The following is a 55,712-nucleotide window of genomic DNA, read 5'->3' as shown; positions in this document are numbered from 1 at the left end:
AGCAGGTATCCGTTTAAGAGAAGATGGATACCTGCTTAGCATTTATTTAACTTCTTGTGGAACAGAAAGGCTGAGTCCTTCTGCTACACGTGTTCCGTACTCACAATCTGCCTTGTAAAAATGCTCAATCTGGCGCAGTTTAATGTCTGCTTTTGTTACAGGCTTCATAGCTTCGACAATAGTATGAACGAGACGAGTACGCTCTTCTTCACATAACAGGCGATATAAATCTCCTGCCTGAGTATAATGATCATTTTGGTCATATGAAACACTGTCAGCTATACCGGAGACGGGGAAGGATGCAGGCTTATTTGTAGGTGATTCTTTCGGCCCGTTGAAGCTGTTTGGATCATAATAGATAGCACCGCCGCCATTGTTGTCAGGTCGCATTTGGCCGTCACGCTGGTGATTATGAACTGGTAATTGCGGACGGTTAATTGGCAGAAGGTTGTGATTCGCGCCAACACGATAACGGTGTGCATCTGCATAGGCGAACAGACGGCCTTGCAGCATCTTATCAGGCGATACTTCAATGCCTGGAACTAAGGTGCCGGGAGAGAATGTGGCCTGTTCTACTTCAGCGAAATAATTCTCCGGATTTCGGTTCAACACCATTCGGCCAACTTCAATTAAGGGATAATCCTTTTGTGACCACACCTTAGTCACATCAAACGGATCAACGCGATACGTATTCGCATCCTCTAACGGCATGATTTGAACGTATAGCTTCCAAGCTGGAAAATCCCCGTTTTCAATGGCAGTAAATAAATCTTCTGTATGATAATCGGGATTTTCACCGGCAATTTTTGCTGCGACATCCGCTGTTATATTTTTAATGCCTTGTTCTGTTTTAAAGTGATATTTAATCCATACCCCGTCTCCATCAGCATTTACCCATTTGAATGTATGGCTTCCAAAGCCATGCATATGACGCAATGTAGCAGGGATGCCGCGGTCAGACATAAGGATAGTTACTTGGTGTAAGGATTCAGGTGACAGTGACCAGAAATCCCACACCGCATCCGGATTTTTCAAGTGAGTGACAGGGTGGCGTTTTTGTGTATGGATAAAGTCTGGGAACTTAATTGCATCACGAATAAAGAAAACAGGGGTATTGTTGCCTACTAAGTCATAATTTCCTTCTTCTGTATAGAACTTCACGGCAAATCCGCGAGGGTCGCGTACTGTATCAGCAGAACCGTTCTCGCCGGCTACTGTAGAAAAGCGAACGAATAGAGGTGTACGTTTACCTACCTCTGATAAGAATGCAGCTTTTGTGTATTTCGTTATATCGTTAGTAACCTCAAAGTATCCATGTGCTCCTGCTCCTTTCGCATGCACGACACGTTCAGGGACACGTTCTCTATTGAAGTGTGCCAATTTTTCTAAAAGGTGAACATCCTGCAGCAGCGTTGGTCCGCGTGAACCGGCTGTCATTGAATTTTGGTTATCTCCAACTGGAGCTCCCCAGCTGGTCGTAAGATTATTTTTATTACTCATAAATAGCACCACCTCATTTTTAATATAAACAAATGATAACATTTATCAAAATAAAATCAATACTTTTTTATAATTATTATAATTTAAAAGACATTTTAATCAATTGAAAACCATTGAATTGTAACGTAGTGGTGTATGTAAATGTGAGGAAAGGGGGCATCATAGCAGGAGCTCTTCTTCCTAAGGGAATACGAATGAAAAATACCATTCATTTTATGGAAATTTATGATAAAATAGCGAAAGTACATATATCCTAAGAATAGGGGATATAAAGCCATAGCGAATTGCTTATTATCTCTATATGTAAACGTAGTAAACCAATTGTTGAAATATAGTAAAAGGGAGAGCGGCTTCTGTGTGGAAAAAGTGGATTATTGTTGCTGTATTTGTACTTATCGTAATTTTGCTGTTACCTTATAGTTTACCGATTGTGTTTGCATTGCTTACTGCCGTTTTTCTGGATGGGATTGTGAGATTGTTTCAGCATAAATTTGGATTTAGACGTATTTATGCGGTCTTATCGACATTTCTTTTATACTTGGCTTCCTTAGCGTTGCTCAGCTATTTTCTAGTAAATACCATTTTCCAACAGCTATTAACGTTATCAAAGAAACTGCCGGCTTTTTCCACAGAATTATATATGACTGTTATTGTACCAACTATTAGCAAGTGGAAGGATTATTCTGAGACATTGCCGGGAAATGTTCTATATTCCATTGAACGCAACTTAGAAAATGCAGTAAACTCCTTAGATACGTACGTTAGAGCTCTTGTGGAGTATATTATTGGATTCGCTACGACTATACCTGCATTTTTGCTGGAGTTTCTTATTTATTTAGTGGCATTGTTCCTCATTAGCTTAGAACTGCCTAGACTAAAAGAGAAGGTAGAGGCACATTTGAATGAAGAGACAAAGAAAAAGCTTTATTTGGTAGCAAGTCAGCTCAGTAAAGCAGGTGTTGGATTTATTAAGGCGCAAATTTTCTTAAGCTTGCTTACCTTTGTGATGGCATATATCGGACTATGGTTTTTAAATGTGCCTTACACCGCTTTACTATCATTGTTGATTGTTGTAGTGGATATCTTGCCTATCTTGGGAACTGGATCCGTTCTAGTGCCATGGGCGGTTGTTGCGATTTTGCAAGGTCATGAACATTTAGGAATTGGCTTAATAGTGATGTTTATTATCATAACCATCATTAGAAGAACTGTAGAGCCGAAAGTAATGTCCTCTAACATGGGTATTTCACCATTGGCAGCACTAGTCAGCTTATATATTGGTTTTAAGATTTTGGGATTTATCGGATTGTTCCTTGGTCCAACTCTTGTTATTTTGTATGATGCGTTAAAAAATGCAGGTGTCATTAAGTTTAAATTTAAAATCTAATGTTGAAGGCAGCTCCTTTTCTTTGATGGAAGGGAGCTTTTTTGTATCTGCATAATATAGGCTGAAAAATGAAAATAAAACAAAAGGCAATACTAAAAGGAAACAAAAGGGCAAGGAGTTTATCTTATGGGTACGCATACTGCAAAAGGAACACTGTTATCCGAAGAAAAACAGGTAAAACAAAATTGGAAAGAGCGTCGTACTTTTTTTTTGATAGCAGTATCTTCAGGTACGCTGTTAAACCCGTTGAATTCATCGATGATTTCTATGGCTCTCCACAGTATCCAGCATGCATTTGCATTGTCGTTCACCACTGCTTCTTGGGTGATTTCCGCTTTTTATCTAGCCAGTGCGATTGGACAGCCTCTTATGGGGAAGCTAGGAGACGAATTTGGAAGAAAGACAATCTTTTTGAGCGGCCTTATCATTGCGGCTATCGCTGCGGTTAGTGCCCCCTTTTCCGCCACGTTTGCAGTACTTGTTACGGTACGAATACTGCAGGCAATTGGCACGAGTGCGATTTATCCATCTGGAATGGGGCTCGTGAGGGAGCATATCCAAAAAAGACAAGCCTCAGCCTTAGCTGTTATTTCTATCTTCTCATCGGTGACAGTAGCGCTAGGTCCATCCATTGGTGGTTTTTTAATCGTTTGGGGTGGATGGCCAGCTATTTTTCTTATTAACCTTCCATTTATTATCATCAGTTTTCTGTTAGCGTGGTTAATTTTTCCGAAAGATAAAAAAAGAGTGAGTAGAAAGCTTTCTGAGACTATTCGTTATTTAGATATTCCTGGTATTTTGTTATTTGGGCTAGCCATGATGCTGCTGCTTTGGTTTTTACTATCATTTAAAACAAAAATACATTATGTTTCCGGTATATTTGGTATCGTATGTGCTACTGCTTTTATTAGGAGGGAGCTGCGGGTAGAAGAACCCTTCATTAATGTACGTATGTTCCGTGATCATATGTCGTTAACATGGGTAAATGTATTGTTTATTGTATTGAACGTTTACAATTATGCACTGTTGTTTGCTTTGCCAACTTATTTTCAAGATGAGCTTAAGTTAAGTATAGAGATAACAGGAATGTTGATGTTATTTATTTCTGGGTTTGGTATTATTGTTTCACCGCTTACAGGAAAATGGGTAGACCGTTCTGGAATTATGCCACCGCTGCTATTAGGGTCATGCTGTATGCTGGCAGGAGCCCTATTATTGACTTTTTTCTTTCATCATGTAACCGTGTATACCATTATTCCGGCCTTATCTGTTATGGGAATGGGATATGGATTTAATAATGTCAGTCTGCAGTCAGCTATGCTACGGGCAGCTCCTCCTGATGAAGTAGGTGTAGCTTCTGGATTATTTCAGACTTCACGTTATATGGGTTCTATTTTTTCTTCTGTCCTTCTTGGACTTGTATTTGGTAAAGATGTGAATCCATCTAATCTTCAATTGCTGGGAGCCATTTTAATTGCCGTGGCATTGTTCAGTATATGGATGAGCTTTCGGTTTTCTAAGTTGTAAAAAGGGGTGCTATTCTTGTTATATTAATATCAAATCGGCAGGAAGTATGTATAGAATTGAACACGGTACACCGAACAGAGAAGACTACATAAGGATAAGAAAAGAAACTGGATTAAGTGAAAAAAGCAAAGAGGTAGCTGAGGCTGGATTAAAGAACACTATTTTTGCTGTTTCTGTATATGAAAAGGATATTCTTGTAGCAATGGGAAGGGTGATTGGGGACGGCTGTTGTTTTTTAAAAATTGTTGATATCGCTGTGCAACAAGCTCTTCAAGGTCAAGGAATTGGAAAGAAGGTCATGAACGAGCTTGTTACATATCTTCACACGAATGCACCAAAGAGCGCTTATATTTCGCTTATAGCTGACAACCCGACAAATAAGCTGTATGAAAAATTCGGTTTTCAATATGTGTATCCCGATTCGCATGGAATGTATATCAAAATAGAATAGAATCGACAAAAGGATGTTCTACAGCTCTTTTTCCAAAAATTCAATCCGATTATTGAAGGGGTCGCGGAAGGAAAAGCGTATTATTCCGGGAATTGGTTTCTCTTCTTTTGTTTGCACACCATGTGCTTCCAAGTAAGAGCGAGCAGCTAATATATTTTCAATTTCAAATGCGGGATGGCACTTGCTGTTATAGCTTTGCATGTTTTCTACTCCAATATGAAGCTCTGCATTCCTGGCTTCATACCACAGTCCCCCGTTTTCTTTTAGAGATGCTGGTTTTTCAATTTCAGTAAAGCCCAATACATCTGTATAAAAAGAACGGGCTTCTGCTTCTTTTCCAAAAGGAATGCAAATTTGTATATGATGAATTCGCTTAACGCAGATTTTCATAAGTTCCCTCCTTTTGATTAATACCCTACTCCTACTGTACACTGAAGTTGTTCTGAGGGGAAATCGAGATTTTTTAAGAGTGATTATAAGAAAAGCTTATTACTTTGCTTGAAATCTGTCTTTTCTGTTAGGGCAAAGTCCATTTTTTATAATTGGGATGGTATGTAAGTAAGAGGAAGCTACATTATGGGATGAAGAGTGTAATGGTCGAAACAGGAGGATATAAAAATGTTAGTAGATAAAATAATAGAATGCGAAAAGAATTTTCCAGAAATACAATCGAAAGTGATAGAAAAACCGTATGGAAAAATCTTTTATGATAAGAATAATCCTTTATCTTATGACAGTAATCATGCTGTTATCAATGAAGGGGCGGACTTTGCATTCGCGGTTGAGGATGTTATTAATTTTTACAAGGCGTTAGATTTAACTCCACGGGTATATACATTCACCAAAAATAAAAACGCGGTTGGACAATATTTAAAAAGTAAAGGGTTTAATCAATCAATTGAGGAGATTTGCTTTTTTGTTCAAAAAAATAAACACCTAATTGATACTGCTAAGACTATTGATGTTAAAAGAATAAATTGTATGGATGAAGAAATATATGAATTATACAGCTCTGATGAAGAACAGGGTGAATGGGGTTATAAAGCCTTGATGCAGTGTATGGGTAAAGAAAACTTTTATTTGTTTGGAGGATATAAAGGTAGAAATCTTGTTTGTACAGCATCACTATATAAGCAGCATGACATTTCGAGAATCAATGACGTATTTACTAAGAAAGATGAAAGAGGGAAGGGATATGGCAGTCAATTAATTAATTTTATAACGGATTTTAATCATAAGACTCTAAAAACGATAAGTTATTTGTATGCGACCAATCCTAATGCGATAAGTGTATACAAAAAGGCTGGATATGAGGAAATGGACGCTATTACGAGAGGATACTACTGGATAGAATAAAAGTGCAAGGCAAAAAGCTTGAGGGTGTCCTCAAGCTTTTTGATTATGATGGGTCCACTTCATCATAAGAAAGGGTAACTACTTTTGTATATTCCCCTCTTTCTACTTCTTCTTCCGTTGCGCTTTGTCTTAGTTCTTGCTGATCACTCATGCCGGGAGCGATGGTCGGTTCGTTTTTTGTCTGCTTTCTCATGCGTATGCACTCCTTTCACTTAAAACATTCCCGTTTGGAAACGAAAGTATGTTAAAAATGAAGAATGCCTTGGGGGATTGGTCAAAATAATTTTTATGTAAAAAATTATTTCTTTTTTAGTAATTCATCAAACATATTAGCAATATTTATTGTATTTTCCCAACCGTAGCCGTGGTCTTCTATGGACCACCAGGAAGATAAGATACAGTGGCAAAGCCCCCAACTCAGCATTCGTTCCCGGTCTAATTGCAGCTCTGAGGAGAGCTGGTCTATGCGCTGCCGTAATATCGCCTTTGGATTAGGGTGATTTAATAAATGATTTCGTAAGTATGCTACTGTTTCATACTCTGCTTCCCCAATTACGCCTTTTGGGTCGATAGCAAGCCAAGGCTCCCGATTGGCAGAGAGAACGTTGTCGTGATGAAGGTCGCCATGCAGTAAAAGAGGAGAAGAGATGGACGCAATAAGCTGCGGAAAAAGAGATTCCGCTTTTTCAACTAATTGTTTTGGAAAAGGTCCCGTTCCGCCTTCAAAATAAATGCGCATCCGTTCAAGACCCTTTGCCCAGTTTGAAATAGCCGGAAAGGAATGCTGCTTTGGCTCCTGTTTCCATAATTGTTTCATTACTTGTCCTATTAGCGATGTTGCGTGTTCTTCATCTGTTATACTTGCCAATGATTGTCCCGGTGTGAGCTTTTCTAGGAGCATAGCTCCTTTTTCAGTATCGCAAGCAAGCGGTCTTACTATCCCTTTCCCATCGTATTGTCGAAGTGCGTGTGCTTCGTGTGAAAATTCAAGGCAAGGAACACCGAGTTTTAATACAGCTTCTGTTCCATTGGTACAGAGAACGGGAATTACGTAATTATATGTTAAATTGGGAAAAGGATCTTGGATTTTCAGTGACCAGCGCGTTGCACAGTCTTCGAGCAAAAGTGGGAGTTCATTAAGCCATTGCTTTCCTTTTTCAGCAAAAATTTCGACTGTACTACGGGCAAATTGTTCAGGAATGTATACCATAACGAAACACCTCGCTTATATATATTTCCATTATTTGTTATTTTTTGTATTGTGTAAAGGGAAAGAAATCAAATGTGGGACATTGGTTTACAAGCTTTGTGATACAATAAGGATGAATTTTACATAGGAGGGCATTCACATGGCAATTGTAGATATTACTATTATTCCAATAGGAACAGAAACACCAAGTGTAAGTCAATATGTGGCAGACATTCATAAAGTGCTGGAAAAGAACGCGCATCGCGTAAAATATCAGCTTACTCCTATGAATACCATTATGGAAGGCGAGCTGCCGGTTTTATTTGAAGTCATTCAAGAAATGCATGAGGTGCCGTTTACAAAGGGTATTCAACGTGTTGCAACAAATCTTCGCATCGATGACCGCCGCGATAAGGAAAGCAGTATGGAAAAGAAGCTAAAGTCTGTGCAAGAGAAGCTGAGTGAGTAAGAACAATACTAGGGGGATGGAGATGGAACAAACCTTTCAACAGCAATTTGACGGCTTGCTGGAAAAATATACAGAATTGCTTCTGGGGACAAGTAATGAAGAATTAAAAGAAAAAGTACAAATGTGGGCGCTCTATTCCCATATCGCTAAATCTATGCCTGCCCTCGCTAAGCATTGGAATGAAACGTATCCAGATGCGAAAGCAGAAATGGTTAATCTTGTTGCAGAAATTAAACAATTGAATGATGCACACCGGAAGAAGAAATAACAACAAAGCTGTTGAGAATTCTCAACAGCTTTGTTGTTATTTTGATGGTGAAATTTACTTTAAGATATAACGTAAAATGTACATAGAAATACATAAAATAAAAAGTGAAAGATAGCAATATTTGTTTGTGTCAAAAAATGTCTAATGGTGATATAATCTATTAGGATAAATCGGGAGGTTCTTTCCGATTTGACTTCCGCTCTCAAAACAGAGATCCACTCGGCAGAAGAGCGGAGTAAAAATTATGAATATTACAGCTAGGGGTGGAAGTACATGGAACAATTAATGCGTGATTCTTTTTTGTTTTTATCTAAAAACAAAGCGCTAACAAAACTTGCTAAGCGCTACGGATTGCGTTTTGGTGCGGGGCGCTTTGTAGCAGGGGAAACTATTGAGCTAGCCGTACAAGCTATTAAGGATTTGAATAAAAAGGACCTCGCCGTTACGATCGATTATTTAGGGGAATTCGTGGATAACGAGCAAGAAGCAATTGAAATGGCTGAGGGATCGATCACAGCTATTAAAGCAATCGGAAGAGAGAAGCTGAACTCCCAATTGTCATTAAAAATGACTTCTATGGGACTTGATATCTCAGAAGAGCTTGTAATGTCCAACATGCGCCGCATTTTAGACGCAGCTACAGAGAACGGAGTATTCGTGACAATTGACATGGAGGACTATTCTCGTTGTCAAAAAACAATCGATATCTTCAAGCAGTTGAAATCTGAGTACGATAATATTGGAACTGTTATTCAAGCGTACCTGTATCGTACAGAGAAGGATATCGAGGATTTAAATGCATATAAACCAAATCTTCGTCTTGTAAAAGGAGCGTACAAAGAGCCTGAAGAGGTAGCGTTCCCTGAGAAAAAAGATGTGGATGAGAATTTTAAAAAAATCATTAAAATGCATTTGTTAAATGGCAACTATGCTGCAGTCGCAACTCACGATGATGCGATGATTGAATATACAAAGCAAATTGCAAAAGAATACAATATTCCAAGGGATCAATTTGAATTCCAAATGCTGTACGGTATCCGTCCTGAACGTCAGCTTGAACTGGTTAAGGAAGGCTATAAAATGCGCGTATATGTTCCGTACGGAAACGATTGGTACGGCTATTTCATGCGCCGTTTAGCAGAACGTCCAGCAAACGTAGCATTTGTATTAAAAGGAATGTTGAAAAAATAAGACATGTTCTTGCTGCCGCAGCGAATAAAGCTGCGGCAGTTTTTATTTGGAGTGAAAAGCTGAAGAACTAGATCCAATATTTAATGAGCTTGCACTAATCTAACACTGTATTCTGGATTGGTGTTCGGATTTGTATAAAAAAAGCCCCAAAACTGAGCGGATTAGCATGCTTAGTTTTGGGGCTTTTTGCATGATAAATTGTTCTACTACAATATCACTTTTCGCCCATATTTTGTTTCTTGTATTGCTGATTGTTTCCTTGACGTCCTTTTTCTGTACCGCGATCAACAGGTCCTGCTTGACCTGTTACACTTGCAGCACTGACACCAGCTTTGGATGGATTTTTTTTGACTTTTGCCATAATCGTATCACACCTCCCTGCGTGTAGAATGCCCAGAGAACAGCAGTTTTATGAATTCTGTTAATTTTTATTTTTAAATATATTGCGAAAATTTAAAAAATAACATATATTTAATAGTAGAGAACTCGATTTGAAATGAGTTTGTCCGAAAATTGAATGAGTATTCATTCAATAGACAAGGGGGAGAATAGAATGATCCAAGGAATTAAAAAGGCGGCAGTGCTAGGTTCCGGCGTCATGGGATCTGGTATTGCTGCACATCTAGCAAATATCGGAATTCCAACACTATTATTAGACATTGTACCAAGACAACTTACAGCAGAAGAAGAAGCAAAAGGCCTTACATTACAGGACAAACAAGTTCGTAACCGCTTTACGCAAACTGCTTTGCAAAAACTGTTAAAGCAAAAGCCGGCTCCTCTTACTTCAAAAGAGAATCTTGCTTTGCTTGAGGCAGGAAACATGGAAGACGATATGGATCGTCTGAAAGATGTCGATTGGATTATTGAAGTTGTTGTAGAAAACTTAGATGTGAAAAAGCAAGTATTTGAGCGTGTGGATGCCTTCCGTAAACCGGGAAGTATCGTCAGCTCTAACACATCTGGAATTTCAATTGAAAAGATGGCAGAAGGTCGTTCCGAAGATTTTAAAAAGCATTTCCTAGGGACGCACTTTTTTAACCCTCCTCGTTATTTAAAGCTTCTAGAAGTGATACCAACAAAAGATACTGCTCCTGAGATTTTCAACTTCATGAAACAATTTGGTGAAGATGTACTTGGTAAAGGTGTGGTTGAAGCGAAAGATACACCAAACTTTATTGCCAATCGCATTGGTACTTACGGTTTATTAGTCACATTGCAGGAAATGCTGCGAAATGGCTACAGCGTTGGAGAAATAGACTCTGTGACTGGTCCGTTAATTGGTCGTCCAAAAAGTGCTACATTCCGCACATTGGATGTAGTCGGATTAGATACATTCGTTCATGTTGCGAATAATGTATATGAAAATGTACAAGAAGCAGAGCGAGATGTATTCCAGGTCCCGGCATTTATGCATGTGATGCTGGAAAACAAATGGCTTGGAAGTAAAACAGGTCAAGGCTTTTTCTTAAAGCAAGGAAAAGACATTTTAGAGCTGAATGTAGATACATTGCAATATGAACCACGCAAAAAATTAAAAGCGGCCTCTATCGAGCTAAGTAAACAAGAAAAAGGACTAGTTAATAAATTGAAAGCGCTTGTATACGCAAAAGATCGTGGGGGACAGCTGTTGTGGAATATTTTAATACCAACACTGCTGTATTCTGCAAAATTAAACAAAGAGATTGCTGATAACATCGTGGCTATCGACAATGCATTAAAATGGGGATTTGGCTGGGAGTTAGGTCCGTTTGAAACATGGGATGCTATCGGTGTTCGCAAGTCTGTTGAAAAGATGGAAGAATCTGGTCTGACAGTTCCTTCATGGGTAAAAGGAATGCTGTCTGAAGGTCATGAGTCCTTCTATAAACGTGATAATGGAGCTGTATATTTCTATGATAATGGTGAGTATAAGCTCCTAGAACAAAACAAAAAGGTTATTAATTTACAGCAATTAAAAGAAACAAATGGTGTTATCAAGAAAAATACAGGTGCTAGTGTAATAGATTTAGGTGACGGAGTCCTTGGTTTAGAGTTCCATTCACCGAACAATGCAATCGGCATGGATATCATTCAAATGATTAATTTTGCTGTAGATGAAGCAACACGTAAGCCGCAGTATAAAGGAATTGTTATCGGTAACCAATCCAAAAACTTCTGCGTAGGAGCCAACCTTGCAATGATTTTAATGGAAGCGCAAGATGAGAACTACTTTGAAGTTGAGTGGGTGGTAAAGCAATTTCAAGATGCTATGATGAAAATCAAATACAGCCAAAAGCCTGTTGTAGCAGCTCCGTATGGTATGACACTCGGCGGCGGCGCAGAGATTTGCTTGCCGGCAGCAAGCATCCAGGCATCCAGTGAAACATATATGGGCTTAGTGGAAGTGGGCGTAGGTTTAATTCCAGGTGGCGGCGGAAACAAAGAGCTTTATATTAAGCATTTAGAAGCAATGCCAAAAGGAATTGAGTTTGATCTTCAAAAGGTTGCGAATAAAGTGTTCGAAACTATCGCGATGGCGAAAGTATCAACGTCTGCGCAAGATGCGTTCACGAACAACTTTTTAGGACAAAAAGATGCAATCAGCGTAAATGGTGATCACTTATTGTATGATGCCAAACAAAAGGTTATCGAACTGTTTGATGCAGGTTACAAGCCGCCTGTACGTAAAAAGGTACCGGTAACAGGAGAACCTGGTTATGCGACATTGGTGCTTGGTGCACAAGCAATGCACTTATCCGGTTATATTTCTGAGCATGACTTGCATATTGCGAAGAAGCTTGCGTATGTTATCTCCGGCGGTAAAGTGCCGTATGGAACAGAAGTTGATGAGCAATATTTACTTGATATCGAGCGTGAAGCATTCTTAGGGCTAGTGAGTGAAATGAAATCACAAGCACGTATGCAGCACATGTTAGTAAAAGGAAAGCCATTACGTAACTAAGGGGGAGAGACCATGAGAGAGGCTGTTATCGTTGCAGGAGCTAGAACACCTGTCGGAAAAGCAAAAAGAGGATCTTTGGCAGCTGTGCGTCCGGATGATTTAGGAGCATTGGTTGTAAAAGAAACGTTAAAGCGTGCAAATAACTATGAAGGTAATATTGATGACTTGATTTTTGGCTGTGCTATGCCAGAGGCGGAGCAAGGTTTAAATATGGCGCGCAATATTGGTGCGCTCGCAGGACTACCGCATACTGTGCCTGCTATTACTATTAATCGTTACTGTTCATCTGGCCTGCAAAGTATCGCGTTCGGCGCTGAGCGCATCATGCTTGGTCACTCTGATGCAGTAATTGCCGGCGGGGCAGAATCCATGAGCTTAGTGCCGATGATGGGGCATGTTGTTCGTCCGAACAGCCGCCTTGTTGAAATGGCACCTGAATATTACATGGGCATGGGACATACAGCAGAGCAAGTAGCGGTAAGATACGGTATTAGCCGTGACGAGCAAGATGCATTTGCTGTTCGCAGCCATCAGCGTGCAGCGAAAGCGTTGAAAGAAGGAAGATTTGCAGATGAAACAGTTCCTGTTGATGTAACACTTCGTTCTGTGGGGGCTGATAATAAATTACATGAAAAAGCGTTTCGCTTTTTGCAAGATGAAGGGGTTCGTGAAGATACAACTGCAACGGTTCTTGGTAAATTAAGACCTGCATTCAATGTACGTGGCTCTGTAACAGCGGGGAATTCTTCACAAATGAGCGACGGAGCAGCTGCAGTTTTATTAATGGATCGTGAAAAAGCGCAAAATGAAGGCTTACAGCCACTTGCGAAATTTCGTTCTTTCGCAGTAGCGGGCGTCCCACCAGAAGTGATGGGAATCGGTCCGGTTGCAGCTATTCCAAAAGCGTTGAAGTTAGCTGGTTTAGAGGTTTCTGATATTGGTTTGTTTGAACTGAATGAGGCTTTTGCATCCCAGTCTATCCAAGTTATTCGTGAGCTTGGATTAGATGAAGAGAAAGTAAACGTAAACGGAGGGGCGATTGCGTTAGGTCATCCGCTTGGATGTACGGGTACCAAGCTGACATTATCCCTTGTTCATGAAATGAAACGTCGAGGCGAGCAATTTGGTGTGGTTACGATGTGTATCGGCGGCGGTATGGGAGCAGCGGGAGTATTTGAATTATTGTAAGATAACTATTCTAATAGGAGGAATCCAAAATGAAAAAAACAATTGGAAATGCAGTTAAAGGTGGGAGCTTTTTAATTGAGGATATTTCTTTTGAACAGGTATTTACACCAGAAGACTACACTAATGAGCATAAATTGATTGCAAAAACAACAGAAGATTTCGTGGTAAATGAGGTATTACCAGAATTAGAGTATTTAGAAAAACACGAATTTGAGCGTTCTGTACGTCTGTTAAAAGAAGCTGGCGAATTAGGCTTGTTAGGTGCTGATGTGCCAGAAGAATACGGCGGCATTGGCTTAGATAAAGTCAGCTCCGCGTTAATTGCTGAAAAATTTTCTTTAGCAGGCGGTTTTGCAATTTCTCATGGTGCTCACGTAGGTATCGGTTCTCTTCCAATCGTGTTATTTGGTAATGAGGAACAAAAGCAAAAATATCTTCCTGCATTAGCAACAGGTGAAAAATTGGCAGCATATGCTTTAACTGAGCCTGGTTCCGGTTCGGATGCTTTAGGAGCAAAAACAACAGCACGCTTAAATGCAGAAGGTACTCATTACGTACTGAACGGTGAAAAGCAATGGATTACAAACTCTGCATTCGCTGATGTATTTGTTGTATATGCAAAAGTAGATGGAGAGCATTTCACTGCATTTATCGTTGAACGTGATTTCCAAGGGGTTTCTACAGGTCCGGAAGAAAAGAAAATGGGGATTAAGTGTTCTTCTACTCGTACGTTAATTTTAGAAGACGCACTAGTACCGAAAGAGAATGTATTAGGTGAAATCGGAAAAGGTCATGTGATTGCGTTTAATATCTTAAATATTGGCCGTTATAAGCTAGGTGTAGGTACAGTAGGTTCTTCTAAGCGTGCAATTGAAATCTCTGTACAATACGCAAACCAACGTCAGCAATTTAAACAGCCGATCTCACGCTTCCCGTTAATTCAAGAGAAGCTTGCAAACATGGCGACTAAAACTTATGCGGCAGAAAGCTCCATCTATCGTACAGTAGGGCTATTTGAGAACCGTATGAGCACGTTGACGGATGAAGAAGTAAAGAATGGTAAAGCTGTAGCAGAGTCTATTGCAGAATATGCAATTGAGTGTTCGTTAAATAAAGTATTCGGTTCTGAAGTATTAGATTATGTAGTTGATGAAGGTGTACAAATTCACGGTGGATACGGATTTATGGCAGAGTACGAGGTTGAAAGAATGTACCGCGACTCTCGGATCAACAGAATCTTTGAAGGAACTAACGAAATCAATCGTTTGATTGTTCCAGGTACATTCCTTCGTAAAGCAATGAAAGGTGAGCTTCCATTATTACAAAAAGCTCAGCAAATTCAAGAAGAATTGATGATGCTTTCCCCGCAAGAAGTAGGCGATGGTCCGCTTGAGCAGGAGAAATATCTTGTACAAAATGCTAAGAAAATAGGGTTAATGATTGCTGGATTGGCTGTACAAAAGTATGGTAAAGCATTAGATAAAGAGCAAGAAGTACTTGTGAATATTGCTGATATCGTAAGTAACTTATACGCTATGGAATCTGTTGTATTACGTACGGAAAAAGCAATCAAAACAGCTGGTTTAGAAAAGAGCAAGCAAAAGCTTCTTTACACACAAGTATTCTGTCAAGAAGCATTTAATGAAATTGAAGCTCATGCAAAAGAAACTTTAATCGCAGTTGAAAGCGGAGATGTGTTACGCATGATGCTTTCTGCACTACGTAAATTTACTCGTCACACTCCGATTAACGTAATTGCGAAGAAGCGTGAAATCGCTGTGAAGCTGTTAGAAGAAGAAAAGTACACTGTTTAATAAAACTAACTCCCTGCACGGTGCGCAACGTGGAGGGGGTTTTTATTATAGAAAGAGAGTAGTGTAAACTAAAACGGTAGAGCATTACAATTTTTTGTATCTATAATGAATTCAATCAAACGTTTGTTTAAACTATTTGTCGAGTGGCTTTTTTAATACTGGTAACGGGATACAGTATTTAATCAAACGTTTGTTTAAATTTTTTGTGGTATTTTGGAGGATAAAAAATACGAACAAAGAAAATATAATACTGTTTAGCATTCGCTTCTAGTGAAAAAAATAATAGTCTGTGCTACAATAGAGAAGAAAGACAAGTTGGTGATAATATGACAGTGATGATGTATTGGTATCCAAAGTGTGGCTCGTGCCAAAAAGCGAAAAAGTGGTTTGAAGCACATAATGTTGCCCTTGAAGCGGTGCACATTGTAGAGAATCCGCCTTCAAAAGAACTGTTGAAGGATTTTTATGAAAAAAGTGGATTAGAATTAAAGAAATTTTTTAATACTAGCGGTATAAAATATCGCGAGCTCGGCATAAAGGATAAGGTGAAAACCGCGACTGAAGACGAGCTGTTGGAGTTATTGGCTTCTGATGGTATGCTGATTAAACGTCCAATAATCACGGACGGGAAGCGTATAACAGTAGGATTTAATGAAGAACAATTTGAAAAAGCTTGGCTCTAAACTTGGGAAAGTACCATTTGGTATTTATATAACATTCACACTTTTTGGAGGGGACAATAGCATGAGCATTCCTAAAGAATTGCGTTATTCAGAAGAACATGAGTGGGTAAAAGTTGATGGCAACAAAGTATCAGTGGGTATCACTGACTTTGCGCAACACGAATTAGGAGACATCGTTTTCGTTGAGCTTCCTGAAGTGGGTGCTGAAATCCAAGCAAACGAACCGTTTGGCAGCGTAGAATCTGTTAAAACAGTTTCTGAATTATATGCTCCTGTAAGCGGGAAAATTGTTGAAATCAATGAAAACCTTAACGACAGCCCTGAGCTTGTTAACGAATCTCCATATGAAAACGCATGGATGATTGTAGTTGAGTTAAGCAATGAAAGCGAATTGGAAGGCTTATTAACAGCTGAACAATACGAAGAAATGATCAATCAGGACTAATGGTAAAAAGAAACAGCATATTTTGTGCTGTTTCTTTTTTTTATCTCGTAGTAACATCAAGGGGTTAAAGAATCAACTTATAAGAGCTGTGTGGTTTTTGGTGGCTTTCATTCCTCTGAAATAGATTTTAATGTTACACTTGAATAAGTCGTGTCCGTTTTTTTATTGTCAAGTTTTCTTTCTTAACAAAGAAAAAAGGAAACAACAAGCAAAGAAAGAATATACTATATAATAAATGAGGTTGTATTATAGTTTAAGCGTAGTCAGGTGATGCATAATGACGATAATTGATTTTGAAAAAGTAATCATTGTGGAAGGAAAGTCAGATAAGAAAAAAATTCAGACTATCATTAAAGAGCCTGTAGAAATTGTTTGTACGAACGGAACAATCAGCCTTTCGAAGCTTGATGAATTCATTGAGCAATTTTATGACAAAGAAGTGTATGTGCTTGTAGATGCTGATGAAGCGGGAGAGAAGCTGCGCAAACAATTGAAGCGTGAATTTCCTCGGGCAGAGCATCTGTATATTGACCGAACGTACCGAGAAGTGGCAACAGCACCGGAACAACACTTGGCAAGCGTGTTAATAAGTGCCGATATTGATGTATATACTGAATATTTACGCTAAAACAGACAATCTCCCCTTAAAGGGAGATTTGTTGTGTGTACAGGGCAAACAAGATACAATAGACTTAAAGCTAAAAAGGACTGAGTTTACATATGATAGAGTGGACAGGAGAGCAGGCGGCAAAGCAAATATTACACGAGGACCGAGTAATGTTATATGTATATACTCCTCTATGCGGTACATGCCAATTAGCAAAGAAAATGATAACGGTGATAGAAGCGGCGCTACCGAGTTTAACCATTGGTATGCTTGATTTGAATTATTCTCCCCAACTCGCAAGAGACTTTCAAATTGAAAGTGTCCCGTGTCTGCTTTTATTTCAAAAAGGAAAAATGGTAAAACGAATTTATGCGTTTCAATCAGTAGAATATTTGTATCATGAGCTAAAGGACTGGCAATAAGGTGTGCCAGTCCTTTTAATTCGACAAGAAACTATAGGTACTTTACATATTTCTTAGGAAATAACAGGAATGCAACAAAATATAGTATTTCCGGTACGTCATTTGTCGAAAGAATCAGCAAGGAGTAACAGCTGCAAAAGTGGAATGGTAGTATATAGAAACTTTTGCGAGGAGTGAATCCGATGAAGCTGTATGAAGCACTTTGTTTATTTGTAAAACGGATGGAGGAAAATGAACATATTCAGCCGTTATTGCCTATAGAAGAAAAAGTGATTGTCTTCCGCTCGGAACATGAAAGTTGCTCCTTGCACTTTTCCAAAAATGGTACGTTTGTTTCGGAAAATACAATAGGTCATCTTCTACTTTCTGCAAAAGAAGAAGAGCTGCTGGCGGTAGTTAAGGGGCATACTCGCCTGCAGCAGCTGATTCGCAGAGGGGAAATCGAGATTAAAGGAACATATCGAAATGTTTTATTGGCGGAGTCTGTTTTTTATATATGTAAACCATTTCAATTAGGGGCGTAAAGCCTTTTTCTTTTTGAGAAGGGGTGATGGGATGGAGACAGTAGAACAATATTTAGCGCAAGTTGAAGATAGACGGAGAGGGGACCTAATCCGGCTTAGGGAATTAATTGTAGCAGCGGCACCAGATGCGACAGAATACATTAAATATGGGATGCCTTATTATGAACAAAATGGTCTGCTTTGCGCCTTTGCGGCACAAAAGGGGTATATAAGCTTGTACATGCTCAATACGCCGGTGCTGCAAAAGCATTTGAAGCACTTTAGGAACCTTAATGTTGGTAAAGGGTGCATCAGATTTAAAAGCATCACCGAACTGCCACTCGATGCGGTAGAAAAGGTATTAATTGAATCTGTTAATGACAATTTGAAGAAGTTCAATAATCATTGCTAAGTTTCCAGTAATTGCAAAGGAGTGAGAGGTCATATTAGTCCAAATGAAGCGAGAGCTGTTTGACTCATTGGATGATGATTCGCTTGGACAAGCATGCTTTAAACCGATTATTGAAGCGTATAAAATAGAACAAACACTTGGCAACGACTCGAAGGTTTATGAGAAGCTGACTGCAGGGCAGCAAGCGTTGTTTATGTTCCGGGTGTACTTTAACCATGTGCGAAAATCCTTAGCCGACTTTCATTGGTGGAACTCGTATTTTATGGCGAAACCTGAAAGATGGTTAGGAATCAAAGAAGGGCTTTGCTATTTTGGAGATCGGGATATGCTGCATCTTCTTGAAAGGATAGAAGGGGCCCTTCAGTGTGCGGATAACTTGAGTGATTTTGATGTTACTTATAGGAATAACATAGAAGATGATGCGGAGCTTGCATTCTCATTAAAGCCTCTTCAGGATGCATTTCATAAAATGATACCAATAACTGTACAGCGGATAGGGGAATATATTCGACATCATCAGAATGAATTTGTTTGTATGGAGGAATAAAAAACGGGCTTCAGTTGACGAATACAAAAACTTAAATGGCGAGCGGATTAACAGTCCAAAATGATATAAATTGGGCTGTTTTTTATTGAGGTATCAATATTAAGATGAGTAATCCGTTGCAATTGCCTGTGAATTGATTCTGTTTTAGTATGGTGGCATATATTCGAAAAGTATTTAAAGCGGGATATTTTATTTTGGAATGTAGTGTTTTGTATGAGGGTGCACAAAGGAGGCTGTACACTATTGATTAGAGTGAAAGAACGTGGTAGATTAATATAGATAACCACTTTATTATAAAAATAGTTATAGTTAACCTATTATAATTTTACAATAAAACACCTCTTTAGTCAACCCCCATTTTCATTTTTTAAAGGAGTGCATGATATGAATAGAGAGCTTCATCAAGAGCAGGAACGCCTGGATAGTGTACTAGAGACAATTAAGAAGCAAATCAGCACGTTGGAAGGTGAGACTGTTCAACGCAGGAATGAAGTAATTGATATCCGTAAAAATTTTTGGGATGAAGTTAAGGTTAATACAGATAGCTTCGATGATTTTCTTGAGACGGTTATTAGTTTAAGGCAACAAGCTCAAACTCTTTCCGTCAGTCAAAGCAGTCATAAACAAGCTGCCAAACAGTTATCCTCTTTGCGTCGAATGCAGGAAGTGCCTTATTTTGGCCGAATTGATTTCGCTGAAGAAGGAACTTCTGATTTGGAACGTATTTATATCGGAGTCTCTACTCTCACTGATGAAAGTGGAGAGCACTTTTTAATCTACGACTGGCGGGCACCGATTTCAAGCGTCTATTATGATTACTCGCCTGGTCCAGCAAAATATGTCACTCCAGGAGGAGAAATTCGCGGTAAGCTGGATCAAAAGTGGCAATACATTATTCGTGACGGTGTAATTGAATCAATGTTCGATACGAGTCTAACAATTGGAGATGAGATTTTACAGCATGTGCTTGGCAAGGGTACGAACAAACATTTGCACAGTATAGTGGCTAGTATTCAAAAGGAGCAGAATAAGATTATCCGATATGACCAAGGGCGGCTGCTTATCGTGCAAGGTGCAGCAGGAAGTGGTAAGACATCGGCAGCCCTGCAGCGAATAGCTTACTTGCTTTATAAGCATCGGGATTGGATTAAAGCGGATCAAATCATTCTATTCTCTCCTAACGCGATGTTTAACAGCTACGTATCGAGAGTGTTACCTGAGCTTGGTGAAGAGAATATGCAACAGGTCACATTCCAGGAATATTTGCGTCATAGGCTGGGCGATATCTTTCAAGTTGAGGATAATTATGAGCAATTAGAATATGTATTGACTGAAGTGGAGGATACTTCTTATCAGACAAGGATTGCGAGTATCCAGTTCAAAGCATCGACCCGTTTTGTTGACACCATTAAAGCATACAGACAGTCATTGGAATCATCCGGAATGATCTTCAAAGGGATTAAATTTAGAGGAAAGCCATTTATCTCTGCGAAACAAATTCTGGACAGGTTTTACAGCAGCGACACATCACTTCGTTTTAATAATAGACTTGAGAAGCTGGCAGAGTGGTTAAACGAACGAATAGATGAAACGGAAAAGCGTGAGCTGTCGAAGTCATGGGTCGAGGAAGAAATAGAGTTGCTTAGCAAAGAGGAGTATCAAAAGGCATATACCAAATTACAAAAAAAGCGCAGCTTTACGGAAGAATCGTTTGATGATGATGAAAGAGAGAGAAAGGCGCTTGGACGTATGATTGTTCGCAGGAAGTTGAAGCCTCTACGTGAATGGATTCGTGCGATGCGTTTTATCGACATTACGGGAATATACAAGCAGATTTTCGCCGATCCGACGCGGATTAAACTGTGGATGGAGGAGAAACCACCTGAAGAGTGGGAGAGAATTTGTCTGCTGACGGTGAAAATGCTGGGGGAAGGCAAATTATTTTACGAAGATGCTACTCCGTTTTTACTTTTGAAAGAGCTGATTCACGGGTTTCAGACAAATATGTCAATCAAACATGTGCTTGTAGATGAAGCGCAAGATTATTCTCCGTTTCAATTTGAGTTTTTGAAACGCTTGTTTCCTTCCGCAAAGATGACTGTACTTGGAGATTTTAATCAAGCGATATTCGCTCATGCCGGCGAAATGGATGATTTTCACGCGCTTATGGGCTTATATGGAGCTGACGAAACCAACGTGATAAACTTGACCCGAAGCTACAGATCGACAAGACCAATCGTGGAGTTTACACGTGGACTCGTGCCAGGAGGAAGAGTGATTATTCCTTTTGAACGTGATGGTGAGAAGCCTATGTTGACGCAATTGTCAGATCGCGCTGACCTGCATCGTTGTATAGCTTCTAAGGTCGCAGACCTGCAGAACCGTCAGTATAATACGATAGCGATTATATGTAAATCGGCAGAGGAAAGCGCCGCAGCATACGAAGCGCTAAGAGGCATTCAAGAAATCAAGCTTGTGAAGAAGGGTTCGATTGAATACGAGCAGGGTGTTATTGTTATACCAGCATATTTGGCCAAAGGTATCGAATTTGACGCGGTTATCATTTACGATGCATCGGAAGAGGTATACGGAGATGAGAGTTTGCGTAGATTGTTCTATACCGCCTGCACTAGAGCTATGCATCACTTACAGCTTTACAGCATAGGTGAACCGAGTCCCTTTTTGTGTCATGTTGCACCCGAGAGTTTACTTTTGGACTAGATGAACTTACTTTGTACAAAATTTTAAAAAACTCAACCAGCTCAGCATAAGGTTGAGTTTTTTTATGGAATTTTGTACAAATTAGACCTCAAGAAAGAATGATAAACAGTATGTATATGCGCCCTTTTTACATGTGAATAACTAATGAGGATTTTTTTAATTACGTTTATAATATTCTGAATTTTTAGTATAATGTTGTAAAAAGGGGGATATTTATGAACAATATTATTCCATTTCGTAAACGAAGAAAGTTGTGGAAGCATACTTCCTTAATTATCGCGATTGCTATGACAATTATATTTATTCTCGCCATGTATGCTGTAATCACGACAGATATGGCGATGCCGCATCACACTATACCATCTATCGCTGTTCAAAAGTAGTAATATCATTCTGGAGAATTTAGAAATGATTGAGGCAGCCTGGAAAGATATCAGCAGGAATCTTAGAAGAAACAAATTTGCCCCTGCCTTCTTCTAGATGTTACAGATGAGAAGAATTAGTAAGCTTATGTATCGCGCGCGCCGTCTCCTCTAAAATGTAAACCACTGGAATTTGAGTTGTAATGTTAGATGTGCCAACGTGTTCTTCTGTCACATAATATGCGATGTTTACATCTGAAATTTTAGATGCAGTACAATTTTTGTGATTTGTGATGCTGATAATTTTGCTGCCTTCTTTTTTTAGCTTATGTATCAGTGTCAAGGTTGAAGAAGTTTCCCCTGAAACTGATAATGCGATGGTTACACTGTTATGAAGGTGATGAGCGTGGATTGGAAAGAATGGATCTTTAATGTGTAAGGAGAGTTTACCGAGACTTGAAAAATACCTTGCTCCATATTCCGCGAGAATGCCTGAGCTTCCTGAACCTATGAAAATCACATTATCTGATCCAGCGACTAAGTGTGCAGCTTGGTGTATATAGTCTTCCAAGTTTCCTTTCAATGCTCGCTCCATAAATTCAGAAAAGGAGTACTGAGCACTTCTAACAGGTGCCTCTTCTTTTTCTAAAGACAGCTTTAGCTTCGTTTTAAATTCCGAAAACCCTTCACAATTCACCTTTCGGCAAAATCGTAAAATAGTAGAAGTGGACATGTGGGTTTGGTCTGCTAAATCACGAATACGCATGTAAATAACTGTATTACTATTTTTACAAATATAGTTATATAGAGACAACTCTAACTCATTAAAGCTTGTAATCATTTCATTGGTAAACATAGCGTTCCTCAACCTTCCTTTTCTTTACTATATCAAAGAAACAATGTGTTTCTCAAATGTAACAAATTACTTCCAGAGGCATAAAAATCTAGATGCTTCCGCAATATTTACGTGTGTTTTGTAAGCATATACACTGTGAAGTAAGAATAGTGTAATGGCAAGTACCTTATTTCAATGTATGGAGGAAAAAACGATGAAAAAAGGCGTTAAAATTGCGACAATTGGCGGGGGATCGAGCTATACTCCTGAATTGGTAGAAGGATTTATTAAACGTTATGATGAACTTCCAGTGAGAGAGCTATGGCTTGTCGATATTCCACAGGGAGAAGAAAAGCTGAAGATTGTGGGAACATTAGCGAAGAGAATGGTAGAAAAAGCAGGTGTGCCGATGGAAATTCATCTGACACTTGACCGCCGTGAGGCATTGAAGGATGCGGATTTTGTTACAACTCAATTCCGTGTCGGTTTGCTCGACGCTCGTGCGAAGGATGAAAGAATCCCGTTAAAATACGGTGTAATCGGTCAAGAGACAAATGGACCTGGCGGCTTGTTTAAAGGGTTGCGTACGATTCCAGTTATTTTAGATATTTGTAAAGATATGGAGGAGTTATGTCCTGATGCTTGGCTTGTAAACTTTACAAATCCTGCCGGTATGGTTACAGAAGCGGTGCTTCGCTATAGCAATATCGAGAAGGTTGTAGGGTTATGCAATGTTCCTGTGGGAATGAAGATGGGAATTGCCAACATGCTTGAAGCAGCACCTGCAAGACTTCATATTGACTTCGCAGGATTGAATCATATGGTATTTGGGTTGAATATCTACTTAGACGGCAAAAATATAACAGAAACTGTACTTGATAAATTGACTAGTAAAGAGAAATCCGGCGTGACGATGAAAAATATTGTTGACCTTGGATGGGAGCCGGAATTTGTTAAAGGGCTCAAGGTGTTGCCATGTCCGTATCACCGCTATTACTATCAAACTAGCAAAATGCTGGAAGAGGAGAGGGAGGCGGCTAAAACAGTCGGCACTCGAGCAGAAGTGGTAAAGCAGGTGGAAAAAGATTTATTTGAGCTATATAAGGATCCTAATTTAGCGATTAAGCCTCCTCAATTGGAAAAACGAGGCGGCGCGTATTATAGTGATGCCGCATGTAATCTAATCAGCTCTATCTACAATGATAAGAGAGATATTCAGCCGGTTAATACGAGAAATAATGGAGCGATTATGAGTATTCCTTATGACTCTGCGGTAGAAGTGAACTGTGTCATTACAAAGGAAGGGCCAAAACCCATCTCTGTCGGTGATCTTCCGGTTGCTGTGACCGGTCTTGTCCAGCAAATCAAATCCTTTGAAAGAGTGGCCGCGGAAGCTGCGGTTACGGGAGATTACAACACAGCACTTGTTGCTATGACTATCAATCCCCTTGTTCCATCTGACACAACGGCAAAACAAATTTTAGATGAAATGCTAGAGGCGCATAAAGAGTATTTACCGCAATTTTTCACATCTGTGGAAACAAAGTAATATAATAGAGAAAAGACTCTAGCAGCAGTATTGCGCTAGAGTCTTTTTATTGATAGGAAAGTATAAAACTGTCTAGTTCGCTATGTTCCTATACTAATGACCTTTTCTTTTATAGCTATAAAAATACATGCTTAAAGGCCACCAAAGGACTACAAAAATTGGATATACCGCCCAAATTGTGTGTGGAGACGAAATAATGTTTACAGTGATAAAAAAGGTACTGATCAACAAGCTGGAACTAATGGAAAACTCGTAATATCGTTTGTTTTTAGCGTAGTAAGTAGCCAAAGGCCACCATAATACAACAAATGCAGGGTATATTGCCCATGGATACTCGGGGGAAAGAATACCATTTAGAAGTGAATAGTATACAATGGTACTAATGCTTCCGAACAATGAAACTTTGAACAGTTTCGTATGTTTTCCCAAGAATATGAGAATCGGCCACCAAATGATCGGATATATTGCATACAAAAACCAAGGATAACTTGGTGTGCTTATATAGTTTTGAGTGATTAAATATATAACTAAGAACAAGCTGACTAGAAGGGAGAAGGATTTATATTTCCCTCTTTGAAGTGAATAGATATAAATCGGCCATAAAATGAATGCAAGTGATGGGTAGATATACCAAATAGTCTCGGGGCTTGTCAGCAAGTTGACGATGACCAAAAATATAATACTCATAATACTCCCTGCTGCAGCAAAGCTCAGAAATGATTTATTCATACTAGCATTCTCCTTACCTTTTCCGCAGCCAATAAAAATACATGGCTAAAGGCCACCATAATACCATGAATGTTGGATAAACGAACCAAATAGTCTGTGGTGTATAATAAAAGTTAATGAAAATAAACAAACTGATAATTAATACGCTGCCCGCAATGGAAAACCCTAAGTTTAATTTGGTCATATCTTTCTTTTCGGGCAGTCTGGCATCTAATTCTTTTCTTAGCTCTCCGATATCGCCAAAGTCTACAATTGCTTTATTTATGGCATCTTCTTCCTCTTTTCCTTGCTGCATCAAATCCCAAACTTTTTCTTCGAGATTTTGTAATATTTCTTGTTTGATTGCTTCTGTATTTTCGTTATTAGGAATATCCTTAAATAATTCTTCTACGTGATTGTTAATTTTTTTCATTCTAATCCCTCCATAAACAAATTGATGATTTCTTTTGTTTCGTTCCATTCTTCTATAGCTTCTCTGAGGTAAGCCTTTCCTAACGTTGTTATTCTGTAATACTTTCTTTTTCCGCCGTGAGAAATGCTGCCTAAGTAAGATTCAATCAGCTCTCTTTTCTCCAGTCGTTGAAAGACTGCATATAGTGTTGCTTCTTTAATTTGAAAACGGTCATTTGTACGTAAGCTAATTTGTTTGGATATTTCATAGCCATATTGATCCTGTTCAAAAATAATTCGTAAAATAATTGCATCCAAATGTCCACGGATAATATCACTTCTAATCATGTTTCACTTCCTTAATCTAGGTATACAGATATTTTGTTCTTAGGGTTAATAATTTTTACTCTATGTGATAGAACACTATCACATAGAGTAATATTATCGTTAATTACTCTATGTGTCAAAGTAATTTTTGAAAATGTTTCACGCTGAAGAAAATCAATTAATTGAAACGGAAATGAGAATGCCCCCAAAGGTGAGCATAAGCACGACCTTTGGGGGCATTCTCGCGTTCAAGTTGGCAAATGATTCACTTCATGCGCAACACGTATTCCTGATTCAATGGCTCCTTGTATCCAAGCGTGAGAGAGTGTAGTATGCTCCCCGGCAAAATATACTCTTTCCTCTGGAACTGTAATAGAGGGATAGAGTTCTTTTTGCTGACCTGGTTTGAAAGCTGTGAAGGCTCCGCATGAATAAGGATTCTGACTCCAGCTGAAGGAGGCTCCTGAAATGAATTCGGAATAGACTTGCTTTCCGTACATTTCTGATAGGTTTTGTAAAGCATATCGGATACGTTCTTCATCAGAAAGGCTGCTTACTGTTAGTGCTTCGTCTGCCCATGTGTAGCTCGCTAAAACTACCGCGGGTCCTTCAGTTCCAATTCCGTAGCTTGGATAATATGTAAATCGGATAGGCAGGTCAGTTATGGATTTACCGCCTTTTTGCCCCGTCTTTTCCCAAAATCTGTGTTTAAATTGAATGGCAATTTTGGTTGCAGACATATAGTTAAGTTCACGAATGGCTTTCCGTTTCATGTAAGAAAAAGAATGGTAAGGTTCAATTTTCACAAACCGCAAGGCTGAAAAAGGTACAGTTACTATGGCGAAATCACCTGTTACAGTATAGATTTCTGAAGTTTTTTGATGAATAGCATGAATTGTTACAGCATTGTCAGCTTGGATAATCCGGTTCATCTTTTGGTGGAATAGAATGTCTTCTTGTAATTGAGGGAGAAATGCTTTCGGTAATCGATCCATACCACCTGTTATTTCATAAAAATACATTGTTGATGTAAGCAAATTAAGCTCACGTAATGCTTCAATAAAGGACATTCCCATATACGCTTCCAAGTCGAGCAGTACACCAATCATATCGTTTGCACCATCTGAAAAGTAAGAGTTTAAGAAAGTGCCTAGGGAACAGTTTCTAAATCTAGTTTCGATAAGAGGCCAGTTTCTTACGGGATCTTGGTTAATAAAATCGATAATGGGCTGTATGGCTGAATACAGGAGTTCTTCAGCTGTTTTCCCTCTTTCGTGAGGGGCGACTGGATAATGTAGAATGCTGGGATTATGCTCAAATACATTGAGGCGTGTTAAAATCCCGTTGGCATAAATAATATCTGCCTTGGTCTGATTAATGAATGGATTTGTCGGCAATGTGAATTTTTTAATATACTCCAGAGTTAAAGAGTGATTGTTAGGAATCCGCATGGCTCCTGCATTGAAGTATAAGCCATCACTGAAGGGAGAGCGGATGGTGTACACGCGTCCGCCAACCCGTTCATCTGCTTCTAGAAGAGTGATTTTATGTCCAGCTCCTTTTAATAAAGAGGCTCCAACGAGTCCTGCCATACCTGCACCAATGATGATAATATGCTTTGGGGATTGTGATTGAGTAAGACCGTTTTGGATTATGCCGATCATCTGTTCAATCGTTAATGGAGAGTTCTTGCTTCTAAGCATCTCTTCGCCCCTCTACAAAAGGTTTCATAGCATTGTATGCAGTTGAAGAGATATCCATGAATTTTTAGCATATATGCAGATAATCAGTGTAATATAAGTCTGTATTTGGACAATACCATGTTTTTTAATCCAAATGGATAGGGAGATTTCTTATGATGCAGATTTCTTTTAGGCTATTGTTAATTTTTCGGTATGAACACTGTAAATATACTATTCTCATATAGTTATATTACGTCGAATTTTTGATTGAGGTATGTATTGTTAATATGCTTCTTCACACTTGATTTTTCTGTAATTTTACATAAGGTAGTATTTAATTGTTTTAAAAATCATCGGAAATTTTTAAAAAATTTTATTGACATACTATTATGAGATTGATAGAATTCATATCATGCAATAGCGATTCTTAATTGAATATATAAAGTCAGATATTTTATCTGGTTTTCTCTTATCAAGAGAGGTGGAGGGACTGTGCCCTATGAAGCCCGGCAACCGTCAACAATCGTGTTGAAATGGTGCCAATTCCTGCAAAGCAGTATGCTTTGAGAGATGAGAGGAAAGGATTATTTTGAATGCTCAAAACCTTTCTGCTCATGTCTGCAGAAAGGTTTTTTTGTTGGTTACAAATTATTTTTTGCAAAAGAGGTGAGGCAGCATGATTTTATTAGAAAAGGTAAAAAAGATTTATCAATCGAAGAAAGGTGATGTCACAGCGGTTCACGATGCGAATCTTCAGATAGAGCAAGGTGAGATATTTGGGGTAATTGGATACAGCGGGGCAGGAAAGAGCTCGTTAATCCGTATGTTAAATCAGCTGGAAACACCGACAGCTGGCACAATTACAATAGCTGGTCGTGTAATTTCTGCTATCAAAGGAAAAGAGCTTCGTAAGGCTAGACAAGAAATCGGGATGATTTTTCAGCACTTTAATCTTCTATGGTCACGTACTGTGCGTGAGAATATCGCGTTTCCTTTGGAAATCGCAGGCGTTTCTAAGAAGGAACAGCAAAAGCGTGTAGAGGAGCTGATTCGTCTTGTCGGATTAGAGGGAAGAGAAGATGCGTATCCTTCTGAACTGAGCGGCGGGCAAAAGCAGCGGGTCGGTATTGCAAGGGCACTTGCGAATAATCCGAAAGTATTGCTTTGTGATGAAGCAACATCTGCACTTGATCCGGAAACAACAGATCAGATTTTAGATTTGCTTTTAGATATTAATAAGCGTATGGGTTTAACGATTGTGTTAATTACACATGAAATGCACGTGATTCAAAAAATTTGCCATCGCGTGGCGGTAATGGAGCAAGGGAATATTGTGGAAACAGGGAACGTGCTTGAGGTATTCCGCCAGCCGAAGCAGCCAATCACTAAACGATTTGTAAAACAGATTACAGATTCTGACGATACAAATGAAACGATCGATCATTTAGTAGAGAAGTACCCGACAGGTCAGGTGGTACGGCTGAAGTTTGTTGGTGATGCGGTAGAACGCCCGTTTATTCACCAATTGATGAAATCAAACGATATTGAAGTTAACATTTTGCAAGGAAATATTTCACAAACATCACATGGATCATACGGTAATTTATTAGTTCATTTGCATGGTCCGAAGGAAGAAATCGAAAAAACCGTTTCTTTTATTCAAGAGCAAAAAGTAGAGCTGGAGGTGATTACAAGTGCTTAACGAGCTTTTTCCGAATGTGGATTGGGGATATATGGTAGAGGAAACGCTAGCAACTCTTTATATGACAGCTATTGCGTCAGTAGCAACATGTATTCTTGGACTGGCAATTGGGATTCTTTTGTTTATGACGTCTAAGGATAATCTGTGGGAAAACAAAGCAGTCAACTCTTTAATCGGTGCATTTGTAAACATCTTTCGTTCCATTCCGTTTATTATTTTAATCATTTTGTTGATTCCGTTCACCAAACTGTTGATTGGGTCCATGCTTGGAGCCAATGCTGCACTGCCAGCTTTAATCATTGGAGCGGCGCCCTTTTACGGCCGTATGGTCGAGATTGCACTTCGTGAAATTGATAAAGGTGTAATTGAGGCTTCAAAAGCAATGGGTGCGAAAACAAGCACGATTATTTTTAAAGTATTAATTCCAGAATCGTTGCCAGCGCTTGTATCCGGTATTACCGTGACAACAATTGCTCTTGTAGGCTACACAGCAATGGCGGGTGTTGTAGGTGCAGGCGGCTTAGGAACTGTAGCATTTATGGAAGGGTTTCAACGCTCGAATAATGATGTAACATTCGTTGCAACTGTTTTAATTTTGATTCTTGTGTTCATTGTTCAATTTATTGGTGATTTCTTCACTGTGCGTATTGATAAACGATAAAGTGAGCTTGAGTGCTGCTTGCGGCATTTCGGCTTCTCTATAAAGTAAACATTCATAATATTGAAAAAGGAGTTGTAATTATAATGAAAAAAGTGTTGTTAACAGTCATTGCCGTTTTTGTTTTAGCATTAGCTGCTTGCGGCGGGAAAAAAGATGAAAATACATTGGTGGTTGGTGCATCTAACGTACCTCATGCAGAAATTTTGGAAAAAGCAAAGCCGTTATTAGAGAAAAAAGGTGTAAAGCTGGAAATCAAAAAGTTTCAAGATTATATTTTACCAAACAAAGCATTAGCGGATAAAGAATTAGATGCAAACTACTTCCAACATATTCCTTACCTAAAATCTCAAATGAAGGAAAATGGATATAAATTCAAAAATGCAGGCGGTATTCATATTGAGCCAATCGGAATTTATTCTAAAAAATATAAGAGCTTACAGGAGCTTCCAAACGGAGCGACCGTTATTATGAGTAATTCTGTCGCGGATCACGGGCGTGCACTAACATTATTGCAGGCACAAGGGTTAATTAAACTTAAAGACGGTGTAGATACTACAACAGCAACTGTGAAGGATATTGCGGAAAATAAAAAGGAGTTACAATTTAAAACAGATATCGAAGCGGGTCTTTTACCAAAAGTATATGAAAATAACGAAGGTGACATCGTTTTAATCAACACAAACTATGCAATTGACGCTGGCTTGAATCCATTGAAAGATGCAATCGCGATTGAAGGAGCAGATTCTCCGTATGTAAATATCATTGCAGTTCGTGAAGGTGATGAAGATAAACAAGCGATTCAAGAGCTTGTAGAAGTATTACGCTCTAAAGAAATTCAAGATTTCATTAAAGAAAAATACAAAGGTGCGGTTGTACCTGTAAGCGAGTAATATATTTCACAAGCTGACCAAATCATGGAAATTAAAAGCTGCTCGATAAGAAGGTCTCAAATCTCTTTGAGGCCTTCTTATTATTTTTTATTTAAATAGAGTACATATTAAATAGGAAGAAACATGAATAATAATTTGTTATGTCCATGTTTTCGTGATAGAAGTTTAATATTTCTGAAATTTGATATACGTTTTTATTTGCTATAAAATTAGAATGAGAATAAAATGAGAATGTTACAATTAAAATCTTTCTTATTTTATATAGAATTTAAATTGGAGGTATCGTAATGGCTGGTTCAACTTTAACAATTAAAGATTTACATGTTGCGATCGATGGAAAAGAAATTTTAAAAGGTGTAAACCTTGAAGTAAAAGGCGGAGAAATCCACGCAATCATGGGTCCGAACGGAACTGGTAAATCTACTTTATCTTCTGCGATTATGGGACACCCAAAATATGAAGTAACATCTGGAACTATTGTATTAGATGGTGAAGATGTATTGGAAATGGAAGTAGATGAGCGCGCTCGTGCAGGTCTATTTTTAGCAATGCAATATCCAAGCGAAATCAGCGGTGTAACAAATGCGGACTTCTTGCGTTCTGCAATGAATGCACGTCGTGAAGAAGGCGATGAAATTTCCCTAATGAAATTTATCCGTACTTTAGATAAAAGCATGGACTTCTTAGAAATGGACTCTGCTATGGCGCAGCGTTACTTGAACGAAGGCTTCTCAGGCGGTGAGAAGAAGCGTAATGAAATTCTGCAATTAATGATGCTTCAGCCGAAAATCGCAATTCTTGACGAAATCGATTCCGGTCTTGATATTGACGCATTGAAAGTAGTTTCTAAAGGCGTAAACGAAATGCGCGGTGAAGAATTCGGATGCCTAATCATCACTCACTACCAACGTTTATTAAATTACATTACGCCTGATCATGTACACGTAATGATGAATGGACGCATTGTAAAATCTGGCGGTCCTGAATTAGCACAACGTTTAGAAGCAGAAGGCTACGACTGGATTAAAAAAGAACTAGGTATCGAAGACGAAACAGTAGAGCAAGAAGCGTAAGCGGATAGGAGGATGAACATGACTATCGGTACATTATTTGATCAAGACTATATTCGCCAGCTTTCTAGCGAAATGGGCGAACCGGCCTGGATGACGGAATTTCGCTTACAAGCTCTTGCGCAAGCGGAAACTCTTCCTCTGCCAAACCCGGATAAAACAAAAATCACAAAATGGGACTTTGTAGGAACAGGAACAGGAACGAAGCAAGAACCTGTTCGTTCATTAGAAGAGCTTCCTGAAGATGTGAAAAAGCTAATTAACTTAGATAATGAAAAGAAAAACTTACTTGTACAACGCAGTGGTACAACAGCATTTGTTGCGCTATCACAAGAGGCGAAGGAAAAAGGTGTAATTTTCACTGATATTGCTACGGCTGTACGTGAACACAGCGAGTTAGTGCAAAAGTACTTCATGAAAGAAGGAGTAGAAGTAAACGAACACCGTTTAACTGCTCTTCATGCAGCACTTTTGAACGGCGGAGCGTTCGTTTATATTCCGAAAAACGTTGTATTAGAAACGCCTCTTCAAGCTGTATTTGTTGTTGAAGGCCCAGAAGCCAATATGTATAACCATGTTCTTGTTGTAGCTGATACAAATAGTTCTGCGACATATGTAGAAAACTATGTTGCGAACGAAGATGCTACAGGTATTGCTAATATTGTAGCGGAAGCTATCCTTGAGCAAGGTGCGCAATTGACATTCGGAGCGGTTGATCAATTGGCAAAAGAGATGACAACATATGTAAACCGTCGCGGCGTAGCTGGACGTGATGCTCGTCTAGAATGGGCACTTGGGTTAATGAACGACGGCAATACCATTTCTGAAAACGTAACGAACTTAATGGGTGACGGTTCATATGCTGATACAAAAACAGTAACAGTTGGACGTGGAGAGCAAACGCAAAACTTCACGACGAAGGTTGTTCACTTCGGTAAGAATTCTGAGGGTTACATCTTGAAGCATGGTGTACAAAAAGACCAAGCTACATCTATCTTCAACGGAATTGGCAAAATCGAGCATGGGGCATCTAAGTCCAATGCGGAGCAAACATCTCGTGTATTGATGTTGAATGAAAAAGCACGTGGCGATGCGAATCCAATTCTATTAATTGACGAAGACGATGTAACAGCAGGTCACGCAGCATCTGTAGGGCGAGTAGATCCTACACAGTTGTACTATTTGATGAGCCGCGGTATTTCAAAGACAGAAGCAGAACGCTTAGTCATTCATGGATTCTTGGCTCCAGTAGTAAATGAACTGCCTATTGAGGAAGTAAAAACGCAGCTTACGGAGATTATCGAAAGGAAAGTACGATAATGGATATCCTGGAGATCCGTAAGCAGTTTCCGATACTAGATCAACAGGTTAACGGCAAGCAGCTTGTTTATTTGGATAGTGCTGCTACTTCACAAAAGCCGATTCAAGTTATCGAAGCCTTGGATCGTTATTATAAGGAATACAATTCCAATGTACATCGTGGAGTTCATACGCTCGGTACGAAAGCTACTGATGCATATGAGGGCGCGCGCGAAAAGGTTCGTAAGTTTATTAATGCGAAGTCAACGGAGGAGATTGTATTCACGCGCGGCACAACAACTGCGTTAAATACGATTGCCACAGGTTACGGACGTGAAAACTTGAAGGCAGGCGATGAAATTGTTATTTCCTATATGGAACATCACAGCAATATCATTCCTTGGCAGCAAGTGGCGAAGAAGACGGGAGCTACCTTAAAGTATCTTCCTCTTCAGCCTGACGGGACCATCTCATTGGCGGATGCAGAGCAAACTATCACAACGAATACAAAAATTGTCTCTATTATGTATGTGTCTAACGTACTTGGCACAATTAACCCAATTAAAGAAATTGCACAAATTGCACATAAAAATGGGGCAATTATGGTTGTAGACGGAGCACAAAGTACGCCCCATATGAAGGTGGATGTACAAGATTTAGATTGCGATTTTTATACACTTTCCGGTCATAAAATGTGCGGGCCGACTGGAATTGGGGTTATGTATGGAAAGAAAGCATTGCTTGAAAATATGGAGCCGGTTGAGTTCGGCGGTGAAATGATTGATTTTGTAGATTTATATGATTCTACTTGGAAAGAGCTGCCTTGGAAGTTTGAAGCAGGTACTCCGATTATTGCAAACGCAATTGGACTTGGGGCCGCAATCGACTTTTTAGAGGATATTGGCTTAGATAATATTGAAAAGTATGAGCACGAATTAGCTCAATATGCGATGCAAAGACTATCTGAAGTAGAAGGCATTACCATTTATGGACCACAGCATCGTGCAGGCCTTGTGACATTTAATATTGATGACGTACATCCTCATGATGTTGCGACTGTATTAGATGTAGAAGGTATCGCAGTACGCGCTGGTCATCACTGTGCCCAGCCGTTGATGAGATGGCTGAAAGTATCGGCTACAGCCCGTGCAAGCTTCTATATTTACAACACGAAAGATGAAATCGACACATTTGTTGAAGGACTAATAAAAACAAAGGAGTATTTCACAAATGTCTTTTAATAACAATTTAGACGCGTTATACCGTCAAGTAATTATGGATCATTATAAAAACCCGCGTAACCGCGGCGTATTGGATAATGAAAGTGTGACGGTCAATATGAATAACCCGACTTGCGGAGACCGTATTCAGTTAACAATGAAGGTTGAAAACGGCATTGTACAAGAGGCGAAGTTTGAAGGAGAAGGATGTTCCATCTCTATGTCTTCTGCTTCTATGATGACACAAGCGGTAAAAGGGAAAAAAATTGAAGAAGCATTACAGCTTTCAAAAATATTTTCCGATATGATGCAAGGAAAAGAATATGATGAAGATTTGGATTTAGGCGATATTGAAGCATTACAGGGCGTTTCTAAATTCCCGGCGCGCATTAAATGTGCTACATTAGCGTGGAAAGCAATGGAAAAGGGATTAGATGACCATAAATAGTGCTTTGGTCAAGGTATCTTTAGGGTGCTGACAAATTCGCAAGGAGGGAAACAATATGGCGAAACAAATGCCTGAAATCGGCGATTATAAATATGGTTTTAAAGATAAAGACGTATCGATTTTCCGTTCCAAGCGCGGATTAACGAAAGAGATTGTAGAAGAAATTTCCCGCATGAAGGGCGAGCCTGAGTGGATGCTTCAGTTCCGCTTGAAGTCGCTAGAACACTTTTACAATATGTCCATGCCACAATGGGGTGGAGATTTATCTGAATTAAACTTTGATGAAATCACATATTATGTAAAGCCTTCTGAGAAGTCTGAGAAGTCTTGGGATGAAGTGCCGGAAGAAATTAAGGCAACTTTTGACAAACTAGGTATTCCAGAAGCGGAACAAAAATATTTAGCGGGTGTATCTGCACAGTACGAATCTGAGGTAGTATACCACAACATGAAAGAGGATCTTGAAGCATTAGGAATCGTCTTCAAGGATACTGACAGCGCGTTAAAGGAAAATGAAGATATTTTCCGTGAACACTTTGGTAAAGTTATTCCTCCGACTGATAATAAATTTGCAGCATTAAACTCTGCAGTTTGGTCCGGCGGCTCTTTCATTTATGTTCCAAAAGGAATAAAAGTCGATACACCATTGCAAGCGTACTTCCGCATCAACTCTGAGAACATGGGACAATTTGAGCGTACTTTGATCATCGTAGACGAAGGTGCACATGTACACTATGTAGAAGGATGTACAGCTCCTGTTTATACAACAAATTCTCTTCACAGTGCAGTGGTAGAGATTATGATCAAAAAGGATGCTTACTGCCGTTATACAACGATTCAAAACTGGGCAAATAACGTCTTCAACCTGGTTACGAAGCGTGCAGTTTGTGAAGCAAATGCAACAATGGAATGGATCGACGGCAATATCGGTTCTAAATTAACAATGAAATATCCTGCGGTTATCTTAAAAGGTGAGGGAGCGCGCGGATTGACATTGTCTATCGCAATTGCCGGAAAAGGTCAGCATCAGGATGCGGGCGCGAAGATGATTCATTTAGCACCAAACACATCTTCTACAATCGTATCAAAATCAATTTCCAAGCATGGCGGAAAAGTAACATACCGTGGTATTGTACACTTTGGACGCAAGGCAGCAGGCTCTCGCTCTAACATTGAGTGCGATACGTTGATTATGGATAATCAATCTACATCAGATACAATTCCGTACAACGAAATTCTAAATGACAACATTTCATTAGAGCATGAAGCGAAGGTTTCTAAAGTATCGGAAGAACAATTATTCTATTTGATGAGCCGCGGCGTTTCTGAGCAAGAAGCAACAGAAATGATCGTAATGGGCTTCATCGAGCCGTTTACACGCGAGCTTCCAATGGAATATGCAGTAGAAATGAACCGTCTGATCAAGTTCGAAATGGAAGGTTCTATCGGATAATAAAAAAAGCTAGACAGCTTATAGTTTTGTATAAAAGGGTCAGCCTCATAAGAAGCTGGCTCTTTTTCTTGTTTTTTAATAATGAAATCCAGTATGATAACATAATGTAAAATAATAGAGCAATTAGCTCGAGAGTTTGAATATACATGACGTTCACACTCAAGCTTGCCTAGATAAAGTACACTGTTTTTATTTTCACATCTATTCGAAAAAGGATTCTTATTTTTGAAATCGTATATATCTATATGGCCAAAGATAGGACAAACCTGATATGAAGGGAGTGTTTTGTCTGACAGAGAAACAAGAACACGTTATGATTCATCTGTATCATACAAACGATTTACATAGTCACTTTGAAAACTGGAATACGGTTGCGCAGTACATGCAGGAGGAAAAAAATCGCCGCCAACAACGAGGAGAAGCAGTTTTTGTATTAGATATAGGAGATCACGTGGATCGGTTTCACATTATCTCGGAAGCGACATCTGGAAAAGGGAATGTGCAGCTCTTAAATGAAGCGGGATATGATTTTGTGACGATTGGAAATAACGAAGGCATTACATTGGCAAAACACGAATTAACGAATCTGTATCAAGAGGCGCATTTTGATGTCCTTGTTGCTAATTTATTTGAACCTGATGGAAGCCGCCCATCTTGGGCAAAGCCCTATGAATTACGGCACCTTGATGATGGCATCACAATCGCATTTATTGGTGTGACGGTACAGTATGATATTTTTTATAGTCAGTTAGGCTGGCGCATTGAAGACCCTATGGTGATATTAGACCATGTGTTAGGGGAAGTACAGGATAAAGCGGATATTGTAGTTCTTCTTTCTCACCTTGGCCGTACCGCTGATGAAGACATTGCGAAGCAATTTAAAGGAATTGACGTCATTTTTGGGGCACATACTCATCATTTTTTCGAATCAGGAATGCTTGTACAAGATACGTTGCTTTGCTGTACAGGGAAATGGGGACAGCACATCGGACATGTGAAGCTTGAAGTACATCCTAAAACGAAGTGTATAGTATCAAAACAAGCTCGTACTATTGCGACACAACAATTGAATGGATACAAATACGACGATGGAACGTTAGAAGTCTTGCAGCGGCAAAGTGAACAATTGATGGAAGAAACAGTTGTAGAGCTAAAAGAGGATTTGACTGTAGATTGGTTTGCTGAAACACCGTTTTCAAAGATGGTAGCTTCTTCATTAAAAGAGTGGTGCGGGGCTGAAATCGGCATGGTGAACGCTGGAGTACTGCTTGATTCACTTTTGAAGGGACCCGTGACAAAGGCGGATATACATCGTATTTGTCCGCATCCTATTAACCCTTGCCGCTTGCTTGTGAAAGGAAAAGCGTTGCGCGAAGTAATTATAAAAGCACGCAAACGGGAAATGGAGCATATGGAGCTGAAGGGGTTTGGTTTTCGAGGGAAAGTGGTCGGCAAGATGGTTTTTGATGGAGTAGAGGTTATTCCTGATACGATTCAGGGGAACAAGAAGCTGCTGGAAGAAGTGTATATAAACGGAGAGCCTTTGGAGTTGGAACGCCAATATGTGTTAGGTACCATTGATATGTTCACATTTGGTTATTTATATCCGGAGCTGGCTGTTATCAAGGAAAAGGAATATTATTTGCCGGAATTGCTTCGCGATATATTGAAGGGTAAGTTAATTGAGCTAAGTACTTCTGTAAAATCGTAACACATCTTACTCGTCTCTTCATACAGTATGAGGGAGAGGAGTGTGAAGAAGATGGTAACTTTAGAGCCCATTATGATAGAGAATCACCAATTTACCGCTGTAAGTGTGAAGCTGCCTAAAACAAACCTTCTTGCGGTTATGAGTGAGAAAGGATATATTATGTGCGGGGCGCTTGACGTTGGCTTATTGAATGAAAAGCTGAGCGATCGAGGTATCATCGCAGGCAGGGCAGTCGGTGTGCGGACAATTGAACAGCTTTTGGAAGCACCGTTGGAGTCTGTGACATATGAGGCAGAAAAGCTGGGTATAACGGCTGGTACAATCGGTAAAGAGGCAATGTTAAAAATGATATAAATTTATCCTTTTGTCCCTTCTTCTCGCATAGATATGAATGAGAAGGAGGGATTTTCATATGGGTGGATTTCAACGTAGAAGAAGAGGTCCATTACCTTTTAGACACGTAATGCTTTTGTCCCTGTTTATTTTTTCATTGCTGACTATTCAGGGGCTATGGTTGGTGAATAGAAGCATCGAGCCTACATTGATCACGTATGCCGAAACACAAACAAAGCGTTTAGCAACAGCTATCATCACACAAGCAGTTAACGATAAAGTTGGAGAGGGGTTTAATACAGATAAATTGATAACGATTCAAACAGATAATGATGGGAGCGTTTCTACCATGGACTTCAACACAGAAGTGGTAAATGCTATTGCTACATCTACGACTTCTCATGTTGAAACTTATTTACATATGGCGGAAAAAGGAAAGGCAAAAGAGCTGGGCGTGTACGGGGATCCCAAATTCAACTTAACAAAAAATTTGGATACGGAAGGAATTTTATTTGCTGTTCCTCTCGGACAAGTAACAAAAAATGCCTTGCTTGGAAATCTAGGGCCAAATATTCCGGTCACATTTACAACAATTGGTGATGTAAAGACAAAAGTAAATCATCAAATTGAACAATACGGTATCAACAATGCTCTAGTGAGGATTTTTGTAGAGGTAGAAGTAACATTGCAAGTTATCATCCCGTTTGAAACGAAGCAGACGACAGTAAAAACGAATATTCCTATTGCAACAACTCTTGTACAAGGAAAGGTGCCTAGTTATTATAATGGGGGAGGAAACGGGGCTGCTCCAGCGATTCCGATATTAAAAGAAGATGAAAAGAAAAAATAGGAGCTGATACATCAGCCCTATTTTTTTCTTATTCTCATCAGTTCTTGTTGTTTCCATAAGCGTAAATGAATATATGGGTCAAAAGACCATTCAGTGTAGCCATTATCTTTATATAATCCATAATGCAGATGCGGAGGGAATTTTCCTGCTGTTCCCGGAGGCCCGTAGCCTGAACTGCCGACAAAACCGACAACTGTTCCTGGTTCTACAATTTGTCCGAGCTTAACGTCTTTCGAAAATCCCCCTAGATGTGCATAATAGTGATAGTTATTATGCAAATCGCGAATGCCGATGCGCCAGCCTCCTAAACGATTCCAACCCTTTGTTTCTATAATTCCATAGCAGGTTGCACGTACAGGTACTCCATAACCGGCAAAGATATCTGTTCCTTCATGGGAACGAAGTCCTCCAAAGCTTCGTCGAGCGCCGAATGTACTGCGGTAGCTATGGTTGCTGGAAATCGGGACTGGAAAAGCATTTCCTTCAATATCAATTTTTCCGTAATGTGCATACATTCTAGAAAATCCTGTAATAAGCTCGACGGTTTTTGCTCTTTTATAATGCTCCCAAAGCATAATTTTAATGTGTTCTCGGTTATTGCCATAATGTCCAATGATATTTGCCATTGTATAAAGCAAGTCACGGTCATTATTTTGATCTGCATAGCCATCGTTATCGCCATCTAAACCGATACCGCCAAACAATGCGATTGTGAACGGCTGTTTATCATTTTGATTTGGATTTAGTGAACCGCTCCAAATCTCGGGTTTGAAGTAAATGGAAATGACACCATCTTGTTTTTTCGGAATATCTCGTCGCACACTTCGAACGTTACGCTCGTATTGATCTATGGCTGCAAAATAATGCCATGGGATATGCGAGATAAGTTCTACCTCTTTATAAAGACTCATTCTTTGCTGATAAATTTTCTGTTTATCCACTTCTGCAGATGCAGGCAGCGTCGGCAAGAAAAGATTAATCAATATGAGTATAATGGTTAGTTTTTTCCACACAGGAACTATCTCCTTTCAAGGGCATTCCTATCTATTAGTGTGGGATTTGTGTCTTAATTCATAAGAGAAAATTTATGGGAAAGAAATTTCCTATAATTTACAAGTAGGGAAATTTGAGCATTTCCCTTTGTTTCTATATGGTAAATATGGTACAGTTACATTAAAATGTGAACATGCGACAAGATTTTACTTATTTCGTACGGAGTTGATAATTGATGACAAAACCAACAGAATATATGCGTAAGCCCGAGTGGTTAAAGATTAAACTAAATACGAATGAAACTTATAACGGCTTGAAAAAAATGATGCGCTCAAAAAATCTTCATACAGTGTGTGAAGAAGCAAAATGCCCGAATATCCATGAGTGCTGGGCTGTACGCCGAACAGCTACTTTTATGATTTTAGGTGATATTTGCACACGCGCATGCCGTTTTTGTGCTGTAAAAACAGGTTTACCAACTGAGCTTGATTTACAAGAACCAGAACGTGTAGCCGATTCTGTGGAACAAATGAATTTGAAGCATGTTGTGGTAACTGCCGTAGCACGTGACGATTTAAAGGATGGGGGAGCCGCTGTTTTTGCAGAAACAGTTCGTGCTATTCGCAGCAAGAATCCATTTACGTCTATCGAAGTACTGCCATCTGATATGGGCGGAGTATACGAAAACCTAAAAATGTTAATGGATGCGCGTCCTGATATTTTAAACCATAACATTGAAACGGTTCGCCGTTTATCTGATCGTGTTCGCGCAAGAGCTAAATACGAGCGCTCTTTAGAATTTTTGCGCCGTGCGAAAGAGATGCAGCCGGATATTCCAACAAAGTCCAGCATCATGATTGGACTTGGAGAAACAAAAGAAGAAATTATTGAAGCAATGGACGATTTACGTGCCAATAACGTAGATATTTTAACGCTCGGCCAATACTTGCAGCCATCGAAAAAGCATTTGCCGGTAATCAAGTATTGGTCGCCTGCAGAGTTTGCAGAATTGAAGGAGATCGCATTATCTAAAGGATTTAGTCACTGTGAGGCTGGTCCGCTTGTTCGTTCCTCATATCATGCGGATGAGCAAGTACAATCTGCAAAACAAAACACTGCACAAGCGCAATAGAAAAAAGCAGCTGGTTATCAGCTGCTTTTTTACTTCATAATCGTATCTTGCATAGAATCATTCGGCTGATTATTTAAATGAGGATTTTTGCTCATTTCACGCACAAACATGTCAATGGTTTGATTGTATTCTTTCCCATTCAGTTTGCCGGATTTGAGACCCTCCATTTGTGACATCAGCTTTGTGTTATCGGATACATACACATGAAAGTATCGCGGAACAACGGATAATCCTGTTTTGTATACCTGGTCAGCTACGAGCTTTGGATCAGTTGTATTAGCCCGATAGACAATAAACGCCTCATCATCTGTAACAAGAGTTGCCGCATCCGTAACATCCGGTAGCTTTACGGATAAATCGCTTATAATTTCTGCGAGCGTCACTCGGTTCATTGTCGAGAATTCATCGGTATCACTCATGTTTTGACCAGGTTCCTTTTGCTTGCGAGAATATCCAAGCTTTGTGATTGCATCTGTTTTTCGATCGCCGACCTTTTGCTGCACATATATATTTTTCTTATTTTCATTGGAAAGAAGTACTCGGCTTCCTTCTTCTTGCTGTAAGGATTCTTTCTCTCGCATTTCTGCTGTGCCATATTGCTGACAAGCAGACAGGAGAAGTAAACCGGCTGCGAGAACAGCTATGCTGGTTTTTCTCATTATCGTTCACCTCCAGTAATGTAAAGCATCCTTCAACTAATCATCAGTCGGTGGGAGCTTGCCCTTAGTATTTACCGTTTTTTAGCTTTTACTAGATAGAAATTAAATTGTTGGCGCTTTTTCTTTATGGTACCATTATGGAGACAAGGATTTTAAGTAAATAATGAAGTATATGTATAGAGAAAGTGGAAAAGATGAGGCTGAGTCCAGCGTACAAGGAGAGGTTACAGATGATTTGCATCAACAATACATGCTATGAGCTGATTAGTGAGAACCGTGAGGGTTTTAACGAAGAGGCATTCAAAAGCCGTTATGCCGATATTTTAAATAAATATGATTATATTGTAGGAGATTGGGGCTACAGCCAGTTGCGTTTGCGCGGATTCTTTGAAGACTCTAACCAGCGTTCATCCTACGATACAAAAATCAGTACACTATCTGAGTATTTATACGAATTCTGTAATTTTGGATGTGCTTATTTTGTATTGAAAAAGGTCAAAAAATAGGCGTGCGACAAGAGCACGCCTATTTTTATTATTTGAGAACTGGTGTAAACAAGAGTAAAACTGATGTAATTTTGCGAGCTCCAGACAAGGAATAGTGTCCTTACAATGTTTCATACAAGAAAGAGCGCAGTTCTTCCGCTGCTTTTTCATCGATTCCGTATGCGTATTCTAAATAGCCAGGCTCATCTAAGTCATCTTGACCGATAATGGCAAATTTGTTGCGCTGAACATCCAGTACCAATGCTTTGCCATAGTGACGGTCTGAGTAGACGATGGCTAAGTCATGACGATCATTTTCTCCCATAAAGCTGACAAATCTTGTTTTTGTTGTGACTGTATCATCGTAAAGAAAAAAGCGTTCTGACATATTTGGTTCCTCCTTTAATTTTACAGCTCCATAACTAAATGCGGTTTATGTTCCAAATGGTGATGTGCCTTAATGAAGCGAACGGTTTTTGTTTTGCAGCGCATGACAATGGAGTGTGTTTCCACTAAGTCACCGCCAAGGAATGTGACTCCTTCAAGTAATTCACCAGAGGATACTCCTGTTGCTGCGAAAATAGCATCGTCACCGGCTACTAAATCTTCTAATGTTAATAATTGACGAGGGTCTTTAAGACCCATATGGCGGCAGCGCACTTCTTCTGCTTCATCTTGAGGAAGGAGACGTGCTTGCATTTCTCCCCCTAAGCATTTTAAGGCGGCTGCTGAGATAACACCCTCTGGTGCCCCGCCGATACCGACAAATAAGTCAACACCTGTCGTAGGAAGCGCTGTTGCAATAGAAGCACCTACGTCGCCGTCTCCAAACAGTTTAACGCGTGCGCCTTTTGCACGAACACGATCGATTAAATCTTGATGACGATCTCGTTCTTGAATAATAACCGTTAAATCTTGAATACGTTTATTAGCAGCTTCTGCCACAATTTCAATTGTTTTTTCAATGGGGTCGTCTAAGCTGATTTTACCGGCTGCTTTTGGACCGACCGCAATTTTTTGCATATACATATCTGGTGCATGAAGCAAGGTTCCTTTATCAGCAATAGCAATAACTGACATCGCATTAGCCAAGCCCTTTGCTACAATATTTGTACCTTCGAGCGGGTCGACAGCGATATCTACTTCGGGTCCGTTTCCACTTCCTAATGTTTCTCCTATGTACAACATCGGAGCCTCATCAAGCTCTCCTTCTCCGATGACAACCGTTCCCGTCATATCTACAGAATCAAACATTTTGCGCATGGCAGTTGTTGCCGCATCATCCGCTTCATTTTTTTTACCTCGTCCCATCCATTGTGCGGAAGCAAGTGCTGCTGCTTCTGTTACGCGGACAATTTCTAATGCAAGTTCACGATCCAAAATACATTTCCCCCAATACTGAAATCATACATGTATACTATAACAGACATGCCAGCAAATATAAATTCTTTCTAAATATCGATTTTTTGCCATTAAACAAGTACAATAAGGATGTATATTTTGAAAGGGCTTTAAAAACAGCTGAGGAGATGAACACAATGTATTTTGTAGACCGCAAAAAAATTGAGCAAACGCTCCAATGCTTAGAAGAAGCAGCGGCGGCTTTTTTATCAAATGATGCCTATAAAGGCACACTGGAATTATATGCACTTGAACGAATAGCCCACATTATGATTGATTGCATGTTGGATGTGGGGAATGCGATGATTGACGGCTTTATTATGCGCGACCCGGGGAGCTATGAGGATATTATTGAAATCTTAATAGATGAATCGGTTCTTCCTGCACAAGAGGGAGAACATATAAAAGAAGTGGTGCGTTTACGTAAAATGCTGATGCAGGAATATGTTACTGTAAAGCATGAGGTTGTGTTTGAGACCGTAAATACACACATTGAAACAATCCGCATATATCCGTCTCGTATCCGTCGTTACCTAGAGCAAGAACTTGGACCAGTATCTGCATTTATTCCTGCAGATGAAAAATAAGAAAGTATTAAAATGACGTGCCAAAGCGGCACGTCATTTTATCTTTATGAATAATGAAGCAAATTATCACTGTTGAATCCGTTTTCATTTTTTATTCTGTTTGCGCTGCACGGTGAGCAAGACGACTGGAAGCAGCCGCTGCAATTGCCCCGACAATGTCATCTAAAAAAGTATGAATACGGCCGGAGGACTTATCATTTAAGTCTTTTAAAATGCCCGGTTTCAATTTATCAATATAGCCAAAGTTTGTAAAACCGATGGAACCGTAGACGTTGACAATAGATAAAGCAATTACTTCATCAATGCCATATAGACCTTCATCTTTTTGAATCGTCGTTAACAGAGGTTCTTCTAATAGCCCTTGTTCTGCAAGTACATCAAGTTGTATGCCAGTTACGAGAGCATTTTGCACTTCCCGTTTCGCTAGTACACGTTCTACGTTGTATTTACATTCCTCTATTGTTAAATTAGGATGATATTTTTCTTGTAAAAAAAATACGAGCTGTGCAATATCATCGATTGTCACACCACGTTCCTCTAACCATTGCAACGCTTTAGTCTGCATCTTATTTTTGCCGTTTTTTTGCGTCATAGTATCACCTGTTTTTCTTTTTAATATTGTATACGCCAAAAAGGAGAATTATGTGAAGTGTTTGGACTTACCTAAAAAACTATTAAATTTCAATCAATAATCATATACATAAATTAAAAAATTAGGTGGCGAGTGTTTATGATTCAAGCCCTTTTTGAACAGTATCAACTTCAAGTAAGTGAATTATCCACTCTTGGTCATTATAAAAGTTTTTGGATCAGAAATAAAATATATGTGCTTGTGCCGGTTGGTTCTCTCAAGGAAGAGGAATTAGCTGAAATGAAGCGATTAAGTGATTATATGATTGAGCAGGGGGATTGGTCAGTAGGAACGTTTGTGCCGACTGTCCAAGGATATTATGTAAGCAGCTTGGAAAATGAGGACTATCTCCTGCTGAGGGCGATGCGTCAGCCCGAGGTACAAGAGGCGAATGAAGGAAAAGAGCTTGCTATGTTTCATAAAAGAGGCACCATGTTTCCTGGAGAAATTTCCAGCATAAATCGAATTGGAGAATGGAAATCTCTCTGGGAGCAACGCTTAGATCAGTTGGAGCGCTTTTGGAACGGGAAAGTAATACATCATCCTTCTAATGTATTTGAAACGTTGTTTGTTGATTCGTTTCCATACTTTTTAGGTTTAGCGGAAAACGCAATTCAATATGTAGTAGATACCGAAATTGATGATGAGCCTCAGGTAACGGATGCTGCGACCATCTGTCAGCATCGATTCACACCTGATACGTGGCGTAATTTACGCAAAATTAAGCTTCCTACTGATTGGGTCTATGACCATCCAAGCAGGGATTTAGCGGAGTGGATTCGCGGTGCATATTTGACAAAGCTTCCGAATACAAAGGAACGAATTATGGAGTTTTTATATGAATACGAGCAAGGCAGTCCTTTATCTGCATTTGGATGGCGGCTCCTATACGCTCGCTTAATGTTTCCTCTTCATTATTTTGAAACAATCGAGGGATATTACTTAAGTGGATCAGAACAGCAACGAGAGGCTCATCAAGAGCGTTTGGAGGGCATTGTAGAAGATGCAAAAGAATTTGAAAAGTTTTTAGGGAATTTCTATACCATGATTAAGCTGCCAGTCGAAAAGCTAGGCATACGAGAAATTGACTGGATGAAACGATAAAGGAGACCAATGAATGGTCTCCTTTATTTAATAAAGAATGGACACAGTCCCTTTTTTTCGATTAAAATACTTGCTCAACCTCAATTACGCCTGGAACTTCTTCTAAAAGAGCACGCTCAATACCAGCTTTTAATGTAATAGTAGAACTTGGGCAAGTACCACAAGCACCCATTAAACGTAATTTAACGATACCGTCTTCAATATCCACTAATTCCACATCTCCTCCATCACGAAGAAGGAATGGGCGTAATTTATCTAATACTTCTTGTACTTGTTCTGTCATGTTTTCCATATTAATCGACTCCTTTCCTAATTTTTATTATAATCATTTTATAGGGAAAAATCTATTATAGAGTTTGCATTCATTTATGGAAGCAGTACTATAAAGTATGTTGAGGCCAAAAGAATGGTGAAGTACTGCGCTTGTAGTGTTTGATAAAGCAGCAGAGTTCATACAGGGGGATGAAAAATGGTTAAAATCAGTGTTTATGGTGCAGAGGTTGTTTGTGCAAGCTGTGTGGGGATGCCGTCCTCAATTGAAACGTACGACTGGCTGAAAGCGGCTATTGACAGAAAGTATCCAAATCACTCATTCGAATTCGAATATGTGGATATTTTTAAAACGCATGAGAATGAAGAAAAACGATCATTTTCAAATCGTGTAATTGAAGAAGACTTATTTTATCCGGTTGTTCTTGTCAATGATACAATTGTAGGGGAAGGTAACCCGAGCTTAAAGAATGTATACGAAGAGTTAGAAAAATACTTGTAAAAGACTCTGCCTGATGAGGGCAGGGTTTTTCTTATAGTCATGCTTATGAAGGAGACTGAAAGGAACCCGAATCAACAGAAATAGGATGCAAGGAGTTGTTATATAATGATCCACGTTTTGATTACGGATGATGATTCTCATATCCGCCAATTGCTAAAGCATTATTTGGAGACAGCAGGGTATATTGTCCACGAAGCAGCTGATGGAGCGGAGAGCACCAGCGCGTGGCTATAGCTCGAGCGTTTATGAACAATCCTGAGATTATTCTTGCCTATGAACCGACAGCAAGCCTTGATTCTGAACGAGGGCGTGCAGTAGTGGAAATGCTGGCAGCAGAAGTAAGGGAAAGACAAAAAGCCGCTATTATGGTTACTCATGATGAGAGAATGTTAGATTTATGCGACCGTGTTGTGCTGATAGAGGATGGAAAGCTTTCAGAGCAATGAAAAATACAATAGAAAAAGGAGTGAATTTCTTCACTCCTTTTTTGTGTATTATCCATTATGGAACTTATACATCCAAAGAATACCTGATTTCAACAGGCGAGGTACACGACCGATTAACGCTTGATTAGCTAATAAGCCGAAGCCGTGTTTTTTGCCGAGGGAACCGAGTACACCTTTTAATTTGATGACTGGCATTTCTTCTGGAAGCTCTTCGCCGTTCCAGCGTTTTGTTAAAATTGTTACGATTTGCTCTGCTTGCCCTTCAGCCAGCTGTGCTGATGGAGCGTGCGGAAGGCTTGCACAATCGCCTAGTACATATACATGCTCGTATCCTGGTATATTATGATGCTTCGTTAGAACAACGCGGCCGCTGTTATCTTTTTCTACATCTAATTTTCGAACCACGCTGTTTGCTTGTATACCAGCTGTCCATACGATAGCATCACAGTCAATTGGTTCATGGTGATTGTATAATTTGTTTTTGTCTACTTTGGTGATGTTAGAATTGCGTACAATGATAACATCATGCTCAATAAACCATTTTTCTACGTATTCGCTTAAACGCTCAGGGAACATCGATAAAATACGGTTGCCTCTGTCAAATAACAGGATGTTCAAATCCGGTCGGCTTTCACGCAGTTCGCTTGCCACTTCTACTCCGCTCAATCCAGCGCCCACGATGCCGACTGTGGCATTCGGTGCTAATCCGTTTAATTGTTGATATGCTTGTCTTGATTTCTCAATAGATTGTACACTGTACGTGAATTCTTTCGCACCTGGTACCCCATGATATTTATCTTCACAGCCTAAACCAATAATTAGATCATCATACTGTATGGATTCTCCGCTTGCTAAATGTACCATATTATTATCAATGTCTACGTTTTCAATTACGCCATATTGAAAATTCAGGCGTTCATGCTTTGGAAACGGCATGCGAATATGTGTTTCAGAAATCGTTCCCGCAACTAGCGCATAGTATTCAGTCTTGAAGCAGTGATACGGTACTTTATCAATAAGAGTTATAGTAGTATCTTCACGAAGGTTCGGAAGAATGCGCTGTAAAACTCTCATACCACCATATCCACCGCCAAGGATTACGAGGTGTTTCATGCTGGACTCCCCTTTGCATTCAAAATTTGCCCAAATAGTTATAAAATTATATCTAACTAAAAATTTTTCGACTTTATCAATCAAATTATAACGAATATGTGAACAAATAACAACGCATATCTTAAAATGTTCGTATGCAATATTAGGAAAGAAACGTTGAATTTATTGACGTTTCCCACTAAAAAGATTACAGTAAATGAAGTGGAGGGGGGAAGAAATGTGATTAAGCCGATTGTCGAATTTTGCGTCAGCAACCTGGCAAACGGGTCTCAAAAAGCACGAGAAACACTTGAAAAAGACCCAGATTTAGATATTATTGAATATGGCTGTTTGGGGTATTGTGGTATTTGTTATGAAAGTATGTTTGCACTTGTGAATGGAGAAGCAGTTACTGGTGAAACGCCAGATGAGTTAATCAAAAACATCTATGAATACTTGGAAGAAAATCCAATGTTTTAACATATTGCTGCCAAAGGGCAGCTTTTTTTATTAGCATCTTAATCTTGTCCCTAAAAGTGAATGAGTATCTATTGAAAAGAGAAAATACAAATTTTCAGCACAGTATAAAATTTTATACTGTGTTTTTTAGTAAATAGAAGAAGAATGGGTTATTACTATTTAAGAAGCGATAAATAGTTTTTTAAATTGATGAGGTGAAGAAGATGAATGTTATTTGGGGATTAGGCGGAGTGTTGTTTTTGTTTGCGATAGCTTTTCTCTTTTCGAATAATAAAACATCGATTAGCTATCGGACGGTTCTCGGAGGGCTGGCTATTCAAATCATATTTGCTTTTATCGTATTGAAATGGTCAGTAGGGAGAGCAGCACTTCAAAGTGTCACACAAGGTGTACAAAAGGTTATTGATTATGCTAATGCAGGAATTTCCTTTTTATTTGGCAGCTTGGCAGATCCGAGTCAGCCGACAGGTTTTATTTTTGCGTTTCGAGTGCTTCCTGTATTGATTTTCTTGTCTTCTTTTATTGCGGTACTTTACTATCTTGGTATTATGCAATGGTTCGTCCGGATCATTGGAGGAGCTTTGTCTAAATTACTGAGAACGAGTCAAGCAGAGTCTTTGTCAGCTACAGCAAATATTTTCCTTGGTCAAACAGAAGCACCCCTTGTGATTCGTCCGTATATGGACCGACTAACAAAATCAGAGCTGTTTGCTGTTATGGTAGGAGGGCTTGCCTCCGTATCCGGTTCTACCTTATTTGGCTATGCGGCATTGGGTGTACCGTTGCAATTTTTATTAGCGGCAGCTGTGATGGCAGCGCCTGCAGGCTTAATTATGGCTAAATTATTTTTCCCTGAAACGGAGAAGCCGGAGACAGCAGAAAAAGTGGTGATGGAGCGTGACGAGGATCAGGCCAACGTCCTTGATGCAGCGGCGCGCGGTGCTTCTGACGGATTAATGCTTGCATTGAATGTAGGTGCAATGTTAATTGCTTTTATTGCTATTATTGCTTTGATCAACGGTTTAGTTGGAGGAATTGGAGGACTGTTTGGGTATCCTGATTTGTCATTGCAATTAATCTTAGGGTATATCTTTGCACCACTTGCCTTTGTTATCGGTGTACCGTGGGAAGATGCGGTAACAGCAGGAAGCTTTATCGGACAAAAGCTCATTTTAAATGAATTTGTTGCTTTTTCTGAATTTGCCCCAATTATAGACACTCTATCTCAAAAAACAGGTGCGATAATTACATTTGCGCTATGCGGATTTGCTAATTTCTCCTCCATTGCTATTTTGTTAGGAGGATTAGGAGGGATGGCCCCAAGCCGGCGCGCTGATATTGCAAAATTTGGCTTGCGGGCGGTTGCCGCAGGCACGATGGCAAATTTATTAAGCGCTACAATTGCAGGAATGTTCATTTAAGAGAATACAGAAAAAAGAAAGCCCGTAATAATACGGGCTTTCTTTTTTATAATGAGAAACGGGGGATATTTATATTGTTTTCAAAAACATCTCATTTTATACTTGAAAAAACGAATTTTTTGGAGTGAAGAATATGAGGGAGCTTTCTTATACAAAAATGCATGGACTCGGTAATAACTACATCTATGTGAATATGTTCGAAGAGCATCTGGCAGAGGAACATTTAGCTGAACTGGCACAAAGAGTATCGAATGTATATACAGGAATTGGCTCTGATGGACTGATTTTAATTTGTCCATCTGATTATGCTCCTGTGAAGATGCGTATTTTCAATAAGGATGGTTCCGAAGGGAAAAGCTGTGGCAACGGTCTTCGTTGCGTCGCCAAATATGCATACGAACATAAGCTAGTAGATGAAACAGTATTTCAAATTGATACATTAGCAGGGCTGGTAACCGCAGAAGTTACTGTGGAAAATGGAGTGGTAACGTATGTTGCTGTTGATATGGGACAGCCGCGGCTAGGGCGAAGTGAAATCCCAATGCTTGGTGAAGAAAAAGAGGGATTTATTACAGAAACCGTTGTATTTGAAAAGCAAACCTATGAACTGACTGCTGTTTCCATGGGTAACCCTCATGCGGTTATCTTTGTTGACACTATTGAACAGGCGCCATTAACAACACTTGGACCGGTGTTAGAGAGATATGAGCTGTTTCCTGAGAGTGTAAATGTGGAATTTGTGGAAATTGTAAACGAAGAGGAAATGAAGTTTCGTGTATGGGAGCGCGGTTCCGGCGTCACACAAGCATGTGGAACCGGAGCTTGTGCCGCTGTAGTTGCCGCTATTTTAAACGGAAAAATGCAAAAGGGAACTGATGTGACGGTGCACTTGGCAGGAGGAGATTTATTTATTACCTGGACAGAAGAAGGAACCGTTATTATGAAGGGACCTGCTGAAACGATTTGTACTGGAGTTTTCTACTGGCCGGTTGCTTAAATTGAGTATCAGGCAAAAGAACAGGTATAATAAAAGCAGAAGAAGGGAGTTGGTTTTATGATTAATGTAACAGAGCAAGCTGCTCTTCAAATTAAAGACATGATAGAACAAGCTGGAGAAGGAGAGCAATATGTGCGTCTTGCAGTAAAGGGAGGCGGTTGCAGCGGGCTTTCCTACGGTCTTGGATTTGACAAAGAGGCTGGGGAAAACGACCAAGTGCTTGGTTTTCACGGTGTGAAATTTCTAATTGATAAACAAGATGCCCCTGTATTAGAAGGATTGAAAATTGATTATAAACAATCCATGCTGGGCGGCGGTTTTACCATCGATAATCCGAATGCCATCGCAACATGCGGGTGTGGTTCGAGTTTTAGGACGGCGGCAAATACCGGTACGCCAGAGCAGTGCTAAAAGAGCTTATTTTCTAAGCTCTTTTTTTATTGTGCCAGGTAATTTTTTAGTAAAAACCAATATATAATCAAAGTGAGTAACTACTCACTTTTGTATTTACTTTTACATATATTATCGTATAATTAAAAGTGAGTAATCACTCATTTTTCTCGAAAGGAGAATTATATATGGATTCTGTAATTAAAGTAAAGCAAGTAAGCAAAAGCTTTGGTAAAAAAGAAGTGTTAAGTAATATTGATTTGACGGTGAAACAAGGAGAAATTTACGGGCTGATTGGACCATCCGGGTCAGGAAAAACGACATTGGTTAAAATCATTGTTGGTATGGATAATCCATCTAAAGGAGATGTAGAAGTATTAGGGGATAAAATTCCGAGCTTACAGGCTTTGCCCAAAATTGGATATATGGCACAATCTGATGCGTTATATCCAGAATTGACAGGAGAAGAAAACTTAGTGTTTTTTGCTTCCTTATTCGGCTTGAAAAAAGGAGAACAAAAACAGCGTATTGCTTATGCTGCTGATTTAGTGAATCTTACGTCTGATTTATCAAAAAAGGTGGGGGCGTATTCAGGCGGGATGAAGCGAAGGCTGTCTCTCGCAATCGCGTTAATCCATGATCCGCAGCTGCTCGTATTGGATGAGCCGACAGTAGGAATTGATCCTGAATTGCGACTGTCGATTTGGAATGAGTTATTCCGGCTAAGGACAGCAGGGAAAACCATTTTGGTTACAACACACGTCATGGATGAAGCAGAAAAATGTGACCGCTTGGCAATGGTAAGGGAAGGAAAAGTGTTGACGAGCGGGTCGCCGTTGGAACTGAAGCAGCAGTACGGTATTGGAAGCTTAGAGGAAGTATTCTTGAAAGCGGGAGGGAAGCAGTAATGAGAAGCATCGCGGTAGTTAAACGTATTTTTCAGCAAATGCTGCGTGATAAACGAACACTCGCGTTAATGATGGTGGCGCCGCTAATCATTTTAACGCTTATTCACTTCCTGTTTACGAGTGATCCTAAGAATCCTCGAGTGGGGATTGTAAATGGAGACAGCTCTTTAGTGGAACAACTGAACGAAAACGATTTTACTGTAAAAACGTATGCCCACGTACAAAATGCTGAACAAACAGTGATGGATGATGATTTGGACGCTTTACTTGATATGGAAGGAAATAAAATAAAGCTGACGTTTTCAAATGCTGATCCTTCGAAAACAAAGGCTTTGCAAATGAAACTACAGCAAATTATCGCATCAGAAGCAGCGAAGAAACAAGCGCCTAATGGAAATGCAGGTGTGAACCCTAAATCACCTAGTATTAACACTACTTATGTATACGGAGATCAGGATACGTCCTTTTTTGATGTTTTAGGTCCAATCTTAGTCGGATTCTTTGTCTTTTTCTTCGTGTTTCTTATTTCTGGGATTGCTTTGTTAAGAGAACGTACAACAGGTACGTTAGATCGATTAATGGCGACGCCGATACGAAGACGAGAAATTGTGTATGGCTATTTACTAGGGTACGGTTTATTTGCGGTTATTCAAACAGTCATTGTTGTTCTGTATGCAGTAAATGTGTTGGACATTGTGATTATCGGTTCTGTTTGGAATGTTATTTTAATTAATCTATTGCTGGCGCTGGTTGCGTTGTCACTTGGTATTTTGTTATCTGCATTTGCGAATTCGGAATTTCAAATGATGCAATTCATTCCGATTGTTGTTGTACCGCAAGTGTTTTTCGCGGGCATTCTTCCAGTTGACGGCATGGCTGGCTGGCTGCAAGTCATTGCGAAAATTATGCCGATGTACTACGGTGGAGATGCGCTGCAAAGTGTGATGTACAAAGGGCACGGATTTAGTGATATTAGCGGCGATTTACTTATGTTAGCAGGGTTCGCTCTTCTTTTTATTGTGTTAAATGTGTTTGCATTGAAAAAATATCGTAAAATATAGTTATAGACTATAAATGAAGGTGATGAAAGTACATTGTCAACAAACAGCATGATTCAATTGATGATGGCTCAAGCAAATACCGATAAAAAAATGACTGAAAAACAGAAACAAATTGTAGAAACGGCTATTCAAATGTTTGCTGAAAAAGGCTATACAGCAACTTCTACAAGTGAAATTGCCAAAGCTGCAGGAGTTGCAGAAGGAACAATATTCCGTCACTTTGGCACGAAGGAAAACTTATTACTTTCTGTTATTGCTCCTTTTGTAATGGAATCGGTGCCTGTATTAGCTGATGAGTTTATTCATGATGTGGTGAGTAAGCCATATGAAAGATTTGAAAGTTTTTTAACGGTAATTATCAAAAATCGGTTAGCTTTTTTAGAAGAAAACAAAGCAATCTTTAAAATTTTAATGTCCCAGCTCCTTCATAGAGATGATTTGCGGAGCCAATTTATCCAGGTGTTTGAAACGCGTGGATTAAAGCATATCAATGCTATGTTAGAGCTGGGAAAACAGAGGGGAGAATTAATCGACCTCCCAAATACGGAACTTCTTCGTCAAATAGGAACATCGGTTTTTGGGTACTTTATGGCTAGATTTGTATTCTTTCCAAATGTGAAATGGGATGACCCCTTGGAAGTAGACCGCTTGGTTCGGTTTATTCTTCAGGGCATTGGAAAGCAAACGTAAGAGACGGAGTGGTTTTGACAGTATAGCAGTGAATGAAAAAGTTATAGGAAAGGATACTGCAGCATGTATAGTATCATAACGATTGGTGCTTTGATTATATTGGCCAGTTTTCTTATTTTGAAATATTACCCGGTATTTGGTGCAAAGCCGTCAAGGGAGAAAGTTCATATATTCGAGCAATCTCAAAATTTTCAAGGTAAAACATTTCGCAATCAAATTCCTGCGAAAATGGACACATCCATAAAATCCACAGCTACTATGCTGCGAGATTTTATGAAGGGAAATCCAAATCGAAAGCCAACTCAGCTGATTCCTATGGCTTCTTCTTTTAAAATGAACGATCAAACCTCGGTTACATGGTTTGGACATTCGGCTTTGTTATTGGAAATGGAGGGGAAGGTAATATTGTTAGATCCGATGTTCGGAGACGCCCCGACTCCGTTTCCGATTTTCGGAAATAAACGCTATAGCCGTACGCTGCCTATGGAGGTGGAAGAGCTTCCACAAATCGATGCTGTGATTTTTTCTCATGATCATTATGATCATCTTGATTATGGATCGATTAAGAAGCTGAACGACAAGGTGGGGCATTTTTTTGTTCCCCTTGGCGTGGGCGGCCACTTAGAAAGATGGGGTGTAAATCCGGAAAGAATAAGCGAGCACGACTGGTGGGATGAGGTTGAATTTTTAGGATTGACGCTTGCTTGTACTCCAGCAAGACATTTTTCTGGTCGAAGCTTGTTCGATCGTGATACAACTCTTTGGTGTTCATGGGTTATTAGGGGTCAACAAACAAAAATTTACTTTAGCGGAGATAGCGGATATGGTCCTCATTTTAAACAAATTGGAGAGAAATACGGCCCCTTCGATTTAACGCTAATGGAATGTGGTCAATACGATGAACGATGGTCTGCGATCCATATGATGCCGGAAGAAACGGTACAAGCTCATATTGATGTACAAGGTCAAACGATGATTCCGATTCACTGGTCTGCGTTTTCACTCTCCTTCCACGACTGGACAGACCCAATTGAACGTGTAACCAAAGCAGCTAAAAAACAAAATATTCTCATTTCTACGCCGCGAATTGGAGAACCTGTCCTTATTGGTTCTAGAACGTATCCTGTTTCACCCTGGTGGCGAGAGATATAAAAAGGCCTTCGATGAAACGAAGGCCTTTTTATATCGGCAGAGTCAGGGATATATCGGCAGAGTCAGGGATATATCGGCAGAGTCAGGGATATATCGGCAGAGTCAGGGATATATCGGCAGAGTCAGGGATATATCGGCAGAGTCAGGGATATATCGGCAGAGTCAGGGATATATCG

The 55,712-nt window shown here is 39.5% G+C and carries 61 protein-coding genes, 2 pseudogenes and 1 riboswitch; of the genes and pseudogenes, 46 read left to right on the top strand and 17 right to left on the bottom strand.

Annotated elements, in window-relative coordinates; translation table 11 throughout:
- Positions 1 to 42 precede the first annotated feature (42 nt).
- A complete protein-coding gene (gene katA / locus J7Q84_RS13660) occupies positions 43 to 1,500 on the bottom strand; it encodes a catalase KatA (protein WP_209095128.1) in 1,458 nt (485 codons plus the stop codon).
- A 355-nt stretch (positions 1,501 to 1,855) separates the two neighbouring features.
- Between katA and ytvI the strand changes: the two genes are divergently transcribed.
- From ytvI to J7Q84_RS13645, 3 genes are all read left to right on the top strand, one after another.
- Entirely contained in the window at positions 1,856 to 2,887 is a 1,032-nt protein-coding gene (ytvI, locus tag J7Q84_RS13655) for a sporulation integral membrane protein YtvI (RefSeq protein WP_209095127.1), read from the top strand.
- 126 nt (positions 2,888 to 3,013) lie between these two features.
- Positions 3,014 to 4,414 carry an MFS transporter gene (locus J7Q84_RS13650; protein WP_209095126.1) on the top strand — a complete coding sequence of 467 codons (1,401 nt, stop codon included), beginning with the start codon at positions 3,014 to 3,016 and terminating at the stop codon, positions 4,412 to 4,414.
- Positions 4,415 to 4,460: 46 nt separating this feature from the next.
- A complete protein-coding gene (locus J7Q84_RS13645) occupies positions 4,461 to 4,865 on the top strand; it encodes a GNAT family N-acetyltransferase (protein ID WP_209095125.1) in 405 nt (134 codons plus the stop codon).
- An 18-nt stretch (positions 4,866 to 4,883) separates the two neighbouring features.
- Here J7Q84_RS13645 and J7Q84_RS13640 read toward each other — a convergent pair whose 3' ends face one another.
- A complete protein-coding gene (locus J7Q84_RS13640; RefSeq protein ID WP_209095124.1) occupies positions 4,884 to 5,255 on the bottom strand; it encodes a VOC family protein in 372 nt (123 codons plus the stop codon).
- Positions 5,256 to 5,483: 228 nt separating this feature from the next.
- Here J7Q84_RS13640 and J7Q84_RS13635 point away from each other — a divergent pair, with 228 nt between their 5' ends.
- Positions 5,484 to 6,221: a GNAT family N-acetyltransferase gene (locus J7Q84_RS13635; RefSeq protein ID WP_209095123.1), complete on the top strand. Its 738-nt coding sequence runs from the start codon at positions 5,484 to 5,486 to the stop codon at positions 6,219 to 6,221.
- A 43-nt stretch (positions 6,222 to 6,264) separates the two neighbouring features.
- Here J7Q84_RS13635 and J7Q84_RS13630 read toward each other — a convergent pair whose 3' ends face one another.
- Both J7Q84_RS13630 and J7Q84_RS13625 read right to left on the bottom strand, forming a co-directional pair.
- Positions 6,265 to 6,414: a hypothetical protein gene (locus tag J7Q84_RS13630; protein ID WP_209095122.1), complete on the bottom strand. Its 150-nt coding sequence runs from the start codon at positions 6,412 to 6,414 to the stop codon at positions 6,265 to 6,267.
- A gap of 105 nt (positions 6,415 to 6,519) precedes the next feature.
- Positions 6,520 to 7,431, bottom strand: a complete 912-nt coding sequence (locus tag J7Q84_RS13625) for an aminoglycoside phosphotransferase family protein (protein WP_209095121.1) — start codon at positions 7,429 to 7,431, stop codon at positions 6,520 to 6,522.
- A 139-nt stretch (positions 7,432 to 7,570) separates the two neighbouring features.
- Between J7Q84_RS13625 and J7Q84_RS13620 the strand changes: the two genes are divergently transcribed.
- The 3 genes from J7Q84_RS13620 (at position 7,571) to J7Q84_RS13610 (ending at position 9,338) form a co-directional block, all read left to right on the top strand.
- Entirely contained in the window at positions 7,571 to 7,879 is a 309-nt protein-coding gene (locus tag J7Q84_RS13620) for an MTH1187 family thiamine-binding protein (RefSeq protein WP_209095120.1), read from the top strand.
- A gap of 22 nt (positions 7,880 to 7,901) precedes the next feature.
- On the top strand, positions 7,902 to 8,147 hold the full coding sequence (locus tag J7Q84_RS13615; RefSeq protein ID WP_209095119.1) for a YusU family protein: 246 nt from the start codon (positions 7,902 to 7,904) through the stop codon (positions 8,145 to 8,147).
- Between the two features lie 273 nt (positions 8,148 to 8,420).
- Positions 8,421 to 9,338, top strand: a complete 918-nt coding sequence (locus J7Q84_RS13610; protein ID WP_209095118.1) for a proline dehydrogenase family protein — start codon at positions 8,421 to 8,423, stop codon at positions 9,336 to 9,338.
- A gap of 214 nt (positions 9,339 to 9,552) precedes the next feature.
- Here the strand turns inward: J7Q84_RS13610 and J7Q84_RS13605 are convergent, their stop codons facing one another.
- On the bottom strand, positions 9,553 to 9,699 hold the full coding sequence (locus J7Q84_RS13605; protein ID WP_209095117.1) for a YuzL family protein: 147 nt from the start codon (positions 9,697 to 9,699) through the stop codon (positions 9,553 to 9,555).
- Between the two features lie 192 nt (positions 9,700 to 9,891).
- Here J7Q84_RS13605 and J7Q84_RS13600 point away from each other — a divergent pair, with 192 nt between their 5' ends.
- The 12 genes from J7Q84_RS13600 (at position 9,892) to J7Q84_RS13545 (ending at position 22,007) form a co-directional block, all read left to right on the top strand.
- Complete coding sequence (locus tag J7Q84_RS13600) at positions 9,892 to 12,282, top strand: 3-hydroxyacyl-CoA dehydrogenase/enoyl-CoA hydratase family protein (protein WP_209095116.1); 2,391 nt, start codon at positions 9,892 to 9,894, stop codon at positions 12,280 to 12,282.
- A 12-nt stretch (positions 12,283 to 12,294) separates the two neighbouring features.
- Positions 12,295 to 13,470, top strand: coding sequence for an acetyl-CoA C-acetyltransferase (locus J7Q84_RS13595; protein WP_209095115.1), 1,176 nt, complete (start codon positions 12,295 to 12,297; stop codon positions 13,468 to 13,470).
- 29 nt (positions 13,471 to 13,499) lie between these two features.
- On the top strand, positions 13,500 to 15,284 hold the full coding sequence (locus J7Q84_RS13590; RefSeq protein WP_209095114.1) for an acyl-CoA dehydrogenase family protein: 1,785 nt from the start codon (positions 13,500 to 13,502) through the stop codon (positions 15,282 to 15,284).
- Between the two features lie 326 nt (positions 15,285 to 15,610).
- Positions 15,611 to 15,967, top strand: a complete 357-nt coding sequence (locus J7Q84_RS13585) for an arsenate reductase family protein (protein WP_209095113.1) — start codon at positions 15,611 to 15,613, stop codon at positions 15,965 to 15,967.
- Positions 15,968 to 16,028: 61 nt separating this feature from the next.
- Positions 16,029 to 16,412 (top strand): glycine cleavage system protein GcvH, encoded by a 384-nt coding sequence (gcvH, locus tag J7Q84_RS13580; protein ID WP_209095112.1) that lies wholly within the window; start codon positions 16,029 to 16,031, stop codon positions 16,410 to 16,412.
- Positions 16,413 to 16,695: 283 nt separating this feature from the next.
- Positions 16,696 to 17,040, top strand: coding sequence for a toprim domain-containing protein (locus J7Q84_RS13575; protein WP_209095187.1), 345 nt, complete (start codon positions 16,696 to 16,698; stop codon positions 17,038 to 17,040).
- A 92-nt stretch (positions 17,041 to 17,132) separates the two neighbouring features.
- Complete coding sequence (locus tag J7Q84_RS13570) at positions 17,133 to 17,441, top strand: thioredoxin family protein (protein WP_209095111.1); 309 nt, start codon at positions 17,133 to 17,135, stop codon at positions 17,439 to 17,441.
- Between the two features lie 182 nt (positions 17,442 to 17,623).
- Positions 17,624 to 17,965, top strand: coding sequence for a hypothetical protein (locus tag J7Q84_RS13565; RefSeq protein ID WP_209095110.1), 342 nt, complete (start codon positions 17,624 to 17,626; stop codon positions 17,963 to 17,965).
- 31 nt (positions 17,966 to 17,996) lie between these two features.
- A complete protein-coding gene (locus J7Q84_RS13560) occupies positions 17,997 to 18,356 on the top strand; it encodes an iron chaperone (RefSeq protein WP_209095109.1) in 360 nt (119 codons plus the stop codon).
- A 43-nt stretch (positions 18,357 to 18,399) separates the two neighbouring features.
- Positions 18,400 to 18,903, top strand: a complete 504-nt coding sequence (locus J7Q84_RS13555) for a hypothetical protein (protein WP_209095108.1) — start codon at positions 18,400 to 18,402, stop codon at positions 18,901 to 18,903.
- Between the two features lie 384 nt (positions 18,904 to 19,287).
- Positions 19,288 to 21,624 (top strand): RNA polymerase recycling motor HelD, encoded by a 2,337-nt coding sequence (gene helD, locus J7Q84_RS13550; protein WP_209095107.1) that lies wholly within the window; start codon positions 19,288 to 19,290, stop codon positions 21,622 to 21,624.
- Between the two features lie 215 nt (positions 21,625 to 21,839).
- Positions 21,840 to 22,007: a hypothetical protein gene (locus J7Q84_RS13545; RefSeq protein ID WP_209095106.1), complete on the top strand. Its 168-nt coding sequence runs from the start codon at positions 21,840 to 21,842 to the stop codon at positions 22,005 to 22,007.
- A gap of 100 nt (positions 22,008 to 22,107) precedes the next feature.
- Here the strand turns inward: J7Q84_RS13545 and J7Q84_RS13540 are convergent, their stop codons facing one another.
- Positions 22,108 to 22,842 (bottom strand): MurR/RpiR family transcriptional regulator, encoded by a 735-nt coding sequence (locus J7Q84_RS13540; RefSeq protein WP_209095105.1) that lies wholly within the window; start codon positions 22,840 to 22,842, stop codon positions 22,108 to 22,110.
- Between the two features lie 193 nt (positions 22,843 to 23,035).
- Between J7Q84_RS13540 and J7Q84_RS13535 the strand changes: the two genes are divergently transcribed.
- Positions 23,036 to 24,370, top strand: a complete 1,335-nt coding sequence (locus tag J7Q84_RS13535; RefSeq protein WP_209095104.1) for a 6-phospho-beta-glucosidase — start codon at positions 23,036 to 23,038, stop codon at positions 24,368 to 24,370.
- A 93-nt stretch (positions 24,371 to 24,463) separates the two neighbouring features.
- On the opposite strand, the gene J7Q84_RS13530 is transcribed toward J7Q84_RS13535, so the two are convergent.
- The 4 genes from J7Q84_RS13530 to J7Q84_RS13515 all read right to left on the bottom strand — a co-directional run bounded on the left by J7Q84_RS13530 (position 24,464) and on the right by J7Q84_RS13515 (position 27,519).
- Positions 24,464 to 25,099 (bottom strand): hypothetical protein, encoded by a 636-nt coding sequence (locus tag J7Q84_RS13530; RefSeq protein ID WP_209095103.1) that lies wholly within the window; start codon positions 25,097 to 25,099, stop codon positions 24,464 to 24,466.
- A 13-nt stretch (positions 25,100 to 25,112) separates the two neighbouring features.
- A complete protein-coding gene (locus J7Q84_RS13525) occupies positions 25,113 to 25,511 on the bottom strand; it encodes a permease prefix domain 1-containing protein (RefSeq protein WP_209095102.1) in 399 nt (132 codons plus the stop codon).
- Positions 25,508 to 25,837 carry a PadR family transcriptional regulator gene (locus J7Q84_RS13520; RefSeq protein ID WP_209095101.1) on the bottom strand — a complete coding sequence of 110 codons (330 nt, stop codon included), beginning with the start codon at positions 25,835 to 25,837 and terminating at the stop codon, positions 25,508 to 25,510. The genes J7Q84_RS13525 and J7Q84_RS13520 overlap by 4 nt, the downstream gene beginning before the upstream one ends.
- A gap of 227 nt (positions 25,838 to 26,064) precedes the next feature.
- Positions 26,065 to 27,519: a flavin monoamine oxidase family protein gene (locus tag J7Q84_RS13515; RefSeq protein ID WP_247739265.1), complete on the bottom strand. Its 1,455-nt coding sequence runs from the start codon at positions 27,517 to 27,519 to the stop codon at positions 26,065 to 26,067.
- A gap of 445 nt (positions 27,520 to 27,964) precedes the next feature.
- A riboswitch (SAM riboswitch) is annotated at positions 27,965 to 28,075 on the top strand.
- 99 nt (positions 28,076 to 28,174) lie between these two features.
- Between J7Q84_RS13515 and J7Q84_RS13510 the strand changes: the two genes are divergently transcribed.
- The 11 genes from J7Q84_RS13510 (at position 28,175) to yunB (ending at position 39,135) form a co-directional block, all read left to right on the top strand.
- On the top strand, positions 28,175 to 29,200 hold the full coding sequence (locus J7Q84_RS13510) for a methionine ABC transporter ATP-binding protein (RefSeq protein ID WP_209095100.1): 1,026 nt from the start codon (positions 28,175 to 28,177) through the stop codon (positions 29,198 to 29,200).
- Positions 29,201 to 29,231: 31 nt separating this feature from the next.
- Complete coding sequence (locus tag J7Q84_RS13505; protein ID WP_209095185.1) at positions 29,232 to 29,861, top strand: methionine ABC transporter permease; 630 nt, start codon at positions 29,232 to 29,234, stop codon at positions 29,859 to 29,861.
- Between the two features lie 83 nt (positions 29,862 to 29,944).
- The gene (metQ, locus tag J7Q84_RS13500) at positions 29,945 to 30,751 is read left to right on the top strand and encodes a methionine ABC transporter substrate-binding lipoprotein MetQ (RefSeq protein WP_209095099.1); all 807 of its coding nucleotides are present in this window, start codon (positions 29,945 to 29,947) and stop codon (positions 30,749 to 30,751) included.
- A 287-nt stretch (positions 30,752 to 31,038) separates the two neighbouring features.
- Positions 31,039 to 31,824, top strand: coding sequence for a Fe-S cluster assembly ATPase SufC (gene sufC / locus J7Q84_RS13495; protein ID WP_209095098.1), 786 nt, complete (start codon positions 31,039 to 31,041; stop codon positions 31,822 to 31,824).
- Positions 31,825 to 31,842: 18 nt separating this feature from the next.
- Entirely contained in the window at positions 31,843 to 33,141 is a 1,299-nt protein-coding gene (gene sufD, locus J7Q84_RS13490) for a Fe-S cluster assembly protein SufD (RefSeq protein WP_209095097.1), read from the top strand.
- A complete protein-coding gene (sufS, locus tag J7Q84_RS13485) occupies positions 33,141 to 34,361 on the top strand; it encodes a cysteine desulfurase SufS (protein WP_209095096.1) in 1,221 nt (406 codons plus the stop codon). The genes sufD and sufS overlap by 1 nt, the downstream gene beginning before the upstream one ends.
- A complete protein-coding gene (gene sufU / locus J7Q84_RS13480) occupies positions 34,351 to 34,788 on the top strand; it encodes a Fe-S cluster assembly sulfur transfer protein SufU (protein WP_209095095.1) in 438 nt (145 codons plus the stop codon). The genes sufS and sufU overlap by 11 nt, the downstream gene beginning before the upstream one ends.
- A 55-nt stretch (positions 34,789 to 34,843) precedes the next feature.
- Positions 34,844 to 36,241: a Fe-S cluster assembly protein SufB gene (gene sufB / locus J7Q84_RS13475; RefSeq protein WP_209095094.1), complete on the top strand. Its 1,398-nt coding sequence runs from the start codon at positions 34,844 to 34,846 to the stop codon at positions 36,239 to 36,241.
- A gap of 271 nt (positions 36,242 to 36,512) precedes the next feature.
- Positions 36,513 to 37,952, top strand: coding sequence for a bifunctional metallophosphatase/5'-nucleotidase (locus J7Q84_RS13470; RefSeq protein WP_280635595.1), 1,440 nt, complete (start codon positions 36,513 to 36,515; stop codon positions 37,950 to 37,952).
- 51 nt (positions 37,953 to 38,003) lie between these two features.
- Complete coding sequence (locus J7Q84_RS13465) at positions 38,004 to 38,306, top strand: YunC family protein (protein ID WP_209095183.1); 303 nt, start codon at positions 38,004 to 38,006, stop codon at positions 38,304 to 38,306.
- A gap of 58 nt (positions 38,307 to 38,364) precedes the next feature.
- On the top strand, positions 38,365 to 39,135 hold the full coding sequence (yunB, locus tag J7Q84_RS13460) for a sporulation protein YunB (protein WP_209095093.1): 771 nt from the start codon (positions 38,365 to 38,367) through the stop codon (positions 39,133 to 39,135).
- Between the two features lie 17 nt (positions 39,136 to 39,152).
- Here the strand turns inward: yunB and J7Q84_RS13455 are convergent, their stop codons facing one another.
- Positions 39,153 to 40,130 (bottom strand): M23 family metallopeptidase, encoded by a 978-nt coding sequence (locus J7Q84_RS13455; protein WP_481747556.1) that lies wholly within the window; start codon positions 40,128 to 40,130, stop codon positions 39,153 to 39,155.
- A 233-nt stretch (positions 40,131 to 40,363) separates the two neighbouring features.
- On the opposite strand from J7Q84_RS13455, the gene lipA reads away from it, so the two are divergent.
- A complete protein-coding gene (gene lipA / locus J7Q84_RS13450; RefSeq protein ID WP_209095091.1) occupies positions 40,364 to 41,260 on the top strand; it encodes a lipoyl synthase in 897 nt (298 codons plus the stop codon).
- 29 nt (positions 41,261 to 41,289) lie between these two features.
- On the opposite strand, the gene J7Q84_RS13445 is transcribed toward lipA, so the two are convergent.
- The gene (locus J7Q84_RS13445) at positions 41,290 to 41,919 is read right to left on the bottom strand and encodes a YhcN/YlaJ family sporulation lipoprotein (RefSeq protein WP_247739264.1); all 630 of its coding nucleotides are present in this window, start codon (positions 41,917 to 41,919) and stop codon (positions 41,290 to 41,292) included.
- Between the two features lie 230 nt (positions 41,920 to 42,149).
- Between J7Q84_RS13445 and J7Q84_RS13440 the strand changes: the two genes are divergently transcribed.
- A complete protein-coding gene (locus J7Q84_RS13440) occupies positions 42,150 to 42,425 on the top strand; it encodes a YutD family protein (RefSeq protein WP_209095090.1) in 276 nt (91 codons plus the stop codon).
- Positions 42,426 to 42,525: 100 nt separating this feature from the next.
- Here J7Q84_RS13440 and J7Q84_RS13435 read toward each other — a convergent pair whose 3' ends face one another.
- Both J7Q84_RS13435 and glpX read right to left on the bottom strand, forming a co-directional pair.
- Positions 42,526 to 42,792 carry a DUF3055 domain-containing protein gene (locus J7Q84_RS13435; RefSeq protein WP_209095089.1) on the bottom strand — a complete coding sequence of 89 codons (267 nt, stop codon included), beginning with the start codon at positions 42,790 to 42,792 and terminating at the stop codon, positions 42,526 to 42,528.
- A gap of 20 nt (positions 42,793 to 42,812) precedes the next feature.
- Positions 42,813 to 43,784: a class II fructose-bisphosphatase gene (glpX, locus tag J7Q84_RS13430; RefSeq protein WP_209095088.1), complete on the bottom strand. Its 972-nt coding sequence runs from the start codon at positions 43,782 to 43,784 to the stop codon at positions 42,813 to 42,815.
- Positions 43,785 to 43,942: 158 nt separating this feature from the next.
- Between glpX and J7Q84_RS13425 the strand changes: the two genes are divergently transcribed.
- Positions 43,943 to 44,392: a DUF86 domain-containing protein gene (locus J7Q84_RS13425; RefSeq protein WP_209095087.1), complete on the top strand. Its 450-nt coding sequence runs from the start codon at positions 43,943 to 43,945 to the stop codon at positions 44,390 to 44,392.
- Positions 44,393 to 44,483: 91 nt separating this feature from the next.
- Here the strand turns inward: J7Q84_RS13425 and J7Q84_RS13420 are convergent, their stop codons facing one another.
- Entirely contained in the window at positions 44,484 to 44,984 is a 501-nt protein-coding gene (locus J7Q84_RS13420; protein WP_209095086.1) for a phosphatidylglycerophosphatase A family protein, read from the bottom strand.
- 138 nt (positions 44,985 to 45,122) lie between these two features.
- Here J7Q84_RS13420 and yutH point away from each other — a divergent pair, with 138 nt between their 5' ends.
- Positions 45,123 to 46,127 carry a spore coat putative kinase YutH gene (yutH, locus tag J7Q84_RS13415; RefSeq protein ID WP_209095085.1) on the top strand — a complete coding sequence of 335 codons (1,005 nt, stop codon included), beginning with the start codon at positions 45,123 to 45,125 and terminating at the stop codon, positions 46,125 to 46,127.
- Between the two features lie 61 nt (positions 46,128 to 46,188).
- Here the strand turns inward: yutH and J7Q84_RS13410 are convergent.
- A pseudogene (locus tag J7Q84_RS13410) lies at positions 46,189 to 46,410 on the bottom strand (NifU family protein); the annotation flags it as partial.
- Between the two features lie 186 nt (positions 46,411 to 46,596).
- On the opposite strand from J7Q84_RS13410, the gene J7Q84_RS13405 reads away from it, so the two are divergent.
- The 3 genes and pseudogenes from J7Q84_RS13405 to J7Q84_RS13400 form a co-directional block, all read left to right on the top strand.
- A complete protein-coding gene (locus J7Q84_RS13405) occupies positions 46,597 to 46,899 on the top strand; it encodes a YuzD family protein (RefSeq protein WP_209095083.1) in 303 nt (100 codons plus the stop codon).
- 105 nt (positions 46,900 to 47,004) lie between these two features.
- The gene (locus J7Q84_RS18620; protein ID WP_280635594.1) at positions 47,005 to 47,133 is read left to right on the top strand and encodes a response regulator; all 129 of its coding nucleotides are present in this window, start codon (positions 47,005 to 47,007) and stop codon (positions 47,131 to 47,133) included.
- A pseudogene (locus tag J7Q84_RS13400) lies at positions 47,109 to 47,345 on the top strand (hemin ABC transporter ATP-binding protein); the annotation flags it as partial. The gene J7Q84_RS18620 and the pseudogene J7Q84_RS13400, both read left to right, overlap by 25 nt.
- Before the next feature lie 48 nt (positions 47,346 to 47,393).
- On the opposite strand, the gene J7Q84_RS13395 reads toward J7Q84_RS13400, so the two are convergent.
- The gene (locus J7Q84_RS13395) at positions 47,394 to 48,458 is read right to left on the bottom strand and encodes an NAD(P)/FAD-dependent oxidoreductase (protein ID WP_209095082.1); all 1,065 of its coding nucleotides are present in this window, start codon (positions 48,456 to 48,458) and stop codon (positions 47,394 to 47,396) included.
- 219 nt (positions 48,459 to 48,677) lie between these two features.
- On the opposite strand from J7Q84_RS13395, the gene J7Q84_RS13390 reads away from it, so the two are divergent.
- From J7Q84_RS13390 to J7Q84_RS13355, 8 genes are all read left to right on the top strand, one after another.
- Complete coding sequence (locus J7Q84_RS13390; protein WP_348519859.1) at positions 48,678 to 48,917, top strand: YuzB family protein; 240 nt, start codon at positions 48,678 to 48,680, stop codon at positions 48,915 to 48,917.
- Positions 48,918 to 49,120: 203 nt separating this feature from the next.
- Positions 49,121 to 50,338, top strand: a complete 1,218-nt coding sequence (locus J7Q84_RS13385; protein ID WP_209095080.1) for a NupC/NupG family nucleoside CNT transporter — start codon at positions 49,121 to 49,123, stop codon at positions 50,336 to 50,338.
- A 133-nt stretch (positions 50,339 to 50,471) separates the two neighbouring features.
- Entirely contained in the window at positions 50,472 to 51,335 is an 864-nt protein-coding gene (gene dapF, locus J7Q84_RS13380) for a diaminopimelate epimerase (protein WP_209095079.1), read from the top strand.
- 57 nt (positions 51,336 to 51,392) lie between these two features.
- Positions 51,393 to 51,746 (top strand): HesB/IscA family protein, encoded by a 354-nt coding sequence (locus tag J7Q84_RS13375; RefSeq protein ID WP_209095078.1) that lies wholly within the window; start codon positions 51,393 to 51,395, stop codon positions 51,744 to 51,746.
- Between the two features lie 167 nt (positions 51,747 to 51,913).
- A complete protein-coding gene (locus tag J7Q84_RS13370) occupies positions 51,914 to 52,633 on the top strand; it encodes an ABC transporter ATP-binding protein (protein ID WP_209095077.1) in 720 nt (239 codons plus the stop codon).
- Positions 52,633 to 53,694, top strand: coding sequence for an ABC transporter permease (locus J7Q84_RS13365; protein WP_209095076.1), 1,062 nt, complete (start codon positions 52,633 to 52,635; stop codon positions 53,692 to 53,694). Before J7Q84_RS13370 ends, J7Q84_RS13365 begins: the two co-directional genes overlap by 1 nt.
- A gap of 33 nt (positions 53,695 to 53,727) precedes the next feature.
- A complete protein-coding gene (locus tag J7Q84_RS13360; RefSeq protein ID WP_209095075.1) occupies positions 53,728 to 54,384 on the top strand; it encodes a TetR/AcrR family transcriptional regulator in 657 nt (218 codons plus the stop codon).
- 228 nt (positions 54,385 to 54,612) lie between these two features.
- Positions 54,613 to 55,536, top strand: a complete 924-nt coding sequence (locus J7Q84_RS13355) for an MBL fold metallo-hydrolase (RefSeq protein WP_481747555.1) — start codon at positions 54,613 to 54,615, stop codon at positions 55,534 to 55,536.
- The last annotated feature ends 176 nt before the right edge of the window (positions 55,537 to 55,712 follow it).

This window comes from Bacillus sp. 165 (assembly GCF_017742235.1).
Classification (GTDB): Bacteria; Bacillota; Bacilli; order Bacillales; family Bacillaceae_G; genus JAGHKQ01.
Note: the sequence above shows the minus strand (reverse complement) of the source record. Positions and strands in the feature narration are given on the sequence as shown.

Bases quoted from the DNA above. Each gene is read 5' to 3' on its own strand.
- katA (WP_209095128.1), bottom strand. From the start codon at position 1,500: ATGAGTAATAAAAATAATCTTACGACCAGCTGGGGAGCTCCAGTTGGA.
- J7Q84_RS13650 (WP_209095126.1), top strand. From the start codon at position 3,014: ATGGGTACGCATACTGCAAAAGGAACACTGTTATCCGAAGAAAAACAG.
- J7Q84_RS13645 (WP_209095125.1), top strand. From the start codon at position 4,461: ATGTATAGAATTGAACACGGTACACCGAACAGAGAAGACTACATAAGG.
- J7Q84_RS13640 (WP_209095124.1), bottom strand. From the start codon at position 5,255: ATGAAAATCTGCGTTAAGCGAATTCATCATATACAAATTTGCATTCCT.
- J7Q84_RS13635 (WP_209095123.1), top strand. From the start codon at position 5,484: ATGTTAGTAGATAAAATAATAGAATGCGAAAAGAATTTTCCAGAAATA.
- J7Q84_RS13630 (WP_209095122.1), bottom strand. From the start codon at position 6,414: ATGAGAAAGCAGACAAAAAACGAACCGACCATCGCTCCCGGCATGAGT.
- J7Q84_RS13625 (WP_209095121.1), bottom strand. From the start codon at position 7,431: ATGGTATACATTCCTGAACAATTTGCCCGTAGTACAGTCGAAATTTTT.
- J7Q84_RS13620 (WP_209095120.1), top strand. From the start codon at position 7,571: ATGGCAATTGTAGATATTACTATTATTCCAATAGGAACAGAAACACCA.
- J7Q84_RS13615 (WP_209095119.1), top strand. From the start codon at position 7,902: ATGGAACAAACCTTTCAACAGCAATTTGACGGCTTGCTGGAAAAATAT.
- J7Q84_RS13610 (WP_209095118.1), top strand. From the start codon at position 8,421: ATGGAACAATTAATGCGTGATTCTTTTTTGTTTTTATCTAAAAACAAA.
- J7Q84_RS13605 (WP_209095117.1), bottom strand. From the start codon at position 9,699: ATGGCAAAAGTCAAAAAAAATCCATCCAAAGCTGGTGTCAGTGCTGCA.
- J7Q84_RS13600 (WP_209095116.1), top strand. From the start codon at position 9,892: ATGATCCAAGGAATTAAAAAGGCGGCAGTGCTAGGTTCCGGCGTCATG.
- J7Q84_RS13595 (WP_209095115.1), top strand. From the start codon at position 12,295: ATGAGAGAGGCTGTTATCGTTGCAGGAGCTAGAACACCTGTCGGAAAA.
- J7Q84_RS13590 (WP_209095114.1), top strand. From the start codon at position 13,500: ATGAAAAAAACAATTGGAAATGCAGTTAAAGGTGGGAGCTTTTTAATT.
- J7Q84_RS13585 (WP_209095113.1), top strand. From the start codon at position 15,611: ATGACAGTGATGATGTATTGGTATCCAAAGTGTGGCTCGTGCCAAAAA.
- gcvH (WP_209095112.1), top strand. From the start codon at position 16,029: ATGAGCATTCCTAAAGAATTGCGTTATTCAGAAGAACATGAGTGGGTA.
- J7Q84_RS13570 (WP_209095111.1), top strand. From the start codon at position 17,133: ATGATAGAGTGGACAGGAGAGCAGGCGGCAAAGCAAATATTACACGAG.
- J7Q84_RS13565 (WP_209095110.1), top strand. From the start codon at position 17,624: ATGAAGCTGTATGAAGCACTTTGTTTATTTGTAAAACGGATGGAGGAA.
- J7Q84_RS13560 (WP_209095109.1), top strand. From the start codon at position 17,997: ATGGAGACAGTAGAACAATATTTAGCGCAAGTTGAAGATAGACGGAGA.
- J7Q84_RS13555 (WP_209095108.1), top strand. From the start codon at position 18,400: ATGAAGCGAGAGCTGTTTGACTCATTGGATGATGATTCGCTTGGACAA.
- helD (WP_209095107.1), top strand. From the start codon at position 19,288: ATGAATAGAGAGCTTCATCAAGAGCAGGAACGCCTGGATAGTGTACTA.
- J7Q84_RS13545 (WP_209095106.1), top strand. From the start codon at position 21,840: ATGAACAATATTATTCCATTTCGTAAACGAAGAAAGTTGTGGAAGCAT.
- J7Q84_RS13540 (WP_209095105.1), bottom strand. From the start codon at position 22,842: ATGTTTACCAATGAAATGATTACAAGCTTTAATGAGTTAGAGTTGTCT.
- J7Q84_RS13535 (WP_209095104.1), top strand. From the start codon at position 23,036: ATGAAAAAAGGCGTTAAAATTGCGACAATTGGCGGGGGATCGAGCTAT.
- J7Q84_RS13530 (WP_209095103.1), bottom strand. From the start codon at position 25,099: ATGAATAAATCATTTCTGAGCTTTGCTGCAGCAGGGAGTATTATGAGT.
- J7Q84_RS13525 (WP_209095102.1), bottom strand. From the start codon at position 25,511: ATGAAAAAAATTAACAATCACGTAGAAGAATTATTTAAGGATATTCCT.
- J7Q84_RS13520 (WP_209095101.1), bottom strand. From the start codon at position 25,837: ATGATTAGAAGTGATATTATCCGTGGACATTTGGATGCAATTATTTTA.
- J7Q84_RS13515 (WP_247739265.1), bottom strand. From the start codon at position 27,519: ATGCTTAGAAGCAAGAACTCTCCATTAACGATTGAACAGATGATCGGC.
- J7Q84_RS13510 (WP_209095100.1), top strand. From the start codon at position 28,175: ATGATTTTATTAGAAAAGGTAAAAAAGATTTATCAATCGAAGAAAGGT.
- J7Q84_RS13505 (WP_209095185.1), top strand. From the start codon at position 29,232: ATGGTAGAGGAAACGCTAGCAACTCTTTATATGACAGCTATTGCGTCA.
- metQ (WP_209095099.1), top strand. From the start codon at position 29,945: ATGAAAAAAGTGTTGTTAACAGTCATTGCCGTTTTTGTTTTAGCATTA.
- sufC (WP_209095098.1), top strand. From the start codon at position 31,039: ATGGCTGGTTCAACTTTAACAATTAAAGATTTACATGTTGCGATCGAT.
- sufD (WP_209095097.1), top strand. From the start codon at position 31,843: ATGACTATCGGTACATTATTTGATCAAGACTATATTCGCCAGCTTTCT.
- sufS (WP_209095096.1), top strand. From the start codon at position 33,141: ATGGATATCCTGGAGATCCGTAAGCAGTTTCCGATACTAGATCAACAG.
- sufU (WP_209095095.1), top strand. From the start codon at position 34,351: ATGTCTTTTAATAACAATTTAGACGCGTTATACCGTCAAGTAATTATG.
- sufB (WP_209095094.1), top strand. From the start codon at position 34,844: ATGGCGAAACAAATGCCTGAAATCGGCGATTATAAATATGGTTTTAAA.
- J7Q84_RS13470 (WP_280635595.1), top strand. From the start codon at position 36,513: ATGAAGGGAGTGTTTTGTCTGACAGAGAAACAAGAACACGTTATGATT.
- J7Q84_RS13465 (WP_209095183.1), top strand. From the start codon at position 38,004: ATGGTAACTTTAGAGCCCATTATGATAGAGAATCACCAATTTACCGCT.
- yunB (WP_209095093.1), top strand. From the start codon at position 38,365: ATGGGTGGATTTCAACGTAGAAGAAGAGGTCCATTACCTTTTAGACAC.
- lipA (WP_209095091.1), top strand. From the start codon at position 40,364: ATGACAAAACCAACAGAATATATGCGTAAGCCCGAGTGGTTAAAGATT.
- J7Q84_RS13445 (WP_247739264.1), bottom strand. From the start codon at position 41,919: ATGAGAAAAACCAGCATAGCTGTTCTCGCAGCCGGTTTACTTCTCCTG.
- J7Q84_RS13440 (WP_209095090.1), top strand. From the start codon at position 42,150: ATGATTTGCATCAACAATACATGCTATGAGCTGATTAGTGAGAACCGT.
- J7Q84_RS13435 (WP_209095089.1), bottom strand. From the start codon at position 42,792: ATGTCAGAACGCTTTTTTCTTTACGATGATACAGTCACAACAAAAACA.
- J7Q84_RS13425 (WP_209095087.1), top strand. From the start codon at position 43,943: ATGTATTTTGTAGACCGCAAAAAAATTGAGCAAACGCTCCAATGCTTA.
- J7Q84_RS13420 (WP_209095086.1), bottom strand. From the start codon at position 44,984: ATGACGCAAAAAAACGGCAAAAATAAGATGCAGACTAAAGCGTTGCAA.
- yutH (WP_209095085.1), top strand. From the start codon at position 45,123: ATGATTCAAGCCCTTTTTGAACAGTATCAACTTCAAGTAAGTGAATTA.
- J7Q84_RS13405 (WP_209095083.1), top strand. From the start codon at position 46,597: ATGGTTAAAATCAGTGTTTATGGTGCAGAGGTTGTTTGTGCAAGCTGT.
- J7Q84_RS18620 (WP_280635594.1), top strand. From the start codon at position 47,005: ATGATCCACGTTTTGATTACGGATGATGATTCTCATATCCGCCAATTG.
- J7Q84_RS13395 (WP_209095082.1), bottom strand. From the start codon at position 48,458: ATGAAACACCTCGTAATCCTTGGCGGTGGATATGGTGGTATGAGAGTT.
- J7Q84_RS13385 (WP_209095080.1), top strand. From the start codon at position 49,121: ATGAATGTTATTTGGGGATTAGGCGGAGTGTTGTTTTTGTTTGCGATA.
- dapF (WP_209095079.1), top strand. From the start codon at position 50,472: ATGAGGGAGCTTTCTTATACAAAAATGCATGGACTCGGTAATAACTAC.
- J7Q84_RS13375 (WP_209095078.1), top strand. From the start codon at position 51,393: ATGATTAATGTAACAGAGCAAGCTGCTCTTCAAATTAAAGACATGATA.
- J7Q84_RS13370 (WP_209095077.1), top strand. From the start codon at position 51,914: ATGGATTCTGTAATTAAAGTAAAGCAAGTAAGCAAAAGCTTTGGTAAA.
- J7Q84_RS13365 (WP_209095076.1), top strand. From the start codon at position 52,633: ATGAGAAGCATCGCGGTAGTTAAACGTATTTTTCAGCAAATGCTGCGT.
- J7Q84_RS13355 (WP_481747555.1), top strand. From the start codon at position 54,613: ATGGACACATCCATAAAATCCACAGCTACTATGCTGCGAGATTTTATG.